The sequence below is a fragment of the Cryobacterium sp. Y50 genome, from assembly GCF_002929805.1.
In the GTDB taxonomy this organism is placed as follows: domain Bacteria; phylum Actinomycetota; class Actinomycetes; order Actinomycetales; family Microbacteriaceae; genus Cryobacterium.
Map to the genome: position 1 here is coordinate 36586 of NZ_PJJM01000093.1, position 55228 is coordinate 91813.

Annotated in this window: 60 protein-coding genes (1 of these 60 cut by a window edge); 22 read left to right on the forward strand and 38 right to left on the reverse strand. The window is 63.1% G+C overall.

Annotation, left to right across the window (positions count from 1 at the left end):
• Nucleotides 1-65: 65 nt before the first annotated feature.
• Together CXY73_RS11650 and guaB are read right to left on the reverse strand one after the other, a co-directional pair.
• On the reverse strand, nt 66-1184 hold the full coding sequence (locus CXY73_RS11650) for a GuaB3 family IMP dehydrogenase-related protein (RefSeq protein ID WP_104136452.1): 1119 nt from the start codon (nt 1182-1184) through the stop codon (nt 66-68).
• 92 nt (nt 1185-1276) lie between these two features.
• Nucleotides 1277-2779, reverse strand: a complete 1503-nt coding sequence (gene guaB, locus CXY73_RS11655) for an IMP dehydrogenase (protein WP_104136450.1) — start codon at nt 2777-2779, stop codon at nt 1277-1279.
• A gap of 276 nt (nt 2780-3055) precedes the next feature.
• Between guaB and CXY73_RS11660 the strand changes: the two genes are divergently transcribed.
• From CXY73_RS11660 to CXY73_RS11675, 4 genes are read left to right on the forward strand one after another with little or no spacing between them, the layout of a single operon-like run.
• Nucleotides 3056-4321: a branched-chain amino acid ABC transporter permease gene (locus CXY73_RS11660; protein WP_104177804.1), complete on the forward strand. Its 1266-nt coding sequence runs from the start codon at nt 3056-3058 to the stop codon at nt 4319-4321.
• An 8-nt stretch (nt 4322-4329) separates the two neighbouring features.
• On the forward strand, nt 4330-5310 hold the full coding sequence (locus CXY73_RS11665; protein WP_104136444.1) for a branched-chain amino acid ABC transporter permease: 981 nt from the start codon (nt 4330-4332) through the stop codon (nt 5308-5310).
• A gap of 49 nt (nt 5311-5359) precedes the next feature.
• The gene (locus tag CXY73_RS11670) at nt 5360-6250 is read left to right on the forward strand and encodes an ABC transporter ATP-binding protein (protein WP_233198296.1); all 891 of its coding nucleotides are present in this window, start codon (nt 5360-5362) and stop codon (nt 6248-6250) included.
• Nucleotides 6237-7004, forward strand: coding sequence for an ABC transporter ATP-binding protein (locus tag CXY73_RS11675; protein ID WP_104136439.1), 768 nt, complete (start codon nt 6237-6239; stop codon nt 7002-7004). Before CXY73_RS11670 ends, CXY73_RS11675 begins: the two co-directional genes overlap by 14 nt.
• A gap of 285 nt (nt 7005-7289) precedes the next feature.
• Here the strand turns inward: CXY73_RS11675 and CXY73_RS11680 are convergent, their stop codons facing one another.
• The 4 genes from CXY73_RS11680 to groES form a co-directional block, all read right to left on the reverse strand.
• The gene (locus tag CXY73_RS11680; protein WP_104136437.1) at nt 7290-8591 is read right to left on the reverse strand and encodes an ABC transporter substrate-binding protein; all 1302 of its coding nucleotides are present in this window, start codon (nt 8589-8591) and stop codon (nt 7290-7292) included.
• 128 nt (nt 8592-8719) lie between these two features.
• Nucleotides 8720-9427 carry a hypothetical protein gene (locus tag CXY73_RS11685; protein ID WP_104136435.1) on the reverse strand — a complete coding sequence of 236 codons (708 nt, stop codon included), beginning with the start codon at nt 9425-9427 and terminating at the stop codon, nt 8720-8722.
• A gap of 72 nt (nt 9428-9499) precedes the next feature.
• On the reverse strand, nt 9500-10444 hold the full coding sequence (gene rarD / locus CXY73_RS11690; protein WP_104177805.1) for an EamA family transporter RarD: 945 nt from the start codon (nt 10442-10444) through the stop codon (nt 9500-9502).
• A gap of 88 nt (nt 10445-10532) precedes the next feature.
• The gene (gene groES / locus CXY73_RS11695) at nt 10533-10829 is read right to left on the reverse strand and encodes a co-chaperone GroES (RefSeq protein ID WP_092107311.1); all 297 of its coding nucleotides are present in this window, start codon (nt 10827-10829) and stop codon (nt 10533-10535) included.
• Nucleotides 10830-10953: 124 nt separating this feature from the next.
• Here groES and CXY73_RS11700 point away from each other — a divergent pair, with 124 nt between their 5' ends.
• A complete protein-coding gene (locus tag CXY73_RS11700) occupies nt 10954-12159 on the forward strand; it encodes a class I SAM-dependent methyltransferase (protein ID WP_104177806.1) in 1206 nt (401 codons plus the stop codon).
• A gap of 8 nt (nt 12160-12167) precedes the next feature.
• Here the strand turns inward: CXY73_RS11700 and CXY73_RS11705 are convergent, their stop codons facing one another.
• From CXY73_RS11705 to glmS, 9 genes are all read right to left on the reverse strand, one after another.
• The gene (locus CXY73_RS11705) at nt 12168-12563 is read right to left on the reverse strand and encodes a hypothetical protein (RefSeq protein ID WP_104177807.1); all 396 of its coding nucleotides are present in this window, start codon (nt 12561-12563) and stop codon (nt 12168-12170) included.
• 52 nt (nt 12564-12615) lie between these two features.
• Nucleotides 12616-13065, reverse strand: a complete 450-nt coding sequence (locus CXY73_RS11710; RefSeq protein ID WP_104136425.1) for a DUF4190 domain-containing protein — start codon at nt 13063-13065, stop codon at nt 12616-12618.
• Nucleotides 13066-13147: 82 nt separating this feature from the next.
• A complete protein-coding gene (tsaD, locus tag CXY73_RS11715) occupies nt 13148-14218 on the reverse strand; it encodes a tRNA (adenosine(37)-N6)-threonylcarbamoyltransferase complex transferase subunit TsaD (protein WP_104136556.1) in 1071 nt (356 codons plus the stop codon).
• Nucleotides 14219-14223: 5 nt separating this feature from the next.
• A complete protein-coding gene (gene rimI / locus CXY73_RS11720; protein WP_104136423.1) occupies nt 14224-14760 on the reverse strand; it encodes a ribosomal protein S18-alanine N-acetyltransferase in 537 nt (178 codons plus the stop codon).
• On the reverse strand, nt 14757-15392 hold the full coding sequence (gene tsaB / locus CXY73_RS11725; protein ID WP_104177808.1) for a tRNA (adenosine(37)-N6)-threonylcarbamoyltransferase complex dimerization subunit type 1 TsaB: 636 nt from the start codon (nt 15390-15392) through the stop codon (nt 14757-14759). The genes rimI and tsaB overlap by 4 nt, the downstream gene beginning before the upstream one ends.
• Before the next feature lie 96 nt (nt 15393-15488).
• Nucleotides 15489-16013: a tRNA (adenosine(37)-N6)-threonylcarbamoyltransferase complex ATPase subunit type 1 TsaE gene (gene tsaE / locus CXY73_RS11730; RefSeq protein WP_104136411.1), complete on the reverse strand. Its 525-nt coding sequence runs from the start codon at nt 16011-16013 to the stop codon at nt 15489-15491.
• Entirely contained in the window at nt 16006-17127 is a 1122-nt protein-coding gene (alr, locus tag CXY73_RS11735; RefSeq protein ID WP_104136408.1) for an alanine racemase, read from the reverse strand. The genes tsaE and alr overlap by 8 nt, the downstream gene beginning before the upstream one ends.
• A complete protein-coding gene (locus CXY73_RS11740; protein ID WP_104136406.1) occupies nt 17127-17480 on the reverse strand; it encodes a holo-ACP synthase in 354 nt (117 codons plus the stop codon). The genes alr and CXY73_RS11740 overlap by 1 nt, the downstream gene beginning before the upstream one ends.
• A 6-nt stretch (nt 17481-17486) precedes the next feature.
• The gene (gene glmS / locus CXY73_RS11745; RefSeq protein WP_104177809.1) at nt 17487-19337 is read right to left on the reverse strand and encodes a glutamine--fructose-6-phosphate transaminase (isomerizing); all 1851 of its coding nucleotides are present in this window, start codon (nt 19335-19337) and stop codon (nt 17487-17489) included.
• A 34-nt stretch (nt 19338-19371) separates the two neighbouring features.
• On the opposite strand from glmS, the gene coaA reads away from it, so the two are divergent.
• A complete protein-coding gene (coaA, locus tag CXY73_RS11750) occupies nt 19372-20328 on the forward strand; it encodes a type I pantothenate kinase (protein WP_199184311.1) in 957 nt (318 codons plus the stop codon).
• Nucleotides 20329-20431: 103 nt separating this feature from the next.
• Here coaA and glmM read toward each other — a convergent pair whose 3' ends face one another.
• The 4 genes from glmM to truA form a co-directional block, all read right to left on the reverse strand.
• A complete protein-coding gene (gene glmM / locus CXY73_RS11755) occupies nt 20432-21793 on the reverse strand; it encodes a phosphoglucosamine mutase (RefSeq protein ID WP_104136400.1) in 1362 nt (453 codons plus the stop codon).
• Nucleotides 21794-21812: 19 nt separating this feature from the next.
• Complete coding sequence (rpsI, locus tag CXY73_RS11760; RefSeq protein ID WP_092107287.1) at nt 21813-22298, reverse strand: 30S ribosomal protein S9; 486 nt, start codon at nt 22296-22298, stop codon at nt 21813-21815.
• A gap of 50 nt (nt 22299-22348) precedes the next feature.
• Complete coding sequence (gene rplM, locus CXY73_RS11765; protein ID WP_092449498.1) at nt 22349-22795, reverse strand: 50S ribosomal protein L13; 447 nt, start codon at nt 22793-22795, stop codon at nt 22349-22351.
• A 144-nt stretch (nt 22796-22939) separates the two neighbouring features.
• A complete protein-coding gene (truA, locus tag CXY73_RS11770) occupies nt 22940-23878 on the reverse strand; it encodes a tRNA pseudouridine(38-40) synthase TruA (protein ID WP_104177810.1) in 939 nt (312 codons plus the stop codon).
• A 92-nt stretch (nt 23879-23970) separates the two neighbouring features.
• On the opposite strand from truA, the gene CXY73_RS11775 reads away from it, so the two are divergent.
• Complete coding sequence (locus CXY73_RS11775; protein ID WP_104177811.1) at nt 23971-25938, forward strand: acyltransferase family protein; 1968 nt, start codon at nt 23971-23973, stop codon at nt 25936-25938.
• A gap of 76 nt (nt 25939-26014) precedes the next feature.
• On the opposite strand, the gene CXY73_RS11780 is transcribed toward CXY73_RS11775, so the two are convergent.
• The 7 genes from CXY73_RS11780 to infA form a co-directional block, all read right to left on the reverse strand.
• The gene (locus tag CXY73_RS11780; protein ID WP_104177812.1) at nt 26015-27058 is read right to left on the reverse strand and encodes a GNAT family N-acetyltransferase; all 1044 of its coding nucleotides are present in this window, start codon (nt 27056-27058) and stop codon (nt 26015-26017) included.
• 137 nt (nt 27059-27195) lie between these two features.
• Nucleotides 27196-27720: a 50S ribosomal protein L17 gene (rplQ, locus tag CXY73_RS11785; RefSeq protein WP_104177813.1), complete on the reverse strand. Its 525-nt coding sequence runs from the start codon at nt 27718-27720 to the stop codon at nt 27196-27198.
• Between the two features lie 49 nt (nt 27721-27769).
• Nucleotides 27770-28759 (reverse strand): DNA-directed RNA polymerase subunit alpha, encoded by a 990-nt coding sequence (locus CXY73_RS11790; RefSeq protein ID WP_092339419.1) that lies wholly within the window; start codon nt 28757-28759, stop codon nt 27770-27772.
• Between the two features lie 134 nt (nt 28760-28893).
• Nucleotides 28894-29292, reverse strand: a complete 399-nt coding sequence (gene rpsK, locus CXY73_RS11795; RefSeq protein ID WP_035834641.1) for a 30S ribosomal protein S11 — start codon at nt 29290-29292, stop codon at nt 28894-28896.
• Between the two features lie 45 nt (nt 29293-29337).
• Nucleotides 29338-29712, reverse strand: a complete 375-nt coding sequence (rpsM, locus tag CXY73_RS11800; RefSeq protein ID WP_092449488.1) for a 30S ribosomal protein S13 — start codon at nt 29710-29712, stop codon at nt 29338-29340.
• A gap of 143 nt (nt 29713-29855) precedes the next feature.
• Complete coding sequence (rpmJ, locus tag CXY73_RS11805; protein WP_035834639.1) at nt 29856-29969, reverse strand: 50S ribosomal protein L36; 114 nt, start codon at nt 29967-29969, stop codon at nt 29856-29858.
• A gap of 67 nt (nt 29970-30036) precedes the next feature.
• A complete protein-coding gene (gene infA / locus CXY73_RS11810) occupies nt 30037-30258 on the reverse strand; it encodes a translation initiation factor IF-1 (protein WP_035834638.1) in 222 nt (73 codons plus the stop codon).
• Nucleotides 30259-30588: 330 nt separating this feature from the next.
• Here infA and pstS point away from each other — a divergent pair, with 330 nt between their 5' ends.
• The 4 genes from pstS (at nt 30589) to pstB (ending at nt 34672) form a co-directional block, all read left to right on the forward strand.
• Nucleotides 30589-31683, forward strand: coding sequence for a phosphate ABC transporter substrate-binding protein PstS (pstS, locus tag CXY73_RS11815; RefSeq protein WP_233198288.1), 1095 nt, complete (start codon nt 30589-30591; stop codon nt 31681-31683).
• Nucleotides 31684-31839: 156 nt separating this feature from the next.
• The gene (gene pstC / locus CXY73_RS11820) at nt 31840-32781 is read left to right on the forward strand and encodes a phosphate ABC transporter permease subunit PstC (RefSeq protein ID WP_104177814.1); all 942 of its coding nucleotides are present in this window, start codon (nt 31840-31842) and stop codon (nt 32779-32781) included.
• Nucleotides 32781-33869: a phosphate ABC transporter permease PstA gene (gene pstA, locus CXY73_RS11825; protein WP_104136383.1), complete on the forward strand. Its 1089-nt coding sequence runs from the start codon at nt 32781-32783 to the stop codon at nt 33867-33869. The genes pstC and pstA overlap by 1 nt, the downstream gene beginning before the upstream one ends.
• A 23-nt stretch (nt 33870-33892) precedes the next feature.
• Nucleotides 33893-34672 carry a phosphate ABC transporter ATP-binding protein PstB gene (gene pstB, locus CXY73_RS11830; RefSeq protein WP_104136381.1) on the forward strand — a complete coding sequence of 260 codons (780 nt, stop codon included), beginning with the start codon at nt 33893-33895 and terminating at the stop codon, nt 34670-34672.
• 115 nt (nt 34673-34787) lie between these two features.
• Here the strand turns inward: pstB and CXY73_RS11835 are convergent, their stop codons facing one another.
• Nucleotides 34788-36476 (reverse strand): amidohydrolase, encoded by a 1689-nt coding sequence (locus CXY73_RS11835; RefSeq protein WP_233198289.1) that lies wholly within the window; start codon nt 36474-36476, stop codon nt 34788-34790.
• Nucleotides 36477-36685: 209 nt separating this feature from the next.
• Nucleotides 36686-37141, reverse strand: coding sequence for a type II 3-dehydroquinate dehydratase (gene aroQ, locus CXY73_RS11840; protein WP_104177815.1), 456 nt, complete (start codon nt 37139-37141; stop codon nt 36686-36688).
• 186 nt (nt 37142-37327) lie between these two features.
• Between aroQ and CXY73_RS11845 the strand changes: the two genes are divergently transcribed.
• From CXY73_RS11845 to CXY73_RS11855, 3 genes are all read left to right on the forward strand, one after another.
• Nucleotides 37328-37603, forward strand: a complete 276-nt coding sequence (locus CXY73_RS11845) for an LPXTG cell wall anchor domain-containing protein (RefSeq protein WP_104136376.1) — start codon at nt 37328-37330, stop codon at nt 37601-37603.
• 218 nt (nt 37604-37821) lie between these two features.
• The gene (locus CXY73_RS11850; protein WP_104177816.1) at nt 37822-39201 is read left to right on the forward strand and encodes a cell wall metabolism sensor histidine kinase WalK; all 1380 of its coding nucleotides are present in this window, start codon (nt 37822-37824) and stop codon (nt 39199-39201) included.
• A gap of 53 nt (nt 39202-39254) precedes the next feature.
• Nucleotides 39255-39989, forward strand: a complete 735-nt coding sequence (locus CXY73_RS11855) for a response regulator transcription factor (RefSeq protein WP_104177817.1) — start codon at nt 39255-39257, stop codon at nt 39987-39989.
• Between the two features lie 70 nt (nt 39990-40059).
• Here CXY73_RS11855 and CXY73_RS11860 read toward each other — a convergent pair whose 3' ends face one another.
• A complete protein-coding gene (locus tag CXY73_RS11860; RefSeq protein ID WP_104177818.1) occupies nt 40060-40515 on the reverse strand; it encodes a hypothetical protein in 456 nt (151 codons plus the stop codon).
• 68 nt (nt 40516-40583) lie between these two features.
• Here CXY73_RS11860 and CXY73_RS23580 point away from each other — a divergent pair, with 68 nt between their 5' ends.
• Nucleotides 40584-40790 (forward strand): sugar transferase, encoded by a 207-nt coding sequence (locus CXY73_RS23580; protein WP_104177819.1) that lies wholly within the window; start codon nt 40584-40586, stop codon nt 40788-40790.
• A 289-nt stretch (nt 40791-41079) separates the two neighbouring features.
• Here the strand turns inward: CXY73_RS23580 and CXY73_RS11870 are convergent, their stop codons facing one another.
• Complete coding sequence (locus CXY73_RS11870) at nt 41080-41967, reverse strand: NAD(P)-dependent oxidoreductase (protein WP_104177820.1); 888 nt, start codon at nt 41965-41967, stop codon at nt 41080-41082.
• A gap of 12 nt (nt 41968-41979) precedes the next feature.
• Nucleotides 41980-42750, reverse strand: coding sequence for a DeoR/GlpR family DNA-binding transcription regulator (locus CXY73_RS11875; RefSeq protein ID WP_233198290.1), 771 nt, complete (start codon nt 42748-42750; stop codon nt 41980-41982).
• Between the two features lie 211 nt (nt 42751-42961).
• Between CXY73_RS11875 and CXY73_RS11880 the strand changes: the two genes are divergently transcribed.
• The 6 genes from CXY73_RS11880 to CXY73_RS11905 all read left to right on the forward strand — a co-directional run bounded on the left by CXY73_RS11880 (nt 42962) and on the right by CXY73_RS11905 (nt 49363).
• A complete protein-coding gene (locus CXY73_RS11880) occupies nt 42962-43999 on the forward strand; it encodes an autoinducer 2 ABC transporter substrate-binding protein (protein ID WP_104136360.1) in 1038 nt (345 codons plus the stop codon).
• An 81-nt stretch (nt 44000-44080) separates the two neighbouring features.
• On the forward strand, nt 44081-45601 hold the full coding sequence (locus tag CXY73_RS11885; protein ID WP_104177821.1) for a sugar ABC transporter ATP-binding protein: 1521 nt from the start codon (nt 44081-44083) through the stop codon (nt 45599-45601).
• Nucleotides 45598-46635 (forward strand): ABC transporter permease, encoded by a 1038-nt coding sequence (locus tag CXY73_RS11890; RefSeq protein WP_104136357.1) that lies wholly within the window; start codon nt 45598-45600, stop codon nt 46633-46635. Before CXY73_RS11885 ends, CXY73_RS11890 begins: the two co-directional genes overlap by 4 nt.
• Nucleotides 46636-46760: 125 nt before the next feature.
• The gene (locus CXY73_RS11895) at nt 46761-47753 is read left to right on the forward strand and encodes an ABC transporter permease (protein WP_104136356.1); all 993 of its coding nucleotides are present in this window, start codon (nt 46761-46763) and stop codon (nt 47751-47753) included.
• Nucleotides 47750-48751 carry a dihydroxyacetone kinase subunit DhaK gene (locus CXY73_RS11900; protein ID WP_104177822.1) on the forward strand — a complete coding sequence of 334 codons (1002 nt, stop codon included), beginning with the start codon at nt 47750-47752 and terminating at the stop codon, nt 48749-48751. The genes CXY73_RS11895 and CXY73_RS11900 overlap by 4 nt, the downstream gene beginning before the upstream one ends.
• 3 nt (nt 48752-48754) lie before the next feature.
• Nucleotides 48755-49363, forward strand: a complete 609-nt coding sequence (locus CXY73_RS11905; protein WP_104136354.1) for a DAK2 domain-containing protein — start codon at nt 48755-48757, stop codon at nt 49361-49363.
• Here CXY73_RS11905 and CXY73_RS11910 read toward each other — a convergent pair.
• The 3 genes from CXY73_RS11910 to CXY73_RS11920 are packed head-to-tail and all read right to left on the reverse strand — an operon-like array spanning nt 49360 to nt 52784.
• A complete protein-coding gene (locus CXY73_RS11910) occupies nt 49360-50433 on the reverse strand; it encodes an aminopeptidase (protein WP_104177823.1) in 1074 nt (357 codons plus the stop codon). The genes CXY73_RS11905 and CXY73_RS11910 overlap by 4 nt on opposite strands.
• Entirely contained in the window at nt 50430-51971 is a 1542-nt protein-coding gene (locus tag CXY73_RS11915; RefSeq protein ID WP_104136352.1) for an FGGY-family carbohydrate kinase, read from the reverse strand. The genes CXY73_RS11910 and CXY73_RS11915 overlap by 4 nt, the downstream gene beginning before the upstream one ends.
• Nucleotides 51972-52784 carry a BtpA/SgcQ family protein gene (locus CXY73_RS11920; protein WP_146071739.1) on the reverse strand — a complete coding sequence of 271 codons (813 nt, stop codon included), beginning with the start codon at nt 52782-52784 and terminating at the stop codon, nt 51972-51974.
• A 113-nt stretch (nt 52785-52897) separates the two neighbouring features.
• Here CXY73_RS11920 and CXY73_RS11925 point away from each other — a divergent pair, with 113 nt between their 5' ends.
• Complete coding sequence (locus CXY73_RS11925) at nt 52898-53680, forward strand: DeoR/GlpR family DNA-binding transcription regulator (protein WP_104136351.1); 783 nt, start codon at nt 52898-52900, stop codon at nt 53678-53680.
• A gap of 116 nt (nt 53681-53796) precedes the next feature.
• Here the strand turns inward: CXY73_RS11925 and CXY73_RS21990 are convergent, their stop codons facing one another.
• The 4 genes from CXY73_RS21990 to CXY73_RS11945 form a co-directional block, all read right to left on the reverse strand.
• A complete protein-coding gene (locus CXY73_RS21990) occupies nt 53797-53964 on the reverse strand; it encodes a hypothetical protein (RefSeq protein WP_158254111.1) in 168 nt (55 codons plus the stop codon).
• A 73-nt stretch (nt 53965-54037) separates the two neighbouring features.
• The gene (locus CXY73_RS11935; protein ID WP_233198291.1) at nt 54038-54277 is read right to left on the reverse strand and encodes a hypothetical protein; all 240 of its coding nucleotides are present in this window, start codon (nt 54275-54277) and stop codon (nt 54038-54040) included.
• A 149-nt stretch (nt 54278-54426) separates the two neighbouring features.
• On the reverse strand, nt 54427-55212 hold the full coding sequence (locus CXY73_RS11940; RefSeq protein ID WP_233198292.1) for an SDR family NAD(P)-dependent oxidoreductase: 786 nt from the start codon (nt 55210-55212) through the stop codon (nt 54427-54429).
• Nucleotides 55209-55228, reverse strand: partial view of a fumarylacetoacetate hydrolase family protein gene (locus tag CXY73_RS11945; protein ID WP_104177826.1) — the 3' end only. It continues 841 nt past the right edge of the window; only the last 20 of its 861 coding nucleotides appear in the window; its start codon lies beyond the right edge, outside the window; the stop codon is at nt 55209-55211. The genes CXY73_RS11940 and CXY73_RS11945 overlap by 4 nt, the downstream gene beginning before the upstream one ends.

The window sequence follows — 55228 nt, forward strand, 5'->3', positions numbered from 1 at the left end:
GCTAGTTCACACCGACGCTAGTTCACACCGACGCTAGTTCACACCGACGCTAGTTCACACCGACGCTAGTTCACCCGGTACGGCGCGACAACCACTTCAACCCGCTGAAATTCTTTGAGATCGGAGTAACCGGTGGTCGCCATCGACCGACGCAGCGCGCCGATCAGGTTGGCGGTGCCGTCGGCGACTGGAGCCGGACCGTACAGGATCTCTTCGAGCGGGGCCACGGTGCCGACCTCGACGCGCTTGCCGCGCGGCAGCTGCGGGTGGTGCGCCTCGGCGCCCCAGTGGAATCCGCCGCCGGGGGCATCCGTTGCCCGAGCGAGCGCAGTGCCGAGCATGACGGCGTCGGCGCCGCAGGCGATCGCCTTGACAATGTCGCCCGACGTGCCGAGGCCACCGTCGGCGATGACGTGCACATAGCGCCCGCCGGACTCGTCCATGTAGTCGCGGCGCGCTCCGGCGACATCCGCTACGGCGGTGGCCATTGGGGCGTGGATGCCCAGGGTCGCGCGGGTGGTCGACGCGGCTCCCCCGCCGAAACCGACCAGAACGCCCGCGGCGCCGGTGCGCATGAGGTGCAGGGCCGCCGTGTAGGTGGCTGCGCCGCCGACAATGACGGGAACGTCGAGCTCGTAGATGAACTTCTTGAGGTTGAGCGGTTCCTGGTTCTGCGAGACGTGCTCGGCTGAAACCGTCGTACCGCGAATGACGAACAGGTCGACGCCGGCGGCGACGACGGTTTCGTATAGTTCCTGGGTGCGCTGGGGCGAAAGGGCTCCGGCCACGGTGACTCCGCCGGCGCGAACTTCGGCCAGGCGGGCGGTGACGAGCTCGGGCTGAATCGGGGCGGAGTACATCTCCTGCATGCGCGCGGTCGCCTTATCGGCGGGCAGGCTGCGAATTTCGGCGAGCAGCGGCTCGGGGTTCTCGTGCCGGGTCCACAAGCCCTCAAGGTCGAGCACGCCGACGCCGCCGAGCTGGCCCATCATGATGGCCGTGGTCGGCGAGACGACGGAGTCCATCGGGGCGGCCAACACCGGAATGGCGAACTGGTAGGCGTCGATGGTCCAGCCGACCGACACGTCTTCCGGGTCGCGGGTGCGCCGACTGGGCACCACCGCGATGTCGTCGAAGGCGTACACGCGGCGGGCGCGCTTGGAGCGGCCGATCTCGATTTCCATGGTTCCAGTTTAGAGGGAGCCACCGACATCCCCTTTTCAAGCGGATGCTCGGCCCCGGCGCAGGCAGACCGCGCTGGGGCCTTGAGGCAGGCTTACCGACGGTAGTTCGGGGCCTCGACCACGATCTGCACGTCGTGCGGGTGCGATTCCTTGAGCCCGGCGGGCGTGATGCGCACGAACTTGCCCTTTTGCTTGAGCTCGGCGATAGTGCGGGCGCCCACATAGAACATGGACTGGCGCAGGCCGCCGACCAGCTGGTAAGCCACAGCGGCGAGCGGGCCGCGGAACGGCACCTGACCCTCGATGCCCTCGGGAATGAGTTTTTCGTCGCTGGGAACGTCGTTCTGAAAGTAACGGTCTTTGGAATAGGACGTCTTTGTGCCGCGGGTCTGCAGCGCGCCGAGCGAACCCATACCGCGGTAGGTCTTGAACTGCTTGCCGTTGACGAACACGAGTTCGCCGGGGCTTTCGGTGCAGCCCGCCAGGAGCGAACCGAGCATGACGGTGTCCGCGCCGGCCACGAGGGCCTTGGCGATGTCACCAGAATACTGCAGCCCACCGTCCGCGATAACCGGAACACCGGTCTCCCGTGCAGCCAACGAGGCCTGATACACGGCGGTGATCTGGGGAACGCCGACACCGGCCACGATGCGGGTAGTGCAAATCGAGCCGGGGCCCACGCCGACCTTGATTGCGTCGGCACCCGCGTCGATGAGCGCCTGGGCGCCCGAGCGGGTGGCGACGTTTCCACCGATCACGTCGACCTCGGCGAAGGCTTTGTCCGATTTCAGACGACGAATGATGTCGAGCACGCCGGCACTGTCGCCGTTGGCGGTGTCGACCACAAGCACGTCCACCCCGGATTCGAGCAGGGCGGTCGCGCGCTGCCAGGCATCACCGAAGAACCCGATGGCCGCGCCGACGCGCAGGCGCCCGCCGTCGTCCTTGGTGGCGAGGGGGTATTCCTCGCTCTTGTCGAAGTCTTTCACGGTAATCAGGCCGGTGAGCTTGCCGTTGGCGTCGATCAGGGGCAGCTTTTCGATCTTGTGCTTGGCGAAGATCGCGAGGGCGTCTTCGGGAGCCATCCCGACCTTGCCGGTGATCAGCGGGGAGGTTGTCATGACCTCGCGCACCCGGGTGAGCGCCTTCTTGGCGTGCGGAACGAAGCGCATGTCGCGGTTGGTGATGATTCCTACCAGGATGCCGTCACTGTCAACGACCGGCAGCCCGCTCACGCGGAACTGGCCGCACAGGGCGTCAACCTCGGCCACTGTGGCGTTGGGCGAAGTGGTGACCGGGTTGGTGATCATGCCGGATTCGCTGCGCTTGACCAGATCCACCTGTTCGGCCTGATCATTGATCGACAGGTTGCGGTGCAGAATTCCGAGCCCCCCCTCACGGGCCATGGCGATCGCCATGCGGGTCTCGGTCACGGTGTCCATAGCGCTGGAGAGCAGCGGCAGCGACACATCAATGCGCCGGGTCAACCGGGATTTGGTGACCGCCTCGCTCGGAATGACGTCGGTGTGCCCCGGCAGGAGCAGCACGTCGTCGTAGGTGAGCCCGGTGAATCCGAACGGATCTGGCTGATCCATGAAACCCCTTTACCTGTAGCTGAAAAACTCAAAATTGTCCGGAAAATCGCGTAATTTAACCGGTTCTTCAATGTTAAGCGTGTTTGGGCTCATCACATTCCGCACACCAATGTCGGCTCGGTGCGGAAATTCGAAACATATAGGACATAATCGGCAAATACTCTCAACAGAGAAGTTGGCAGTAGTCACCCGGCGCCCGCCCGGTTACCCATCGGTCGGCACCAACATGGAGGTCCCGTGCAGCCCACACCTACGGCTCAGAGATACGTTCCCAGGATGCTCGTGATCCTGTTTGTGACCCTTCTCGCAGCTCTCACCATGGCCACCTTCTCGGGGGGCAGCGCGCACGCCGACGAGGTCGGCACCGAGTTCGATTTCACGATCTCCGGCAACGTGCAGTTCAACGGGGAAGCCCAGGACGGCGTCGCGATCTCCGTGTCCGGCAATGGTTACGAGGCCGACACAGTGACGGATGCCGATGGCCGGTGGGCCATCGGAGTTCCCGAAAAAAGTACCTACGAGGTAACCCTCGACGAAGACACCCTTCCGAAGGGTGTCGTCGTCACTAAGGGCGGCAATGTGCTCGAAGCTGACTTCGGGTTGACCGACCGTCGCTCGGTCAACTTCTTCCTGGGTGAAGGCGTCCGCAACACGGTAAGTTTCTTCGACCAGTTCGTCAACCGGTTCGTCAACGGCCTGAACTTTGGCCTGTTACTCGCCCTCGCGGCAATTGGCGTGTCGCTGATTTTCGGCACCACGGGTTTGAGCAACTTCGCCCACGCCGAGATGATCACGTTCGGCGCACTGATGACCCTGGTGTTCTCGGTCTCCTTCGGCCTGCCGATCTGGCTCGCCATTCTGATCGCCATCGTGTTGAGCGGATGCCTCGGCTACGGCCTCGATGCGGTCATCTGGAAACCACTGCGCCGCAAGGGCGTCGCAGTGATCCCCCTCATGATCGTGAGCATCGGCCTGTCGCTCGCGCTGCGCTACCTCTACCAGTACTTCTTCGGCGGCAGCACGAGCCAGCTTCCCGGAGCGGGAATGACCGACCTCAAGTTCGGTCCGATCTCGTTGTCACCGATCGACATGGCCAGCATGGGCATCAGCATCGTGGTTCTGCTCGGCGTGGCCTATTTCCTGCTGCGCACTCGTATTGGCAAGGCCACCCGCGCCGTTTCGGACAATCCCAGCCTCGCCTCGGCGAGCGGGATTGACGTCGATGGAGTGATCCGCATCGTCTGGGTGGTCGGAGCGGCCCTCGCCGGACTCAGCGGGGTGCTCTGGGCGTACTTCCGCCCGGGGGTCAGCTGGGATATGGGATTCCAGATGCTGCTGCTGGTTTTTGCCGCCGTCACACTGGGTGGCCTCGGAACCGCCTTCGGAGCCCTCATCGGATCAATTGTTGTCGGCCTCTTCGTCGAGCTGTCGACGTTGTGGATTCCGTCCGACATGAAGTATGTCGGCGCACTTGTCGTTCTGATCCTGGTCTTGCTGTTTCGCCCGCAAGGCATTCTGGGTCGTAAAGAGAGAATTGGTTAGGGGTTCACATGGACTGGGGAGCAATCTTTGGCAACGCAGCCGTCGAGCTGATTAGCCCGACCACTGCCGCTTACGCACTCGCCGCCCTCGGGCTCGCTGTGCACTTCGGCTACACCGGCCTGCTGAACTTCGGCCAAGCCGGCTTCATGGCCCTCGGCGCCTATGGCTACGCCATTTCCATCCTGACCTTCGGTTTTCCAGTCTGGGGTGCCTTTTTGGTGGGGGTGGGAGCATCCGTTATTTTCGCCTTGATTTTGGGTATTCCCACGCTGCGATTACGCGCTGACTACCTCGCGATTGTCACGATTGCCGCTGCCGAGATTGTGCGGCTGCTGTTCACGACGAACACCTTCGCCTCTGTGACCGGTTCGGCCAACGGCCTGAGCGGTTACAAGAACGAGTTCGCGGCGCTGAACCCGCTCGCCGAGGGAAGCTACGGGTTCGGTCCGTTTGAGAACAACGCCTACGACACGTGGCTGCGCATCGTCGCCTGGTCGATCGTGATTCTCGCGGCGCTGTTCGTCTGGCAGATCATGCGCAGCCCGTGGGGCCGAGTGATCAAGGGCATCCGCGAAGACGAAGACGCCGTGCGTGCGCTCGGCAAGAATGTCTACGCCTACAAAATGCAGTCGCTCATTTTCGGTGGCGTGCTCGGCACCATCGCCGGCATGATCTTCGCCCTGCCGCGAGCGGTCGTGCCGTCGAACTATCAGACAACGCTGACCTTTTTCATCTACGCCATTCTGCTGCTCGGCGGTGCTGCAACGGTGCTCGGCCCGATCATCGGTTCAATGATCTTCTGGGTGCTGCTATCGTTCTTCTCCGGCTTCATCGCCCGGGCCGTTGAGGCTGGCTGGCTGCCGTTCATGACATCGATTCAGGGCGGGCAGCTGCGCTTCATCCTGGTGGGAGTGGCGATTATGTTGATCGTGATCTTTAGACCGCAAGGCATCTTCGGCAATAAGAAGGAGTTGGCTTTTGTCCGATAACGCTGTGTCGGCTGCTCCGCTCGAGCCGCCCGTTCCGACCCAGAAGCCGATCAAGACGACCGGCCTGCACATCGGCGAGGCCGAACCGGGTTGCCGCAAGGTCGACCCGATTCTCATCGCCGACGGCGTGCGTCGCACCTTCGGCGGCTTGACCGCGGTCGATGTCGACCACGTCGAAGTTCCGCGCGGCGCCATTACCGCTCTGATCGGCCCCAACGGTGCCGGCAAGACCACCCTGTTCAACCTGCTGACCGGTTTCGACAAGCCCGACGCCGGCAAGTGGACCTTTGACGGCCGTTCCCTCGCCGGAGTTCCCGCCTACCGGGTCGCCCGCATGGGCCAGATTCGCACATTCCAGCTCACCAAGGCCCTAGGGCTGCTGACCGTCATGGACAACATGCTGCTCGGTGCCAAGGGCCAGACCGGCGAGAACATGTTCCGCGCCCTGATGCCGTTTCTCTGGCGAAACCAGGAAGAAGAGAACCGGGCCAAAGCACTCGACCTGCTCACCCGGTTCAAGCTCGATACCAAGAAGGACGACTACGCGGCGAGTCTCTCCGGCGGGCAGCGCAAGCTGCTCGAAATGGCGCGGGCACTGATGAGCGACCCGACCCTGGTGATGCTCGATGAGCCGATGGCCGGGGTCAACCCGGCGCTGACGCAATCGCTGCTAGACCATATTTTGAACCTCAAGTCCGAGGGCATGACCGTTCTGTTCGTGGAACACGATATGCACATGGTGCGGCACATAGCCGACTGGGTCATCGTGATGGCCGAGGGCCACGTGGTCGCCGAGGGCGACCCGCACGAGGTCATGAGAAACCCAGCCGTGATTGACGCCTATCTCGGACAGCACCACGACGAGGACCTCGGCGAAGACCAGAGCGCCGAAGCCGAGAACGTGTCAGCCATAAAGGAGTTGCTCGATGACGAACGCTAATCCGCTGGCCCCGCCGGCACTGGCCGAGACCCGGGAAGCGGTCGTCGAAGTCAAGAATGTCACGGCCGGGTATGTGACCGGAGTGAACATTCTCAACTCCTGCTCGCTCACCGCCTACGACGGCGAACTGATCGGCATCATCGGCCCGAACGGTGCCGGCAAGTCCACGCTACTCAAGTCGATCTTTGGCCTGGTCAAGGTGCGCGAGGGCGAAATTATGCTCCGCGGCAACAACATCACCAACCTCAAGGCCAACAAGCTGGTCGCGCAAGGTGTCGGTTTTGTACCGCAAAACAACAATGTTTTTCCTACGCTGACCATTCGTGAAAACCTCGAGATGGGTATTTTTCTGAAGCCCAAGGGACTGGTCGAGCGGCTCGAATTCGTCACCGAGATCTTTCCCGAGCTCGGTAAGCGGATGTCTCAACGCGCTGGGTCGCTCTCGGGCGGCGAACGGCAAATGGTCGCTATGAGCCGCGCTCTTATGATGGGACCGCACGTGCTGCTCCTGGACGAGCCGAGCGCCGGGCTTTCCCCTGTACGCCAGGACGAAGCCTTTCTGCGAGTGAAGGAGATCAATAAGGCCGGAGTGACCACGATCATGGTCGAGCAGAACGCCCGCCGCTGCCTACAGATCTGCGACCGCGGCTATGTGCTCGACCAGGGCCGCGATGCCTACACCGGCACCGGACGTGAGCTTTTGAACGACCCCAAGGTGATCGGTTTGTACCTCGGCACCCTCGGGCAGGATTAGCAGCGAAACTCCCCACACCAGCCAGCAGCGGCGTTCGAGACAGTCTCGGGCGCCGCTTCGGTGTGCGGGCTACGGATGTTCGTAGCCCGCACACTGAGAACCCCCGCCGGTCGAGGAGTGGGCACGCTTTTTGCCCGCGGCTCGAGACCCGCGCGCCAGGGCTCGAGCCGCTCACCCAGCTCGCTCCCGCCGAATTGAGCCTGTCGAAATTTCGACCAGCGCACTAAACGGACACGCAAAAGGGCTCCGGCCGTAGCCGGAACCCTTTTGAAAGAACTGGTGTGACTAGTTGATACGGGAGTAGGTGTTGTCGGAGTTGTATTCGTACAGTCCGATGGTTGCCTCGGTCGGATCGCCATTCTCGTCGAACGTGATGGGACCGGAGAAACCGTCGAAGTCGATCTGCTCCCCCGCGGCCAACGCCTCGGCCGCCGCGGCGAAGTCGGTGACGGTGGTGCCGTCGCCGGTTCCGCCTGAGATCTGTCGCAGGTAGCTGGCAATCGACTCGCCCGCGACGTCGTTACCCGCGTACGCGGCGAGCGCGATGAGCATGACGGCGTCGTAGGACTCGGCCGCATAGCTGTAGTCGGTCAGCGACGAGTCGACCTCGAGCAGGCGCTCAGTGAAATCACCAAGGGTAGCTGTGTCCAGGCCAGGCAGGGTGCCCTTGGAACCGGTGATGAGATCGGCTGGGAAGTCGGCGCTATAGTCCTTCAGATTGCCGTCAACGAAGTAGAGCTTGTCACCAGCGAAACCACCGGCGACGAGGTCGGGCACGATGACCTTGGACTGGTCGAAGGTGATCAGAGCGATGGCGTCGGGCGCCTCAGCGGTGACCTCGGCAATCTGCGAGGCGAAGTTGGACTCGCCCTCGTTGAAGAGCGACTCGGCAACGATTTCTCCCCCGGCGGCTTCAAACGACTCACGAACGGCCTTCGCCAGGCCGGTACCGTAGGCATCGTTGAGCACGATGAGTCCGAGGGTGGCGTTGCCGTCATCGGCGATCTGGGTACCGAGCACGTCACCCTGCAGCAGGTCAGAAGGCGCGGTGCGCCAGTACAAACCGTTGTCGGCGTAGGTCGAGAAGTCCGGCGAGGTGTTGGCCGGTGAGAACTGTACGACGCCGGCGCCGGTGATCTGGTCGATCACGGTTTTGGAGACGCCAGAGGAAGCCGCACCGACGATGGCCGTGACGTCCTGCGAGAGGAGGTCGGTCACCGATACGGTAGCGGTGTCGGTCGTAGTGTCGCCCGAGTCGCGGAAGATTGCTTCAACGTTGATGCCAAGGTCGGCTTCGTTGATGTCGTTCACGGCGAGCTGAACTCCGGCTTCTTCAGGCGGGCCGAGGAACGCCAGTCCACCACTCTGCGGAAGGACCGTACCGATCTTCAAGGTCAGGTCGCGGTCACCAGCCTCAACAGTATTGAAGTCTGCGGCATCCGCCGACGGCGCCGCAGAATTATTGGACTCAGTGGCAGCGCCATTGCTGCAGCCGGTGAGCAGAAGTGCGCTCACGCCAACGAGCGCGACACCGGTAACGAGGGTACGAACGGAGCGGGAGGCTGAGGCCTTCGCGAATACGCTCATGTTGCTCCTTGATAGGTATAAAAGAGGTGAATCTGGTCAGCCGATTGACTGCCGTGGTGACAGATTAGGCAATCAAGCGCACGGAAACCTACCCGTGCGTGTCACAACCGGGTAAAGCGACCAAATCGTTACGAACGGCGACCGGTCACACCCTGATAATCAATGATTTGCTCCTGACCCAGCGCGTACACGCATTCGCCCCAGGAGAGGCAGACGGCCGTTCCCGAAATCACCTGCGGCCAGCCGGCATCGAGTGATGCGCCGCCGTCGTCCCCGGTGATCACAGCGGCCAGGGCAGCCGTGATCAGGCCGTCGTAGGCCTCCGCAGCGCCAGCGGTAGAGTTCAGTCCAGGGTCGGCGGTCTTCAGCCGCGCGGTGAACGCCTCATCAGCAGCGAGCGGGGTTCCCCCGTTGGCGAAGTCGCTCAGGGCGACGAGAATGGCGCTGCCAACGGATGCTGCGGCATCCGCTGGCAGCGCCGTCGTCGCGTCCCACAAGACCAGGTCAACGCCGCGGGCGGCGAGGTCGGCGTAGGCGGCGGCGAGGTCACCGGCCGAGTTGCGATGCACGAGTTGGATCGGCTGCGTCGGCGTCGCCTGCTCGGCCAGGATGTCACGCAGGGCAAGCTCGGTGCCGGCCACCTGAGCTGCACCGCTCGCGGCACTGTCGCCGGTGGTGGGGAAAAGGGTGCCGATGCTCAGCGTTCCGTCACCGCTCGGAGCAGCCGTGACGACCGGGGTCGGGGTGGTGCTCGGCGTGGCTGGCGGTGTGCTGGTGCAGCCGGTGAGGGCCAGAGCGCCGAGCAGAACGACGACGGTGAGCGTGCGACGGGGCATCTACAATCCTTTGGTACGAGCTGGGTGACGTATCGGTTCAGCGTATCGGCTGGCCGAACGGGTGTGCGGGCGCTAGGCCGGCTCAAGCGAGCTGCGGCGCGGCGCGAGGCCGGAGGTGACCATATCGATCATCAGGATGATCAAGGCGACCCAGACCAGGGCAAATCCGGCCCAGCGTTCGAGCGGCATCGCCTCGTTCAGAATGACCACACCGACGAGAAATTGAATGACCGGCGCGACGAATTGAATGAGCCCGAGCACCGTCAGCGGCAAGCGCCGGGCGGCTGCGGCGAAGAGCAGCAGGGGAACAGCGGTGATGACCCCGGCCGCGAGCAGTCCCACCGTGTGCCAAGGTGACACGGTTCCAAAGGTGAGGCCGGACATGCTGGAGACGACCAGAAGCTGGATGATGGCGACCGGGGCCAGCCAGGCCGTTTCGAGGGTGAGGCCGGTGACGGCATCGACGTTGGGGCCGACCCGCTTCTTGATCAGCCCGTAGAACCCGAAGGAGAACGCGAGAATGAGCGAGATCCAAGGCAGTGAGCCGTAGCCGACCGCGAGCACGATCACGGCGAGAAAACTGATGCCGATGGCCACCCATTGCAAGCGGCGCAACCGTTCGCGCAGCACGAAGACGCCCAGCAGCACGGTGACGATCGGGTTGATGAAGTAACCAAGGGCCGCTTCAACGACGTGCCCAGTGGTCGCGGCGATCACGTAGGTCTGCCAGTTGACGAAGATGAACGCACCGGCCAGGCCCATGGTCCAGACCAGGCGCGGCTGCCGCAGGGCATGCCCGAGTACGGTCCAGGTTCGGGTGACGGTAATGATCAGGGCGCAGAAAACGAGAGAAAACAGAACTCGCCAGGCTACGATTTCGAAGGCGCCGGAGGGGATAAGCAGCAGAAAATAGAGGGGCAGCAGGCCCCAGAGGCCGTATGCGAGGCCGCCGAAGATGAGACCGGTGCGGTGGGTCGCGCGAGCCGTCGAGTCGGCCCGTGCAGCGGCATCCTTCATAAATATTCTCCCTGGAGGCACAAAAACTCCCGAATGGCGAAGCCATCCGGGAGTTTCAGTCTAAAACCTAGGTAGTGAAGAAACCTACTTAGCGAACGACTACAGCGAGCACGTCGCGAGCGGAGAGAACCAGAAGGTCATCGCCACCGAACTTGACCTCGGTTCCGCCGTACTTGGAGTAGATGACCTTGTCGCCGACGGCGATGTCGAGGGGAACGCGGTTGCCGTTGTCGTCAATGCGGCCGGGGCCGACTGCAACAACTTCGCCCTCCTGGGGCTTTTCCTTTGCGGTGTCAGGAATGACCAGACCTGATGCGGTGGTCTGCTCTGCGTCGACCTGCTTGATGACGATGCGATCCTCGAGCGGCTTGATGGAGACCGACACGGTTGACCTCTTTCTAAGACTTGGGTTAGCAGACTCACAGCGAGAGTGCCAAGTGAAGTTTAGAGGGGATGCTGGCACTCGCGCAACGTGAGTGCCAGATCAGGCCGTTTGATACCGTTGCAGAATGGATCGAACCGAGCTCGTTGAGCTGCTTTCCCCCGCGAGTTTACGGCTGCTGGATTCCCTGTCGCCCTACGATGCAAACGGTGATGTGTTGAAGCTCGTGAGCGAGCTGCGCAAGGCCGGGCATGCCCCCGGGCTCGTGTCGGCCGTGTTGAGCCAGTCGCGACTGCGGGCGAAGGCCGTAACCAAGTTCGGAGAATTTGCCGAGCGGATGCTGTTCACCGAGGCCGGTCTTGAGCAGGCGACCCGGTTACGGGTCGCAGCACTGCACGCCGGGCGATTCGCCGGACTGTCGGCAGCGCTCGGCCGCGCACCGAGGGTCGCGGACCTCGGCTGTGGCATCGGCGGCGACGCGATGGCCCTCGCCGCGATGGACCTGCCGATCGTGGCCGTCGACGCCGACGAGGTCACGGCGACGGTCGCGAGCTTCAACCTGGCACCGTTCCCCAATGCTTCCGCGTTACAGGCCGATGCGGAGAACGTTGACCTGGCCGATTTCGACGCGGTCTGGCTCGACCCGGCCCGGCGCACGAGCGGGCACAGCAACACCAAGCGGCTGACCCGTTCCGAGGACTACTCCCCCTCGCTCGACTTCGCCTACCTGCTGGCGACGACGAAACCGCTCGGTATGAAGCTCGGTCCCGGCCATGATCGCGACCAGATTCCGGTCGATGCGGAGGCCCAGTGGGTGTCGGTGGACGGCCAGCTGGTGGAGATGGGACTGTGGTTCGGCGCTCTCGCGCGCCCGGGCATCCGTCGTTCGGCGCTGCTTTTGACCCGGGATGGCGTACAGGAACTGACCGCTGGCGCCGACAGTGAAGACGTACCGGTGGGCGAGCTCGGCCACTACGTCTACGAACCCGACGGCGCGGTCATTCGGGCGCGACTGATCGGCGACCTGGCCCGCTCGATGGAGGCCAGCATGCTGAGCGAGGGAATCGCCTACCTGACCAGCGACCTTTTGGTGCCGACGCCGTTCGCGAGCGCCTTTCGGGTGCTCGAGACGCTGTCGTTCGACGAGAAGAAGCTGCGACTGGCACTGCTTGAGCGGCGCATCGGAACGCTCGAGATCAAGAAGCGCGGTGTCGACGTTGATCCCGCGACGCTGCGCACTCGGTTGAAGCTCAAGGGGCCGGAAGTCGCGACGCTGATCTTGACCCGGGTGGCCGGGCATCGCGTCGCGCTGCTCGTGGAGCGTGTGCGCTAGCGATTGGGCTATAGCAGGGGCAGTACCGTGTGGCTAATGTAGACGAGCCAGCCGACCGCGAGCAGAACCCCGACAATGCCGCTCGCGAGGCCGCTGCCCCAGAGGGCTCGCGCCCGATGCTCGGTAGTGCGCGCGATCAGGGCGAGAACAAGCGCGATGAGCGCGATCGGCAGGCCGAGCACGCCGAGCACGCCGAGCGCGAGCCCGACGAGACCGCAGACGACGGAGGCGACGGAGAGGCGGCGACGGCCAGTGATGCGCGCCACCTCGGCTTCGGTGTAGGTGTACGGCACGAACTCGGTGGGGGCAGTGACGGTCGATTCCCAGCTGAGCTGGCTACCCGGGGGCACGGGGGCACGGGTGTAGTCCCGATGCGTGTCGGAATCCTGGTGCGGTGTACTCATTGCTGTCCTCGTGCTGCGAACCGGCCAGCGACCGTTTCGCGGGGTGAGTCTGTTAGGGCTGGCTCACACCGACGTTGGCGGCAGCGATGAGCAGTGCGATCGAGCCGATGAGGATGAAGATCCCCACGACGAAGCCGAGGTAGCCGACAATCAGACCACCGAGGGCGAGGCCGTGGCCCTTTTCGCCGGTCTTCTTAATCTGGCTCAGGGCGATGTGGCCAGTGATGATGCCCACGATCGAGATCGCGAGGATCGACGTAACGAGGGAGATAATCGACAGAACGTTGTACTTGTCCTGCGGGTTCTGCTGACCGTAGGGATTCTGGCCGTAAGCGGGAGCCTGGCCGTAGGCGGGAGCTTGGCCGTAGGCGGGAGGCTGTATGCCCGGCGCCGGATAACTCGAATCGGCGGGCGCGGTTGGGGGCGCACTCGCATCGGCCGGGTTTGAGTTCGTCGGGCCATTGTTCGTCGGTTCGACGGGAGGCTGGGTGGGATCAGACATCTGCGGTCTCCTTCATAATTTCGTTCGGTGGTCGCCCTGCCAGATTATCCCGTTAGCGGGTGCCCGGCGACTGTGGCGCTACTCAAACCTGAATCTGACCGACCGGCAGGGTGGAATCGGCGCCGAATTCAAGGGTCGAGGGCTCATGCCCGGCCATGATGAGTTGCGCGCCGAGGGCGGCGATCATGGCGCCATTGTCGGTGCAGAGCGAGAGCGGCGGGATGCGCAGGACGACGCCGGCAGCATCCGTTCTCTCGGTGGCAACCTGGCGCAGTCGAGCGTTGGCGATGACGCCGCCGCCGAGCAGCAGCCGCGGCACGTCGTGGTCGGCGCACGCGGCGAGAGCCTTGGTGAGCAAAATGTCGACCACCGCCTCCCGAAAACTCGCCGCGACATCGGCCGTCGGCACGGGCTCGCCGGCGTCCTGACGCTGTTCGACGAAGCGGGCGACCGAAGTCTTGAGGCCGGAAAAGGAGAAGTCGTAGCGGTGCGCGGCCATGTCCTTGGGCTGACTGAGTCCGCGCGGAAAGCGGATGGCCTTCGGGTTGCCGTCGAAAGCGACCCGGTCGATCTGCGGCCCGCCGGGGTAGGGCAGGCCGAGCAACCGGGCGACCTTGTCGAAAGCTTCCCCGGCGGCGTCGTCGATGGTCTCACCGAGGAGCTCGACGTCGCTGACCAGGTCGCGCACGAGCAGCAACGAGGTGTGCCCGCCCGAGACGAGCAGCGCGATCGTCGGGTACTCGAGCGGCTCGGTGTCGTTGGTGCTGGTAGGGCCGCGCAGTAGGTCGGCACCGACGTGGCCGACGAGGTGGTTGACCGCATAAATCGGTTTGTCGAGGGCGACGGCGAGCGCCTTGGCGGCGCCGACCCCGACCATGAGGGCTCCGGAGAGCCCTGGGCCGCAGGTGACGGCGATGGCATCGAGATCGCTCAAGCGGATGCCAGCCTCGGCGACAGCCGCGTCGATGGCCGGTACGAGCTCATCGAGGTGGGCTCGAGCGGCAATTTCGGGCACGACACCGCCGTAGCGGGCGTGTTCGTCCATCGAGCTCGCGATGGTGTTGGAAAGCAGGCTGGTTCCGCGCACGATGCCGATGCCGGTCTCGTCACAGGAGGTCTCGATGCCGAGCACGAGCGGTTCGGTGCGGTTCATGGTCGTCACGGATTCTTCGCGGATGCGGGTACGGTACTGGCAGGCACGGCTGGTTCTGGGGCGGTGAGCATAGATTCCAATTCTGGAATATTCAGGCGCATGACGATGGCGTCGACGTTGTCGGGCTGGTAGTAGCCGCGGCGCACGCCGACCTCCACGAACCCGAGCCGATCGTAGAGGCGCTGGGCGCCGGGGTTGTCGGCGCGCACTTCGAGAAACACCAGACGTGCACCGCGTTTGCGGGCCTCGGAGATGAGGGCCTGCATCAGGGTGCGTCCGAGGCCGTGACCGCGGGCCGAGTCGGTGACGGCCATGGTCTGGATGTCGCCCTCGGTAGCTCCCGGTGGGGCGAGCAGCCCGGCGTAGGCCTCAATGCTGCTCGGGTCGTCCGGCGAAAAGGCGACCAGGTAGTAGCAGGCCGGGTCGCCGAGATCTTGGGCCATCATCGGTGGCGACCAGGCATCGTTCTCGAAAATGCTGGTCTCGAGGTGCATGATCGCCGCAAGGTCGGCCTTGTGCGCACGGCGCAGCTGCCAGGTCATCGGCTGACCCGCTTGGGTCCGGCGGAGAGCGTGACGTCGGGTGAGCGCAGGTAGAGCGGTTCATTGGCGGCAAGCGGGCGCCGATGGGCGTAGCTGAGTTCGGCGACCAGGCCGAGTTCCCCGGCCGACACCGTGGCGGCGTCGAGGCGCGGCCAACCCGCGTGCTGCCAGTTCGGCGCGTCGAGCTCGGCCGGTTTGGCGAGTCCTGGTGGGCCGACGCGCACAGGTAGGCCGACGGCATCCGCTTCGCTGTAGGCACTCCAGTAGATTTCGCGGCGGCGAGCGTCGGTGACGACGACGAGCGGGCCCGTGTGGCCGCGGCGGTAATGGCCGTAGGCGATGGCGTCGTGGCTGATCACGGGCACGAGCGGCTTGCCGGCGCCGAGGGCGAACACGCTCGCCGAGGCGATGCCGACGCGCAGGCCGGTGAACGGGCCCGGGCCCATGCCGCCGACCACACCGGAGAGATCAGCCGAGGTGACCTTCGCCTCGCGGAGGCAGTCGAGAATGAACGGGCCGACGATTTCAGCGTGGCGCATGGTGTCTGGCTCGCCGCGCTCGGCGATGATCCCGCGCTCGAGGTCGACCACGGCGACGCTCGTGCCGGCAGAGGTATCGATGGCGAGTAGCACCCGTTCAGCCTAGCTTTGATGCGGCAAGCACTTCGCGCGCGAGTCGCTGCGCGGGCGCAACCCGGTCATAAAGCGCACGACGGCTGAACGAAACTTTCACGCCGCAAAGTCGGTCGCATCTGCCCAGCGTGGCCCGTGACCGATCAACCGGACCGTGCGTGGTTCGTCAAGATCGTGATCCAGATCGAGAACGGATGCCACGGCATCCGCTTCGCTGATGGCCTCGGATCGGCCCTGCGGTCGCTCGATTTCAATGTCAAGCCAGGACTCGGTGATGCCGTCGAGCAGGCCGCGACCCCATTCGACGACCACGATGGAGTGGGCGAAGTCGATGTCGAGGTCGTCGAGCTCCATGGCGCTGTTCAGACGGTAGGCGTCGACGTGCACGAACGGTGGCCCGCCGACGAGGCTCGGATGCGTGCGCGCGAGCACAAAGGTCGGGCTGGTGACGGCGCCGCGCACCTGCAATCCCTCGCCGAGGCCGCGAGTGAGGGTGGTCTTGCCCGCGCCTAGTGGCCCGGTGAGCACGATCAGGTCGCCGGCCCGCAGCGTATCCGCAAGGCCGATGCCGAAGCGGTGCATGGCGGCGGCATCGGGGATGGTGCGCGTGCGCTCAGCCATGGATGTGCCGCCGGGGTACCCGGTGTCCGATGCGGGTGACGATCTCGTAGTTGATCGTGCCGGCGGCGTCGGCCCAGTCGGTCGCGCTCGGCGCTCCGGTGCTCGGGTCGCCGAACAGCACGACCGTGTCGCCGACGGCCACGCCCGGGTTGCCAGCTCCGAGATTGACCACGAACTGGTCCATCGCCACCCGCCCGACCAGCGGGTAGGTCGTGCCCTGAATCTGCACGAGCGCATTGCCGGAGGCCTGCCGCGGAATTCCGTCGGCGTAACCGAGCGGCACGAGCACGAGCGTGGAGTCCTCCGGCGCCCGCCAGAGATAGTCGTAAGAGACACCGGCACCCGCGCTCACCCGGCGCACCAGGGCCACCCGGCCGCGCAGGGTCATGGCCGGCACGAGCCCGAGGTCGGCCGAGGTCGCATCCTCAAACGGCGACAACCCGTACAGGGTGATACCCAGGCGAACCATCGAGAAACGCGCGGCTGGCAGCCGCAGCGCGGCCTCGGAGGAGGCGAGGTGCACGAGCGTCGGGGTCAACCCGGCGGCGCGAGCGGCGGCGACACCACGCTCGAAACACTCCAGCGCCTGCTGGTCATCGATAGCTGAGGCGTTGGCGAGGTGGCTCATCACGCCGTCGACGCGCAGCAGCCCGACCTGCTCAAGGGCCACGGCCAGCGCGAACACCTCGGCCCAGTCGCTTTCGTGCACACCGTTGCGGCTGAGCCCGGTCTCGAGTTTGAGATGAACGGATGCGCTCTGGCCGAGTTCCTTGGCTGCATCCGCTGCCCGTTGCAGTTGGAGCGCTGATGAGAGGCCGAGGGTGACGTCATCGTCGATGGCGGCGCTGAAATCGGCGTCTGGATCGTGCAGCCAGGCCAGGATCGGCGCGTCGATTCCGGCGTCACGCAGTTGCAGGGCTTCGTCGATGTCGGCCACGCCGAGCCAGTCGGCACCACCGGCGAGGGCGGCACGGGCAACCGGGACGGCGCCGTGGCCGTAGGCGTTGGCCTTCACCACGGCCATGGCGTGCGGGGTGCCGACCAGCTCGCGTAGGTGCGTCATATTGCTGCGGATCGCGGCGAGATCGATCACGGCCTCGCGAAACCCGCTCATCACTCCCCCTCGGCGACGACGAAAGCGCAAGCCACGCCGGCGTCGTGCGTCATGGTGACGTGCACCCGGCTGATTCCGCGATCTGTCAGGGCTTGGCGGGCGGCCCCGCTGAGCTTGAATTCGGGGTTGCCGTGCGGGTCGTTCACGATTTCCATCTCTTGCCAGGTGGCCCCAGCGCTGTCGCCGAGGGCCTTGATCAGGGCTTCCTTGGCGGCGAAACGCGCGGCGAGCGAATGCGCCGGCAGTCTGCGTTCGCTCTCAGCGAACAAGCGCGGTACCAGGCCCGGCGTGCGCTCGACCTGGCGGGTGAACCGCGCCAGATCGACCACGTCGACCCCGATGCCCTTGATCACTGCGGGCTATTCGACCGTGACAGATTTCGCGAGGTTTCGCGGCTGGTCGACGTCGAGGCCCTTGGCAGTGGCGAGTTCCATGGCGAACATTTGCAGCGGCACCACGGCCAGCAGCGGCTCGAACAGCGGCGCCGCGAGTGGAATGCGAATGACGGTGTCGGCGAACGGCAGAACGGCGGCGTCGCCGACCTCGGCGATGGCGATGATGCGGGCACCGCGGGCGCGGATCTCCTGAATGTTGGAGACGACCTTGGGGTGCAGGTGCGCGGAGCCGCGCGGGCTCGGTACCACGACGAACACCGGCTGGCCGGGCTCGATCAACGCGATCGGACCATGCTTGAGCTCACCGGCGGCGAAGCCTTCGGCGTGAATGTAGGCGAGCTCCTTGAGCTTGAGCGCACCCTCGAGCGCGATCGGAAAACCGACGTGGCGCCCGAGGAACAGCACAGCACGAGTGTCGCTCATCCAACGAGCCAACTGGCGTACCTCGTCTTCAACCTTCAGAACGGTCTCGATTTTCGCCGGAATCGCCTGCAGCTCGGCAACCTGCACGGCCTGCTCGGCCTCGGTGAGACTGCCGCGCACTCGGGCCAGGTGGAGCGCGAACAGGTAGAGCGCGGTGATCTGCGCGACGAAGGCCTTGGTCGAGGCCACGGCAACCTCAGGGCCGGCGTGGGTGTAAATAACGGCGTCGCTCTCGCGCGGGATGGTCGCGCCCTGGGTGTTGCAGATCGAGATCGCCTTGGCACCGAGCGACATGGCGTACTTGACGGCCATGAGCGTGTCCATGGTCTCACCGGACTGGCTGATCGAAACCACCAGGGTGTCGTCGCTGAGCACCGGGTCGCGATAGCGGAACTCGTGGCTGAGCTCGACGTCAACGGGAACCTGCGCCCACTTTTCGATGGCGTACTTTGCGACCTGGCCGGCGTAGGCGGCGGTTCCGCAGGCGATGATGACGATCCGACGAATGCCGGCGAGCACGTCATCGCCGAATGCCGTCAGTTCGGGAACGGCAACGTGCCCGTCGATGATGCGACCGCGCAGGGTGTTGGCGACGGCATCCGGCTGCTCAGAAACTTCCTTGGCCATGAAACTCGACCAGCCGCCCTTCTCCGACGCCGAGGCGTCCCAGGCCACGTCGAACTCCTCGGTTTCGACCGGGTGACCGTCGAAATCGGTGACGGTGACGGCATCCGCTGTGATGGTGACGATCTGGTCCTGGCCAATTGCGACGGCGCGGCGGGTGTATTCGACGAACGCGGCCACATCGGAGCCGAGAAAGTTTTCACCGTCGCCGAGGCCGATGACGAGCGGGGAGTTGCGACGGGCGCCGACTACAACGCCGGGCTGGTCCTGGTGCACGGCCAGCAGCGTGAACGCGCCGTCGAGGCGGGCGACGACGGTGCGAAAAGCCTCGGCCAGGTCGCCGACGCGCCGGTATTCGCGGCCGAGCAGCACAGCGGCCACCTCGGTGTCAGTTTCACTCAAAAAGGTGAAGCCCTCAGCGAGCAGTTCGCCCCGCAGCTCGGCAAAGTTCTCGATGATGCCGTTGTGGATGAGGGCGAGCTTGTTGTTGTCGCCGAGGTGCGGGTGCGCGTTTTCGTCGTTGGGGCCACCGTGGGTAGCCCAGCGGGTGTGACCGATGCCGGTCCTGCCGTCGTTGATTGGGTGGGCTTTGAGCTCGTTGGTGAGGGCTACGAGCTTGCCGGCTTTCTTGGCCGTGTTGAGTACCCCGAACTCGTCAATCACTGCGATACCCGCGGAGTCATAGCCGCGATACTCGAGTCGTCCAAGCCCTCCCACGAGTACGTCTACGGTCTTGTTGCTTCCGACATAACCTACGATTCCGCACATGGAAGTCGATTTTAGCCGGACTAAGCTTGGTGGAATGTCCGATCCGGTGCTGGCCCCTGTAATGAACGGCCACGGTACCCCCTTCGTGGAGCTTGACCGAGCCGACTGGGCGGCTCTCGCGCCGACCACGCTGCTGCCGCTCAAGGAGACCGAGATTGTGCAGTTGCGAGGCCTCGGCGAGCCGCTCGATATCAACGAGGTGTCGGATGTCTACCTTCCGCTAAGTAGGCTGCTCAATCTCTACGCGGCGAACGCGCGCAAACTGCATCGGGCAACGAGCGGGTTCCTCAGTCAGCACGCCCGCCCTACTCCGTTTGTGATCGGAGTAGCCGGTTCGGTCGCGGTCGGCAAGTCGACCACCGCGCGTTTGCTGCGGGAGATGCTGGCCCGCTGGGACGACACCCCCCGGGTCGAGCTCGTCACGACCGACGGTTTTCTGTTTCCTAACGCCGAGCTTTCTCGCCGTGGGCTGATGGAACGCAAGGGATTTCCCGAGTCTTACGATCGACGGGCCCTGCTGCGCTTCGTGAGCGCGGTCAAGAGCGGTGCCCCCGAGGTGCGGTCGCCGTTTTATTCGCACCTGAGCTACGACATCGTGCCCGACGCGCAGATCGTTGTGCGCCAGCCGGACATTCTCATTGTGGAGGGCCTCAACGTGTTGCAGCCGCCCGGGCCGGGCCACGGCCTCGCAGTGAGCGACCTGTTCGACTTCACGGTCTATGTGGATGCCCGCACCCAGGACATCGCCCGCTGGTATGAGGAACGCTTTCTCAAGCTGCAACGCGGCGCGTTCGCGAACCCGAACTCGTTCTTTCACCGTTACGCCGCTCTAACGGAGGACGAGGCCCGCGCCAAGGCGCGCAGCATCTGGACCAGCATCAACGAGCCCAACCTGCTGCAGAACATTCGCCCAACCCGGTCGCGGGCGACACTCGTGCTGCGAAAGGACCCCACGCACGCCGTCTCGAAGGTGCTCCTGCGCAAGGTCTGACCCGACAAATCTCCGGTCCGCTGCGACCGGGGAGCGGGCCTGGAAACGGTGCCCCCGATAGAGCATGGGCTTGGTTTCGGGGTCCGGACCCGGTGCACCGAAACTACAGGGCCAGACGGTCGCGCACTACGTCGGCGAGGGAGTGCGCCAGACGGTCGGCGGTCGGCTGATCAGCAGCCTCCACCATGACGCGCACCATGGGCTCGGTGCCAGAAGGGCGCAGCAGCACCCGACCGGTGTCGCCGAGTTCGGTCTCCGCGGCCACGACAGCGTCAGCAATAATCTGATCATCAGCGAGACCCCTGAGGTTCACTCCACGCACGTTCACCAGAATCTGCGGATAGACCGTCATAACGGATGCGAGTTCGGCGAGCGTTTTACCGGTGCGCGCCATTTCGGCCACGAGGTGCAGCCCGGTGAGAATGCCGTCGCCGGTCGTCGCGAACTTGGTCATGATGACATGGCCGCTCTGCTCACCGCCGAGCGAATACCCGTGGGCGTTAAGCTCCTCGAGCACGTACCGGTCGCCGACCTTGGTCTGCACCATGGCGATGTCGTTGGCTGCCATCGCTTTGCGCAAGCCGAGGTTGCTCATGACTGTGGCCACGAGCGTACGGTCTTTGAGCACACCGCGCTCGGCCATCGACACGGCGAGGATGGCCATGATCTGGTCGCCGTCGACGATATTGCCCTCGCGGTCCACCGCGAGGCAGCGGTCGGCATCGCCGTCGTGAGCGATTCCGATGTCGGCACCGTGCTCGAGCACGGCACGCGCCAGGTTGTCGAGGTGGGTCGACCCCACGCCATCGTTGATGTTGAGTCCGTCAGGGTTGGCGCCGATCACGGTGAGGCGAGCGCCGGCATCCGTGAAGACCTGCGGCGAAACTCCGGCAGCGGCACCGTGGGCACAGTCGAGCACGACGTGAATGCCGTCAAGGCGGTGCGGCAGTGTGCCGAGCAGATGCACGACGTAGCGGTCTTCGGCGTCGGCGAAACGACGAATGCGTCCAACGTCGCCGGCGATCGGCATCAGGGTGTCGCGTCCAATGTAGGACTCGATGCGGTCCTCGACGTCGTCGGGAAGTTTGGTTCCGCCAAAGGCAAAGATCTTGATGCCGTTGTCGGGCGCCGCGTTGTGTGAGGCAGAAATCATCACACCGAAGTCGGCACCGATGTCGTTGATCAAGAAGGCAGCAGCGGGCGTCGGGATGACTCCGGCATCGAGCACGTCGACACCGCTGGAGGCCAGGCCGGCCGAGACGGCAGCCGTCAAGAATTCACCGGAAATTCGCGGGTCGCGGGCGACCACAGCAACGGGCCTTCGACCCTGTTCGAGGCGTGCTTGAGCACGACGACCCTTGGTCAGCACTGCGGCGCTGGCCTGGGCAAGGCTCAGGGCCAGGCCAGCCGTGAGATCACGGTTGGCCAAGCCCCGAACGCCGTCCGTGCCGAACAGACGAGTCATATCGTCGTCGGCAATCGGGTTAGCGCTTGCTGAACTGAGGTGCCTTACGGGCCTTCTTGAGTCCGGCCTTCTTACGCTCCTTGACTCGAGCGTCACGGCTGAGGAAGCCGTTCTTCTTGAGGATGGCGCGGTTATTCTCTTCGTCGATCAGGTTGAGGCAGCGCGCGATGCCGAGGCGAAGCGCGCCGGCCTGGCCGGACGGGCCACCACCGGTGATGCGGGCGATGACGTCGTACGAGCCGAGAAGGTCAAGAACCTTGAACGGGTCGTTGATCAGCTGCTGGTGCAGCTTGTTCGGAAAATAGTCGGCGAACTCGCGGCCGTTGACAACGATCGTGCCGGAGCCGGGGACGATGCGCACGCGGGCGATGGCCTGCTTGCGACGGCCAACGGCTGCGCCGGGAACGTTGAGGACGGCGCGGGGCGCCTTGGTTACGGTTTCGGCCGGAGTCTCGGTGGAGTAGCTCTCGGGAGCCTGGTCAATCTGGTCTGCGATCTTCGCCACGATGATGGGAATCCTTTTTATCTAAGAGTCGAGAAGTCTGGTTGCCGGCGCTACTGCGCGACCTGGCTGAGGGTGTACGGCGTGGGCTGCTGAGCGGAGTGCGGGTGCTCGGAACCGGCGTAAACCTTCAGGTGGGTGAGCTGGGTGCGACCGAGCGAGTTCTTCGGCAGCATGCCGCGAATCGCTTTCTCAACCGCACGGGTCGGGTGCTTCTCGAGCATCTCGGAGTAGTTCGTCGCCGTAAGTCCGCCCGGGTAACCGGAGTGGCGGTAAGCGATCTTCAAGTCGAGCTTCTTGCCGGTAAGGGCAACCTTCTCGGCGTTGATGATGATGACGAAGTCGCCACCGTCCATGTGCGGTGAGAAGGTGGCCTTGTGCTTGCCGCGCAGCAGGATTGCCGCGTGGCTGGCCAGACGTCCGAGGACGATATCGGTGGCATCGATGACTACCCAGTCGTGCTGGAGTTCGCTTGCCTTGGGGCTGTAAGTGCGCGTCACTAGTGTGCTGCTTTCTGCTTTTTCGAACGGAGGTGTTCGTGAATCCCGCTCCGGGCGTGTTCTCGTGAGGAGAACGCTGTCGATGGAGGGCTCACGTTCGGGTGCCGTGCTGCAACGCACAGGCACCAAGGATAAACACTAGTCTCAGAGTGTTGCGGGCGCAACTTTGGCAGCGACCGGCAGCGACCGCCGGTTGCGGGTGGCGACGGCGCGCAGCGCGAGTTCGGCGTCTTCCGGGTAGCCGACGTCGATCAGCGTCAGGCCGTGCGCTTGCATCACCTTGAACTCGCTGATGCGGTGTTTGTCGAAGTGCAGGTGCGCGAGGGTGCTGCCGTCGAGTCGCCCCTCTCCCACGGCAACGCAGGCGCCGACCATGGCGCGCACCATGCTGTGGCAGAAGGCCTCCGCTTTGATGGTCGCGATAAGGAGCCCGTCGTCATCGCGCCGCCAGCGAAAGTCCTGCACGGTGCGGATGGTCGTGGCACCGGGTCGGGGCTTGCAGTACGCGGCGAAGTCGTGCAGGCCGACCAGGGTCGCCGCCGCTGCGTCCATCGCAGCCAAATCGAGTTTAAACGGATGCCACGTGGTGCGCAGTCGCTGCTGCGGGTCGTGCAGCGCGAGGGGGTCGGCGAGGCGGTACTCGTAGCGGCGCCACATAGCCGAGAATCGGGCGTCGAAACCGCCGGGCACGACCGTGGCGCGGCGCAGCACGATGTCGGGCTTGGTCACCAGGATGCCGCCGAGGCGGCGCAGCACTGCGGTGCCAAGGTCGACCGGCGGGCGATTTCCGGTACCGCGCTGGATGCGCACGAGGGAGAGTGCCTGCTCGGCGGTGAGGTCGAAATGGGCGACCTGCCCGCGGGCGTGCACCCCGGTATCCGTTCTACCGGCGACGATCAGGGTGGGGTGCGGGGGAAAGCTTTGCAGAATTCCGGCGAGCCCGTTTTCGATGTCGGCCTGCACGGTGCGAAAGCCTGGCTGGCGGGCCCAGCCGGTGAAATCCGTGCCGTCGTAGGCGAGGTCAAGTCTGATGCGCGTGGACCCTGGCGCGGCATGACCGGCGCGGGGTACAAAATGATTCACAAGGGTAAGCCTAGGCGGCGCGTGCGGGTTATCGTTGAATCCGCCCCCGCCATGACCCCCGTGCGCGTGGCACCTGAATGTTCACCTTGCCCATGACCCGCCCTGTCGCACCGTCTCCCATTACCGGGAGGACTCCGTCGTCGACCGGCGCCGCCGTGCTCGAAGAACCCGTGATCGGGCCGGACAACAATCCGACCCTGGCTGCCACAACACCGGCCGCGCGCAGCGGCCGTCTAGCCGGTCTCGATGGGTTGCGTGCCCTCGCTGTGATCGCCGTCGTGCTCTACCATTTCTTTCCGGTACTGCTACCCGGAGGCTTCATCGGCGTCGACGTCTTCTTTGTGATCAGCGGTTTTCTCATCACGGGCCTGCTCGTCTCCGAGCACACCCGCACCGGGCGCATCTCGCTGCGACGGTTTTGGCAGCGGCGCGCCCGGCGTCTGGTGCCGCCGCTCGTACCGGTCATTCTGATCAGCTGCACCGTGGCATTTTTGATCGGCGGTGATGTTCTCGTCGGCCTCGGCGCCCAGCTGCTCGGCGCCACGACGTTCGGTTATAACTGGGTGTCGATCGCGACGGACAACAGCTATTTCAGCGTGAACGAGCCCGAGCTGCTGCGCAATCTCTGGTCGCTCGCCGTCGAGGAGCAGTTCTACCTGGTCTGGCCGTTGATGCTGCTAGCCGTACTGCTCCTTCGCCGCCCGCGCCTGCGGCTCGCCATCGTCACCGCACTATTCGTCGCCTCCGCAATCTGGATGAGCGTGCTGTATCAGCCGGGGACCGACCCGACCCGGGTTTACTACGGCTCGGACACGCACAGTTTCGGACTGTTCGCCGGCGCCGCCCTCGCCCTGCTGCTGCGCCGTCCCAGTGGGCAACGCAACGAGCTGCCCCGACTGCGGCCCTGGCTCGGCGCCGCTGCGATCGGGGCGATCATCGCGTTCGCCATCTGGCTGCCCGAAGACGGCGGCATCACCTACCGCGGCGGGCTCGTCGCTGTGAGCCTGGCCACAGCACTAGCCATCTGGGCCGGAGTGCGTGGCGGCCGATTCGGCCAGCTGCTCGACGCGACGCCGCTGCGCTACCTCGGCGAACGTTCCTACGGAATCTACCTGTGGCACTGGCCGCTGCTCGTTTTGGTGCAGCTGCTGTGGCCGACCGGCGGCCTGCTGCCGATCGGGCTGCTCGCCACAGCGATCACCCTGGTCTGCGCGGGCTTGTCTTACCGCTGGCTGGAGCAGCCGATCCGGCGAATCGGCCTGCGCGGCAGCATCCGTTGGATCGGTGCGCTCGTGACCGGCCCCGCGCATCGACGCCGGTTGGTCGCGGCCGCCGCGACTTTCTCGTTGCTGCTGGTCGGCGGCACCACGGCCGCTGTCGTGGCCGCCCCCGCCCAGACCACGGTGCAACTGCGCATCGAACGCGGCCAACGGGCAGTGGATGCTGCGGCGCGCGCCGCCGCGCAGGCTGCGGCCGCCGAGGCGGCCCGCCAGGCCACGGCAACTCCGGCCCCGGCCGAGAGGCTGATCACCGCTGTCGGCGACTCGGTCATGCTCGCCTCGGCTCCCGAATTGCAGTCCACCCTCACGGGCATCACGATCGATGCTTCGGTGTCGCGCGGAATGTATTCCGCTGACGACATATTGCTGGCGCTCAAGGCCGCTGGCCAGTTGCATTCGGTGGTCGTGATCGGGCTCGGCACCAACGGCCCGATCACGGCGAGTGAGCTGGTCGACATTCTGCGCATTCTCGGCCCGGACCGGCAGCTCGTGCTCGTGAACGCTTACGCCGAACGCGATTGGACCGACGGGGTCAACGCGACCCTGGCCGAATTCGCTTCGGGCAACAGGCGGGTCGAGCTCGCCAACTGGCACGACACGATCGCCGGGCACCTCGATCTGCTCGCCGGCGATCACGTTCATCCGGGCCCGCGCGGCGGTCAGCTCTACGCCGACGAGGTGCGTGCGGCGCTGGAGCGTCTGGCCGCACGACCGCCGCTGCCCGACATGAGCTGGCTGCTGCGCGACGCCGACGCGCCCACGGTCCCGCCGTCCCGCTGAGAGCCAAGACCAAGCGACGACGTACCGCCCAGCAGCCGTACACGCGTGAATGTGGGCGGCTCCGCCCGGCTGAGAATCAGAACTCTTGCGTGTAAGCCATCTTGCGATGCGTGGGCACGAAACCCATGCCGGTGTAGAGGCCGAGGGCTCCGGTGGGGCTCGCGGAGTCGACCGCCAGAGTCACCCGCTCGTGGCCTAAAACACGGCCTGCCCCAAGCTGGGCAGCCAGGAGAGATTGCGCGATATGGCGACCGCGCCATGCGCTTAAAACGCCGACCAAGTCAATATAGCTGCCGGTGAAACCCTGACTGGCCCAGACGTTCTCGTTCGCGGTCGACAGTACGAAGCCGACGACTTTCTCCACACCCTCGGCATCTGTCGCGTGCGCGACGAACGACAGGTCGGGGCGAAACCATTTTCCGCCGACGAAGGCGTTCCAGTTTTCGTCGCTCATCGGCTGGCTGGCCCAGTGGTCCATGAAGGCATCGTCGCGGCAGCGATGCACCGCCGCCGACAGATCGGAGGTATATGCCGAAATTTGAATACCTTCGGCGGGCTCGGTGACGCGCACCGGGGTATTTAAAGCACGTTCGAGGGTGAGAAAGTAGCGAGCCAGAGTCAGGCCCGCGTGCTCGAACAGGTGTGAATTCTGCGGCGAGCGTTCGTCGGCGTAGGTCAGGATCCAGCCAGGGAGGGTCTTCGGCGACGAGGCGAGCTGCTGCTTCGCCCGCGCCAGTTGCCAGGCCAACAGCTGGCGACCGATTCCCCGACCGCGAAGTGACGGGTGCACCCCGCCGATCGGCATCGAGCGCACCAGGCTCACCTGGCGCGGCGGAAACATGACCATGGCGACAGCAACGATACGGCCGGCCGCGTCGACGCCGACGAGCGAGTCGAGCTCAGCGTGAAAGTGAGAGTAACCGAAGTCGGCGGCGATCGCACCGCGGGCAGTGAGGTAGTTGGGGTGGTCAACCTCGCCCATGGCCTGGCGCAGCTGCCAGATACCGTCGATGTCATCACCGGTGGCGGCACGCCACGAGGAGACATCGGGATGCACAGGAAGAACGGGAGCCCCAACAATCCCCACGCGTTCGGCCAGTGAAGTCGTGTAGTCGCCCATATCTAAACCCTATCTTCACGCGAGAGCGGGTGAAAGGATGCCTCACGCTAGCTGAAGCAACCGCTTACCCACTTTCGCGAAAAAGGGGTGCAAAAAAGGGGGGCCAACTTTCGTCGGGCCCCCCTTCGATGGTGGTGCTACTTCTTGTCGGCCTCGACGGCAGCGTCTTCAACGGCTACGTCTTCAACAGCTGCGTCTTCAGCCACGACGTCTTCAGCAACGACGTCTTCGACAACGACGTTCTCGGACCCGATGGGGGTCGCGGCAACGGTCGCGGTCTTGGAGGGCTTGACCTTGGGGGTCAGAGGCTCGAGAACGAGCTCCATCTGCACCATGGAGGCGTTGTCACCCTTGCGAAAACCGAGCTTCGTGATGCGGGTGTAGCCGCCCTGACGCTCGTTGACCTGCGGGGCGATAACCGTGAACAGCTCGTGCACGACGGTCTTGTCGGTGATCGTCGCGAGAACGCGACGACGGGCGTGCAGGTCGCCGCGCTTGGCGAACTGCACCATGCGCTCGGCGAGCGGACGCAGGCGCTTGGCACGGGTCTCGGTCGTCTTGATCGACTTGTGGGTGAACAGGGCCGCGGCCAGGTTCGCAAGCATGAGGCGCTCGTGCGCCGGGCCGCCACCGAGACGGGGGCCCTTTGTGGGCTTAGGCATTGGTAATCTCCAGTATCAAAAAATCGAAAGGCAGCGGGAAGCGCGAGCCTTAGTTGGTCTCTTCTTCGTAGCCGCTGTAGAAGTGCGCACCGTCGAATCCGGGAACCGAATCCTTCAGTGACAGGCCGAGCTCAACGAGCTTGTCCTTCACTTCGTCAACCGACTTCTGCCCGAAGTTGCGGATGTTCATCAGCTGCGTCTCCGACAGGGCGACCAGTTCGCTGACGTTGTTGATGCCTTCGCGCTTGAGGCAGTTGTACGAGCGCACCGACAGGTCGAGGTCTTCGATCGGAATCGAAAGCTCGGTCGAGAGCACAGCGTCAACCGGCGCTGGGCCAATCTCGATGCCCTCGGCGGCGGTGTTGAGCTCGCGGGCCAGACCGAACAGCTCGGTCAGGGTGCGACCAGAAGATGCGATAGCGTCGCGCGGCGAAATGGCCGACTTGGTCTCCACGTCAACGACGAGGCGATCGAAGTCAGTGCGTTCACCGGCACGAGTTGCCTCGACACGATAGGTCACCTTGAGTACGGGCGAGTAGATCGAGTCGACCGGAATCTGGCCGGCTTCGGAGAACTCGTTGCGGTTCTGGGTGCTGGAGACGTAACCACGGCCACGCTCAATGGTCAGTTCGAGTTCGAACTTCGCCTTGTCATTGAGGGTTGCGATGACCAGTTCCGGGTTGTGCACCTCGACGCCGGCCGGAGCCGAAATGTCAGCGGCGGTAACCTGGCCGGCACCCTGCTTGCGCAGGTACGCGGTGATGGGCTCGTCGTGCTCGCTTGAGACGACGAGGCCCTTGATGTTCAGGATGATCTCGGTGACATCTTCCTTCACACCGGGAACGGTGCTGAACTCGTGCAGCACGCCATCGATACGGATGCTGGTTACAGCAGCGCCCGGAATCGAGGAGAGCAGAGTACGGCGAAGCGAGTTGCCGAGGGTGTAGCCGAAGCCAGGTTCGAGCGGCTCGATGATGAACCGTGAACGGAACTCCGAGATGTTCTCTTCGGTGAGCGTTGGACGCTGTGCAATAAGCACTGTTGATTCCTTTCGGCTAAGTGTCCGCTATATGACACTTGCAATGACGAGGGTGTGAAAAGTTGAAAGAAAAGAGTCCCGACGGGGCTCGGCAACAATCAAGTGCCGGGCCCGTCGAGATGACAGCGAGTACTTTAGACGCGGCGGCGCTTGGGCGGACGGCATCCGTTGTGAGCCTGGGGCGTCACGTCGTTGATCGATCCGACCTCGAGGCCAGCGGCCTGCAGCGAACGGATCGCGGTCTCACGGCCTGAGCCGGGTCCCTTGACGAAGACGTCTACCTTCTTCATGCCGTGTTCCTGCGCCTGACGGGCGGCCGATTCGGCGGCCAGCTGTGCGGCGAAGGGGGTCGACTTGCGCGAACCCTTGAAACCAACCTGGCCCGACGAGGCCCAGCTGATGACGGCACCGGTCGTGTCGGTAATCGACACGATCGTGTTGTTGAAGGTGCTCTTGATGTGGGCCTGGCCCACAGCAATGTTCTTCTTTTCTTTCTTACGCGGCTTCCGTACGGCCGACTTGGGTTGTGCCATGAATTTCTCCTGAATCCTAAAGGCGTTAGCGGGCTAGGCCGAGGCCTAGCGCGCCTTCTTCTTGCCGGCTACGGTGCGCTTCGGGCCCTTGCGGGTGCGAGCGTTGGTCTTGGTGCGCTGACCGCGAACGGGCAGGCCCTTGCGGTGGCGGATGCCCTCGTAGCTGCCAATTTCAACCTTGCGGCGGATGTCGGCGGCAACCTCACGGCGGAGGTCACCCTCAACCTTGAAGGTGCCCTCGACGTAGTCGCGAAGAAGGACGAGCTGGTCGTCACTCAAATCCTTGACGCGGATGTTTCCGTCGATTCCAGTGTCGGCGAGGGTCTTGAGGGCCCTCGTACGGCCAACACCGTAAATGTATGTCAATGCAACTTCCACGCGCTTATCGCGCGGGATGTCGACGCCGGCTAGACGTGCCATTGTGTCTCCTGTTTAGTGATGGAGGTCTGTAACAGTTCCTGTACACCGGCCTCCAACCGATGGTGTCACCCCGAAGAGCTCCCGGAACTGCTATCTAGCTGTGCTTATTTACTGCGGATACTCAGGTAAATCTCGAAGGGAGATTAACCCTGGCGCTGCTTGTGACGCGGGTTCTCGCAGATGACCATCACGTTGCCGTTACGGCGGATGACCTTGCACTTGTCACAGATCTTTTTAACGCTGGGCTTGACCTTCATGGTGATTCCTTGTTTTTCGCTGTCTTCGTACCAACGGGATGCCGTCGGCCGTTACTTACAGCAGTCGTTACTTGTAGCGGTAGACGATCCGGCCGCGGGTCAGGTCGTACGGGCTCAGCTCAACGATCACGCGGTCCTCTGGAAGGATACGGATGTAGTGCTGACGCATCTTGCCCGAGATGTGGGCAAGAACTCGGTGGCCGTTTGACAGCTCAACGCGAAACATCGCGTTGGGCAGAGCTTCGACTACCGCGCCCTCGATTTCGATGACACCGTCTTTTTTGGCCATACCCTCACTGTCGCTCTGTATTGAATGCTGGTCACGCGGGATTGGTGCCAGACACGCCACGAAAGACGGCACCAGACACCAAGGATCAATCTTATGGTACGAAATTGCCTTTTGGCAATTCAGTCCTATAATCGACCGGCGCCGGCGCGCCAGGACCGCCATCGAACGACGTTGGCTGCCTGCGAAATGCGCGAAGCGTTATCTCGCGTTTACCTCCTGTTTACCTTGCGGTCGGTCGGCGGTTACCTGCCTTGTTTAACCTCGTTCTGGGTCAGCACCGGCCCACGCACCAGCAATCATGTCTTGTTCTCCATCTTGAAAGGGATTCACGTGAACTTCAAGCGTTTCGGCCGCCCCGCGGTCATCGCCATTGCCGCAGGCCTCGCACTCTCCTCCTGTGCAGCAAACGAAGGCGATGTTGCCACCACCGGCGACGGTGCATCTGCTAGCACGCTCACCGGCACCCTGAACGGCGCCGGCGCCTCCTCCATGGACGCCGCCCAGCAGGCCTGGATCGCCGCGTTCCAGACCGCCAACAACGGCGTGACCATCAACTACGAGCCCTCCGGCTCCGGCGGTGGCCGCGAAGCCTTCATCGCCGGCGGCACCGACTTCGCCGGCAGCGACTCCTACATGAGCACCGAAGAGCTCGCGGGCACCTTCGCCTCTTGCGCTCCCGACTCCAAGGCTGTCGACCTTCCGGTTTATATCTCCCCCATCGCCGTGATCTTCAACGTCGACGGTGTTGACGAACTCAACATTGACGCCGACACGCTCGCCAAGATCTTCTCGGGCGCCATCACCAGCTGGGACGACGCGGCCATCGTTGCGCTGAACCCCGACGCGACCCTCCCCTCCGAGGTCATTCACGCCGTACACCGCTCAGACGACTCGGGTACCACCAAGAACTTCACCGATTACCTCGGCCAGACCGCACCCACCGTCTGGACCGAAAAGGCGTCTGACACCTTTCCGTTCGGCGGAGAAGGCGCTAAGGGCACCTCGGGCGTCGTTGACGCTGTCACCAACGGCACGAACATGATCGGCTACGCCGATGCATCGCAGGCCGGAACGCTCAGCACCGCCAAGCTCATGGTCGGCACCGACTTCGTCGCTTACACCCCCGAGGCCGCGGCCGAAGTTGTCGCCGGATCGCCCCTCGTGGCCGACCGCGCAGCCGATGACCTCGCGCTTGACCTGAACCGCAAGACCACCAACCCGGCGGAATACCCGCTGGTTCTGGTGAGCTACGCGATCGTCTGCAACGAGTACGCCGATGCTGCGCAGGGCGAGCTCGTCAAGGCCTACATCGAGTTCATCTCCAGCGCTGCCGGCCAGGCCGTTGCTGAAGAGCACGCCGGTGTCGCGCCGCTGTCTTCCGAGCTCGAAGCCAACGTCGCCGCGGTTCTCGCGACCGTCAAGTAGCACCTGAACACACCTGCCCGGTCCGCTCTCGCACAACTGCGTGGGCTGATCGGGCAGACTGGGGTGTGCACGTCTTCTTGAATGACGCTCGCAGCCCAATACCGATACCCCGCATCAGGATTTCACCATTTTTTTGTTTTCTAGGGAGACCCCGGCATGACCACAAATGCCGCCACGAACGTCAAGGCCAGGCAACGACCGGGTGACCGCATCTTCTCCTCGGCTACCGTCATTGCCGGCAGCCTGATTCTTGCCATGCTCGCCGCCGTGGCACTCTTCCTCCTCGTGGAGAGCCTGCCGGCGTTCGTCGCCGCACCCGATGATTTCAGCGGCGACGTGACCAACTTCTGGTCCTACGTGGGCCCGCTGGTTTTCGGCACCATCTACTCGGCCATCCTGGCCCTGCTCATGGCCGTGCCCGTCGCCATCGGCATTGCGTTGTTCATCTCGCACTTCGCCCCGCGCAAGCTCGCTCAGGGGCTCGGCTATCTGGTCGACCTGCTCGCCGCCGTTCCCTCGGTGGTCTTCGGGCTCTGGGGCATCGGCGTACTCGCCCCGATGGTGCAGCCGTTCTACACCACCCTGGTGGAATGGTTCGGGTGGTTCACCCCGTTCCAGGGCCCCGCCTCGGGCACCGGACGCACCATCTTCACGGTCGCCATTGTGCTCGCCGTCATGATTCTGCCGATCATTACCGCCATCTGCCGCGAAATCTTTCTGCAGACGCCGCTACTGCACGAAGAAGCCGCCCTGGCCCTCGGTGCAACGCGCTGGGAAATGATCCGCATGGCGGTACTGCCGTTCGGACTGCCCGGCATCATCTCCGCCTCGATGCTCGGCCTCGGTCGGGCTCTCGGTGAGACCATGGCAGTTGCCATGGTGCTTTCCCCCAGCTCGGAGGTTATCTTTCAGCTGTTCACCGCTCAGAATTCGAACACCATTGCCTCGAACATCGCGTTGAACTTTCCGGAGGCCCACGGCGTCGGCGTGAATATTCTGCTGGCCACCGGCCTCGTGCTGTTCGTGGTCACCCTGCTCGTGAACATGCTGGCCCGAGTCATTATCAACAGCCGTAAGGCATTTTCGGGAGCCAACTGATGACATCCGTTTTAGAAGCTTCCCCGCTGACCAACTCGCTCACCGCCGGCAAGCTACCCCGGCGCTCCTCGCTCTGGATTCTGCTGGCCAGCTGGGCCGTGTCGGCCGCGTTCTTCGCCATGCTCTTTCTGTCGGGGACCGTTGATGGTTTCAACATCGTGGGCACGATCGTGTTCGGCACGGTGCTGTACTGCGTGGCGATCTACGTGCTGTCCCGCCTGGTCGAGGGCTCGCGCAAGGCCAAAGACCGCTTGATGACGGCGCTTGTGACCGCGGCCTTCATCATCGCGCTGCTGCCGCTCGTGTCGATCATCTACACGACCGTGGTCAACGGGCTACCCGCGTTTCTGACGCCGACGTTCTTCACCTCCTCGCAGCGCAACGTGGTCGGTGCCGGCGGCGGCGTGCTGCACGCCGTCATCGGCACGCTTCTGGTGACCGGCATGGCCACGCTCATTTCAGTGCCGATCGGGCTGCTGGCCTCGATCTACCTGGTTGAGTACGGCCGTGGCAAGCTCGCCAAAGCCATCACCTTCTTCGTCGACGTGATGACCGGCATCCCCTCGATCGTCGCCGGACTGTTCGCGTTCGCACTGTTCGCGCTGCTGTTCAACGACCCGGGTATTCGCTTTGGATTCGGAGGCGCAATTGCCCTGTCGGTCCTGATGATTCCCGTGGTGGTGCGCTCGAGCGAGGAGATGCTCAAGCTCGTGCCGAACGAACTTCGCGAGGCTGCTTTTGCACTCGGGGTGCCGAAATGGCTGACCATTCTCAAGGTCGTGCTGCCGACATCCATTGCCGGAATCGTCACCGGCGTCATGCTGGCGATCGCCCGCGTGATCGGTGAGACCGCGCCGCTGCTGATCATCGCCGGATTCACCTCGAGCATGAATTACGACCTGTTCGGTGAGCGCATGATGACGTTGCCGGTGTTCGTCTATACGCAATACGCCAACCAGGGAGCGGATTCGCAGGCGTACGTCGACCGGGCCTGGGCCGCGGCGCTCACCCTGATTGTGATCGTCATGGCGCTCAACGGACTAGCCCGCCTGATCGCCTACTGGTTCTCGCCCAAGCTGGGCCGCTAACACTTCTTCTTAGAAAGGGACTCATGTCTAAGCGCATCGAAGTCAACGACCTCAACGTCTATTACACCAACTTTCTCGCCGTCGAAGGCGTGTCCATCGTGATCGAGCCCCGCACTGTGACCGCGCTCATCGGGCCGAGTGGCTGCGGAAAATCCACGTTTATACGCACACTCAACCGCATGCACGAGGTCATCCCCGGTGCCCGCGTCGAGGGTGAAGTGCTCATCGACGGCAACAACCTCTACGGTCCCGGCGTTGACCCGGTGCTCGTGCGCCGTCAGGTCGGCATGGTCTTTCAACGACCGAACCCGTTTCCGACCATGTCGATTCAGGACAACGTGCTGGCCGGCGTCAAGCTCAACAACCGACGCATGTCGAAAACGGATGCCGACGACCTCACCGAAAAAGCCCTCCGCGGCGCAAACCTGTGGAACGAGGTCAAGGACCGCCTCGCGCGTCCCGGATCGGGCCTCTCCGGCGGGCAGCAGCAGCGACTCTGCATCGCCCGCGCCATTGCGGTCGAGCCCGACGTGATCTTGATGGACGAGCCGTGCTCGGCGCTCGACCCCATCTCGACGCTCGCCATTGAAGACCTCATCGAGGAGATGAAGAGCGAGTACACGATCGTGATCGTGACGCACAACATGCAGCAGGCCTCGCGAGTGTCTGACCGCACCGCGTTCTTCAACATTGCAGGCACCGGCAAGCCGGGCAAGCTCATCGAGTACGACGACACGACGACGATGTTCTCAAACCCCAGCGTGCAGGCGACCGAGGACTACGTTTCTGGTCGGTTCGGGTAGGTCGTTCGCTGGTCGGAGTCGTGAGTTTCAGGGCATCGACTCAGTAGACAACTTTGGTGGGTGACGCCCGACCTTCACCCACCGAAGTTGTCCACTGAGACCCGTCCGTGGTCAGCTAGCCCGCGAAGAAGTCGGCGCCGTGGGTGACGCGACCGGCCAGGAGCGTCGCGGCGACGGGCATCCGTTCGAAGACTGCGTCGGAGACGGTCAGCGGGTCACCGTCGAGGATGGCAATGTCGGCGACGTCGCCGACGCGCAGGCGGGTGCGTCCGCGGGCTGAGGCGGCGAGTGCCTGGGCGCGGGTCACGACCTGGTCGGGGCGCCAGGGTTCGCGGCCGTCGGTGCGGGCCCGCGACGACGCGGCGCTCATGGCGGTGAACGGGTCGAGGGGTGCGACGGGGGCGTCGGATCCGAATGCGAGTGTCGCCCCGGCGTCGAGCAGTGAGCGCAGGGCGAAAACACGGTCGGCGCCCGCGGCCCAGTTCAGTTCTACGGTGTCGCGGTCGTCGAGCGCGTGCTCCGGTTGCACGCTTGCGATGACTCCGAGGCGGGCGAAGCGCGCAAAGTCGTCGGCCTGCAGAAACTGGGCGTGCTCGATGCGGCCGGCGGGCGCGCGACCGGTCATCCCGATGCGAGCAGCCAGGCTTGCTGGGTCGATGGCCTCGGCGAGGGCGGCGCGGCTGGCGCTGTCGAGGCGGCCGGCGGCGGCCCGTTCGAAGGCGTTGAGCGCGATCGTGTTCGCGGCATCGCCGATCGCGTGTACCGCGGGCAGCAGCCCGGCCGCGTTGGCGTTGAGGAGAATTTCAACCAGCTCGTCTTCACTCACGGTGAGCACGCCATGCCCGCCGACCGGATACTCGTTGACGCAGAACGCCGTGCGCGTTCCCAGCGACCCGTCGATGAGCAGCTTGAGCGGTCCCACGGTGAGCAGGCCGCGGGTGTCTGCGATGCGGTCGCCGGTGTGCATCCGCTCGGCAATGGCGCGGTCGAGGTCGGCCAGGTAGACGCCGGCGTCGATTCGCAGGGAGTCGAATCCGCTGGCGATGCGGCGCTGCCAAACGTCGCGGTTCCAGGTCATTTCGAAGTCGACGACGCCGACGACGCCGCGGGCTGCGGCGCGGGTTCCGGCCTGGGCGGCCAGGGCGTCGACCTCGGCATCGGGCAGCTGGCCGAGCGCAATCGTGAGGGCGAACGCGGCCTGTTCGCGCAGCAGTCCGGATTCGTCGACCCGCACACCGAAACGCTCGGCGGCCGCACTATTGAGCCAGACACAGTGCAGATCGTGGCTGATCAAAGCGGTCGGATGCCCCCGCGTCACCTCATCGAGATCGCGCAGCGTTGGTATGTCGGCCCAGATCGCATCGCGAAATCTGACGCCGATCAACGGGGTCGAGCGCGCCGCGGCCGTGGCCTGCGCGCGCACGAGTTCGAGGGCGTCGCGAGCGCACGAGGCGGCGGAAAGGTCGAACCGGGCGCCGGTGAGCGCCCACTGGGTGAAGTGCACGTGTTCGTCCCAGAGGCCGGGGATGACGGTACGGCCGTCGAGATCCACGGCGACGGGCGTGCCCGTCGAGCCTGCAGCGGGGGCCGGGGCCGGTCGGGTTGCGTGAGTGCCGGTTGAGTGTGCAGCGACCGGGCGCGTGCTGGCTGAGTCTGCACCGACGACCGCTGTGCTGCTTGGCGTCGTGCTGCTCGGCATGGTGCCGGCAGGCACAATCTGCGTGATGACGCCGCCGGTTATGTGCACATCCGAGAATGAAGTGTCGCCAGGCTGCCTGACGGAGCGCAAAATAAGATCGGGCATGGTTCGTCCGTTCGGTCGAGGGCTGGCGCCGCAACAGTCACCCTACAGCCGAGTGCGCGGCTAGCATCGCCCCGCCATGACGGCCGACGAACTTCTTGAACTGCGCAGCACTGCGGGCGTGCCAAAGTTCGCAACCGCCACATCAGCAAGAATCTAGCACCGAAGGCCAATGCGCCCGCCAGGTCTGACGCAGCGGGGCAACGCCCGTATCAGGCGTACTTGGCGACCAGAAGCTCGAGGGCGAAGACGTAGCCGAGCAAGCCGGCGCCGGCGATGACGGCATCCGCTTTCTCGGCGATATAAGAGGTGTGACGAAACTCCTCGCGCGCATGCACGTTGGTGACATGCACTTCGACGGTAGGGATGGCGACGCCGACAATCGCATCGCGAATGGCTATCGAGGTGTGGGTGTAGGCCCCCGCGTTGAGGATGAGTCCGGTGGCCACACCGCGGGCGCCGTGGATGGCATCGATGAGCGCGCCCTCGTGGTTGCTCTGAAAAAACTCGACCCGCACGTTCAGCCGGGCGGCCGCGGCGGTGACGCGCGTCTCGAGGTCGAGCAGGGTTTCGAACCCGTACCGCTCGGGCTCGCGCGTGCCAAGGAGGTTGAGATTCGGGCCGTTCAGCACCAGAAAGAGCGGCAGGGGCGAAGTCTCGTTGATCATACGTAATTGTTCCACGGTAAATTTCGCCGCGCAGCGCGGCCAGAGAGCATAACAGTCAGCCGAAATAGGTGACAAATCGTCAATTCCCCGTAGATATCTACGGTAAAGCTCGGTACGGTGAGGCGTTCGAGGCAGACCCGTCGCCTCGATTCGTGCCAAAACAACCGTTCTGACAGGAATTTACTCATGCTCAAGAAGCTCCTCGCCATCACCACACTGGCCGCGCTGACCCTCCTTACCGTGCCGGCCGCAGCATCCGCTGTCACCTACGTTCCCGACGAAAAGTCGTCCCTGGCCGTGACGGGTGCCGCGGTGCCGCCAGATGAAAAATATGTCGGCTACATCGGGCTCGCCTCCACGGGCTACGACACCCCCATGCTCCTACTCGCAGGTGGTGGCGCCGCGCTCCTCCTCGGCCTCGCATTGGTGACCACGAGCAGGCGACAGCGCGCCACCGCCTGATCCGGTTGAACGACGCTGCACGGACCGCTCGTACTGGTCGGTGACAGCCCTGGCGAGCGGATGCGGGCGGCTCACACGCCGGCTGCGGCATCCGCTCGCCGAACTATGAGTTTCACTCACCGAGTCATGAGTTGCGGGCCGATTTGAGCGGCACACTCATGGGAACAGCACCCCGTTCACGGACTCCCACTTGCGCCCCCAGTGGTTAGGATACCGCCATGGGGAAAATGGGCATGGCGAGACACCACGCGGACTATGCCCGATCCCTGTGGGAATTTCAGATCGTAGTGCTCGGGGCGCTGCTGGTCGTGGGCACGGCCGTGGTGGTGGGCCGCTCGAACACCCTCGACCCGGTGCTGTACGCCTGCGGGGCAGCCATGATCGTGCTCGTGACACTCGCGACCGTTCTGTGGAGCCGCACCGCACTATTTCAGCGGTTGTCACTACTGGTACCCCTGGTGGATATTCTGGGGATCCGTTTAACGGCGCTGGCCGACGATCCCATGCTTTCCGGCGGGGCGCTGCTGCTCATGCTGCCGATCATCTGGATCGCCTATTCCTTCGGCCCGTGGGGTTTCGTGATCTGCCTCACCGTCGTGATCGCGACAAGCCCGAACAACTTTTTCGCGGGCTACGCCGAATTCGACTCCAGGGAGTTCACCCGCCTCGTCGCTTTTCCGCTGACCATGATCATTATGTCGGCGGCAGCGGGGGTGTCGGGCACACGAATCCGTCGTAAACGCCGCGAACTGGCAGCACAGACGGCGCTCACCGAACAGGCAGTGCGGGCCCGAGACGACCTGATCGAGTCGGTCGTCCACGAACTGCGCACTCCGCTCACTTCTATTTTGGGCAACGCCGAGCTGGTGCAGCGCTCGAGCGAGCAGGCACAGACGGTGAAGCGGCGAGCCGGGGTAATTGTGCGGGGCGTCGAGCAGATGGAGACGATCCTCGCCGATCTGCTGCTGGCGCGCAGCACCGGCACCCCTCAGCTAGAGCTGCACCGCGCGGCGACCGACGTTCGGGTGCTGATCGATCATTCCCTGGCTGAGAGCCGTGCTGCCGCCGATGCGCGGCAGGTCACCATCGATGTCATCGCCGCCGACTTGGCCTGGGCCGAGGTCGACCCGAATCGCATTCGGCAGGTCTTCGACAATCTGCTCACCAACGCCCTCAAGTACAACCGCGTCGGCGGCACGGTGACCGTGAGCGAGACACGCGATGGCGACACGGTGACGTTTGCGATTACCGACAGCGGATGCGGAATCGCTGCGGCCGATCGCGCGCGGGTTTTCGAGCCGTACTTTCGCACCGAGTCGGCACGGCTGTCAACCCAGACCGGTACCGGGCTGGGCCTCGGAATCAGTCGCGACATCGCGCGGCGGCACGGCGGCGATCTGCGCCTGGCACACTCGTCGACTGCGGGCAGCCGGTTCGAGCTCACGCTGCCGCTCACTGCGCTGCCGGTACCCACACCGCTGCGCGCGACCGCGACCGCAGCGGTGTTGACTGGAATCAGCGGTGTAGACGCCGACACCCGCAAAGGCGCCCGCACCTGGGAACCACCGGTCGAACCCAGACCGGTAGCACGCAGCTAATACGCCGATCAGACGGGTAAAGTTCGAGTGGCACGCAAAACAGGGGGGGCGCCATGACCGAGATCGTTGAACGCGTGGCCGTGGTGATCGAAGATGACGCCGATATTGGCGAGGTGCTCGAGGCCATTCTCATCGAGGCCGGATTTGTCGTGAAGATCGCCTGCACCGGCGCCGCGGGCGTGCAGCTCGTGCAAGACCTGAACCCAACCCTGACGACCCTCGACGTCAACATGCCCGGCATGGACGGTTTCGAAACCCTCAAACGCATTCGCCTACTCACCGACCGGAGCATCATCATGATCTCCGCCCGCTTCGAAGAGATCGACGTCGTGCGCGGCCTGAGCGCCGGAGCCGACGATTTCGTGGCCAAGCCGTTTAGAACCGGGGAGCTGCGCGCCCGCATCGACGCCGTGCTACGACGAGCGACGGCTGCAGCTGATCCCGATCTATTGGCAAGCGGCTGGCTGCAGCATGACGGCCTGCGTCTCAACCCCGAACGGCGCCTCGTAGAGGTAGGTGGGGGATCTGTTTTGCTGACGCGCAGCGAATTCGACCTGCTCGCGAGCCTGATCCAGCCCGGCAACAGGGTGCACAGCAAGGCCGAACTCATTCTGAAGTTGCACGGAGAGAGCTACGCCACGAGCGGTCTCGTGGCAGATTCCGACCGGCGCTCGCTCGAGGTGCACGTGGCCAATGTGCGCAAGAAAATCGGGCGTACGAGCTCGGGGGCCGAGCGAATCGAAACCGTGCGCGGCATCGGCTACCGCCTGGCGGCCGCGGGCTCGTAGCCCGGCGCAGCGCAACCCAACCCGCGTCGGTCGACCTGAGTCGAAGGGTCTGTGACCGAGTTTGCGCTCACTAGTCGGCCATCAACTGTTCGCGAATATAAATGTTCGCCGAAGTACTTGCACCGTCGTCCCGTGCCATTGCCTGGAGGTATCGACGATCGGTGGAAGAGAGTGCCTGCACGGCGGGCGCATGAACGAGATCCCCGAGCCGGGTACTGGCTTCGGGGATGGCCCGGTTAGCGTGCGTGGCCGTGATGGTGGCGCTATCGCCCGCGTATCGCCACAGACGATGACCGACGCAGGCAAGCCCGGGCGTGCGTCTTCCGTGATAGTGAGCCTGATCCTCGATTGCATTGAGCGTCGCCGTCTTGCTCGTACCACCGGCGCCTCTGATGAGCATCGCTCGATCTGGAGCGCCAGGGCCATCGGTAATCGCTTCATCGGCTTCACGAATGATCGACCGCCGGCCGACCAGCACAGGTGGCGTGACACCAAAAGTCGGCGTAAACGGAATCGGCCCGCTCATACCGCTCCTCTAAATTTCTATTAATCCGTATTAATTTTATATACCGAGCGTACGCGCGCTCCTTTTTCATGTCGACGCTGCTCACCGTTATGCTCTTCCACGTGTTCGCGGTCATCGCGCTCGCGGTGTGGTTGAGCGGTTCGAAAAACGTATTATTCTTTCAGGGATGCGTCGGAATCAACGGTCAACGCTTTCACACGATCAAATTTCAATCGATGACAGCAGATGCCGAATGGCCAGCCACCCCAGATACCCTTAGTTTTCAAGACTATTAGCGTCTTTTCATTTTTCAATAGGGCGTCAATATTCTTGTCATGGATTCGCTGGAGAGCCCCCTATGCGCCGAACGCGGACGTGCATATGGCGCTTTCGCGAGTCGCGCAGGGTGCACGCTGCAGTCTCTCCCAGCAGAGTTTTCCATAGGCGCATTCAAGCCGAGGCGAGATGGCTGAGTTCTGCACGCGGCTCGCCTTACCCCGCCCGGTCGAGGTGCGAGGCCCGACGCACGAGGCGCGTGATACGAGCGATCGAGACCAGGCGTGCGAGCAACCCGGCGGCGGCCCGCTACTTGGCCAGGTTCACTCCGGCGTCGGAGGCGAGAACCTTGATGAGAGCGGATGCATTCTCTTCGCCGTATCCGGCGTCAAAGGCTCGCTCGATGGTTGAAACGGTGGCCATCGTGCCCGGTACCGCCACATCGAGACTTTCGGCGAAGTCCTTCACGAGGTTGCCGTCCTTGAGCATGAGCTTGAGCGCAAAGCTTGGGGAATAGTCATCCGCGATAACCGCAGAACCGACACCATCAAAGATTGGAGAGCGAAAGTCGGTGACCGAAAATACGCCGAGAACGTCGTGAAGATTAAGACCGGCTTTTTTCGCGAGGGACAGTGACTCCCCCAGCGCTTCCAGCTGGGCAGCAACCACGAGGTTTCCCACGAGCTTCATCTTCGCGCCATTCCCCGACGGCCCCATGTAGTGCATGGTGGCACTGATCGGCTCCAGCACGACTTTGGAACTTTCGAAGGTCGCTTCATCCCCGCCAACGACGATCCACAGACCTCCGTTGGCCGCCTCTCCCTTGGATCCAAAAACAGGCGCGTCGAGAAAGCGCACGCCGCGCGCAGAAAAGGCCGCGGCTTCAGCTGCGCTGGCGGCCGGGGAGATGGTCGACAGGTCGATGACAATCGACGTGACATCGACGCTCGCCGCAATTCCCCGGGCTCCGAGAACGACATCGGTGACTGCCACGTCGTCGGCCAGGGCATACATCACGAACTCGGCACCGGCGACGGCTTTTGCAATGCTGTCGGAAACAACAATACGCTCCGACGGCAACGCATCGGTCGCGACGGTGCTGCGGTTCCAGACCGTAACGTCGTGCCCGCCAGCAACGAGGTTGGCGACCATGCCTTGTCCCATGGTGCCTAAACCGATAAATGCGACTGCGCTCATGTTATTCCTGACTTATAGAAGGGTTCGCGTCACCGGTACGCGAATGATGGGGACTGGGTAGTTTGCGGCGACGATCGGATCGAACAGATCGTCGGTGATTCCCGCCGTCATCTGAGCGAGTGAAAAGACGCGAAAGAGCGCCTGACGCTCAAATTTGGAACTGTCCGCAACGAGAAAGGCAGACGTTGCAATGGAGAGCATCGTTTGTTTCAGCTCTAGCTCGTACCCATTGGTATTGGTGATGCCGTTCGCATTGACGGCATCCGCACCAAACACGGCGACGTCAACCTTGAGTTTCTTCAGTTGAGTGACTGCGTTGTCACCCCAGAGGGTATAGACATTCGGCAGCAACTCGCCGCCCAGAACGACGACGTGCGCATGCTTATGCGTTGCAATTTCGAGGCCAATGCGCAGATCGTTGGTGATCAACGTGAGACCACTGCGGTTGCTCAGGTGACGGGCGACTTCGAGGGTGGTTGACCCGCTATCGAGGAGCACGGTTTGCCCGTCACCGATTCGTTCGGCCATGGCCGCGCCAATAGCTGACTTTTCGGTGCCATGCTGTCGCTCCTTCACGCTGAAAGGAACGTCCTGCCGCGAAGCCGGCTCCGGTAGCGAGGCCCCACCATGACTGCGTTCAATCGTGCCGAGCTTCTCAAGCTTCTCGAGATCACGTCGAATGGTGGAGGCGTCAACGCCGAGGGCAGATGCGAGGGCGCCAACCTGCTGATATCCGGCTTCTTCAACCATTTTCAGAATGATCGACTGTCGAAGTTTGCTCACGTGCCCCCCGTGCTGAGTCTTTTATAACATTTGCGCGACATATACGGAATTCTTGCACGTTTCTGCGCGAAATTACATATTTCTGCCTAAATCTGTTTGACAAGTGCGCAAACGCACCGCATTCTAGAAACACAAAATGCGCTGGCCCTTCTGAGGCCAACGCCGGGGGCGTCTAAAGACATCACCTGATCCGCACACAAAGGAGTGAAAGATGAAGCGCAGAGGCTATAAGTCTTTGGCGGTTGCCGGTCTGGCAGCACTGGCCTTGACGGCCTGTGGAACGACCGGCAGCACGGGCGGCGGCGACAACGCCTCGGGGTCCATCGCCCCAGAGGACATGACGATGGTGACGGTCGTCAAGATCGCCGGTGTTGGTTGGTTTGACCGCATGGAGGTCGGCGTCGACAGCTACGCCGCCCGCACCGGAGTTGACGCCCGCCAGCAGGGCGCCGACGATGCCAGCCCGGAAAAGCAGATCCAGATCATTCAGGACCTTCTGCCGCAGTCCCCGACCGCCATCACGGTGGTCCCAAACTCCCCCGAAGCCTTGGAAAACATCCTTACTCAGGCCCGCGAGCAGGGGATCATTGTCGTCGCTCACGAAGCTGCCGGTATGAAAAACGTCGACGTTGATATTGAAGCGTTCGACAACAATTCCTACGGCCGGTTGATCATGGAAAACCTCGGCGACTGCATGGGCGGCACGGGCGAGTACGCAGCCTTCGTTGGAGGGCTCACTGCCAAGACGCACATGGACTGGGTCGGCGGCGCACAGGAATACGCCGATGAGAACTTCCCAGAAATCACTCGGGTCTCCGACCCGATCGAGTCCAAGGAAGATGAGAACACGGCCTACCAGCGGGCCAAGGAAGTTCTCGCCAAATACCCGAACATCAAGGGATTCCAAGGCTCAGCAGGAACTGACGTCGCAGGCATCGCCCGCGCCGTGCAGGAAGCGGGGCTGCAGGATGACGTCTGCGTAATGGGCACATCGATTCCCTCGGTCGCCAAGAAATACCTTGAAGACGGCTCCATCGACAAGGCCTTCTTCTGGGACCCGGCACTCGCCGGAGAAGCGATGCTCGCCGCCGCCCAGATTTTGGCCAATGGCGACACCATCAAAGAAGGTACCGACCTCGGCGTTGAAGGTTACAACTCGCTGATCCCGGTTGAAGGCATCGCCAATGCGTTCAACGGCAATGCATCGATCATCGTGGATAAGGACAACGTCGGCGACTTCGACTTCTAAGAACAGCAGCCACAGGGGATCCATCGCACCTGCAGCGATGGATCCCCTTCAGCGAAGGATCCCCTTCAGCGAAGGATCAGCATGAGCAACACAGACTCCACCGCACCCGATCGCTCAGTTCCCGTGCTCGAGGCACGCAACATCGTCAAGACCTATGGGGGCGTGACTGCCCTCAAAGGGGTATCACTCACGCTAACCTCAGGCCACGTTCATTGTTTGGCTGGCGAAAACGGATGCGGTAAGTCAACTCTGATCAAGATCATCAGCGGCGCTGAACGCCCGGATTCCGGTGAAATCCTGATCGACGGAGTTTCGCATCCATTCATGACTCCCAAGAAGGCCATCCAGCTGGGCATCCAGGTCATTTACCAGGACTTCTCGCTGTTTCCAAACCTCACAGTGGCAGAGAACATCGTGCTGACCTCCGCCGTCGCCCAAAAGCGTAAGACGTTTTCTCTCGCCCAGAGCCGCCCGCGCGCTCACGCTATCGTGCAGGAGCTGGGTCTCACTCTCAACCTCGATGCCTACGTGGAAACGCTCTCGGTGGCAGACCGCCAGCTCACAGCAATCTGTCGGGCGCTGATCAACGACGCCCGGGTCATCATCATGGACGAGCCAACGACGGCGTTGACTCACACCGAGGTCGACCGGTTGTTCGCACTGGTACGAAAACTTCAGGCCCGCGGAGTGGCCCTGATGTTTGTCAGTCACAAACTAGAAGAAGCCCTGTCGATCTCGCAGGACATCACAATCTTGCGCAGCGGCGATCGCGTCTCATCAGGCTCAGCGACAGACTTCGACCGCAGATCGATCTCTCGCCATATGACCGGTCGCGACATCGACGAGTCTCGGGTCATCAACCCACCCCAGTATGACGAACGGCCCGTGCTGGAAGTGCACGCTCTCACCCGCATGGGCGAATTCGAGAACATCACATTCGACCTGCACCGCGGTGAAATCCTGGGAATTACCGGGCTGCTCGGCTCGGGCCGTTCCGAGATCGCCGAATCGCTGTTCGGAGTGTTGCCGGCCGAGTCCGGGGACACTACCGTCAACGGCAGCAAAGTGCACATCCGTAGCATCCGCGATGCCATCGACGCCGGAATCGGCTACGTGCCCGAGGACCGGCTCACACAGGGGCTTTTCCTGGACAAATCCATCGCCGACAACATGATCGCCAGCTCACTCGACAAATATCGTATGAAAAATCACCTGCTCGATAACAAACGAATCGCCCGGACCATCTCGGTTTTTTTCGACAAACTACACATCAAGGCTCCCAATGTGAGCGCCCCAGTGCGGAGTCTCTCTGGCGGAAACGCGCAGCGTGTCGTCCTGGCCAAATGGCTCGCCAATCAACCCCAAATTCTCATTCTCAACGGTCCGACAGTAGGCGTTGACGTTGGGTCAAAGGAAGAGATCCTCACCCTCCTGCGCGCCGAGGCCGCGCACGGAATGGGGCTCATCGTTATTTCCGACGACGTTCCCGAGCTCGTCTCTGTGTGTAATCGCATCATTGTCATTCAGCAAGGCCGGTTGACGTCGTCGTTCACCGGCGACGAAATTCAGGTCGATGCGATCCAAGAACGGATGTCCGCATGAAGACGACGACGAGATGGTCACCGGCCGCTCTCCGTGGGGCCAACAACGAAGGCATCCTTGGGCTCATCGTGTTGTTCCTGATCATCGGAATGACCGCCGTCAATCCCGATTTCTTCAGTTTTGGCACATTCTTCTCCATCATCCGTGCTTCTGTCGTTCCGATGATCTTCGCCCTCGGCGTTCTCATCGTGATCGTCTCGGGTGGAATCGACGTATCTTTCCCGGCCATCGCGATTTTCTCCGCGTACACCACGGTCGTGCTGATGCAGACCAGCGGGATGGATTTCGGTGTACTCGGCGTTCTCGGGGTCGCGCTCGTGCTGGGGGCCCTGCTTGGGCTCATCAACGGCGGACTCATCGCGCGTTTCAAGCTTCCGACCCTCATCGTGACGCTGGGAACGCAGGGAATCTTCAAGGGAGTACTGCTCGCCTACGTCGGCTCCCGCTATATCGCCGAACTGCCCGCCAGCATGGCCAACTTCTCAACCATGGATCTTGTCTCGATCGGTGACGGAAGCACGGTCGCCTCGCTGCACGTTCTCATCGTGCCCGTAGTGATTCTCTGCCTGCTGGTTCACATCATGCTTCGCCGCACGATGTTTGGTCGAGGCATTTACGCAATCGGCGGTGATACCGAAGCCGCGCGGCGGGCCGGTTTCTCCGTCGTGAGAATCCAGCTGGCCCTATACGCCCTGGTCGGTGCTCTGGCCGCCTTCGGCGGTGTGCTGCACGTTACGCTCACTCGCAGCGCCAACCCGCAAGATCTGCTCGGAACGGAACTCGACATCATCGCGGCCGTTGTGCTGGGCGGGGCATCCATTTTCGGCGGTCGCGGGTCGGTACTCGGCACCGTCCTGGGCGTGCTGCTGATTCAACTCATCAACAACAGCCTCATCCTGATGGGAATCCCCTCGGCTTGGCAACGCACCGCAGTGGGTCTTCTGCTCGTCATCGGTGTCGGTATTCAAGCGCTGGGCGCACGTCGAGCGTCCAAGAAAGTCATCGTGCCCCGGGAAACGGTCGTGCCGTCATGAGTGAGCAGAAATCAAACGAGACGCGTCAAATTGCGTTGCAGACGGCCCGGAGCACCAATCAACGAATAGACAACGTCGTCTCGTCTTCTCTGGCACGTTTTCATGTCTCTCACGGTGTTGGACGCATGATCTTGCTCACGCTACTCGCGTTCGTCATCTTCACCATCGCCGCGCCGCAGGTGTTTCTGAACCCGCTGAACCTGCAAAACATTGCAATCACGTCGCCCGAGATCGGTTTATTGGCGTTGGCGGTCATGGTAGCGCTGCTCACGGGCGGCATCGACCTGTCGGTCGTGGCCATCGCCAACCTCACGACGATCACCATCTCCACGCTCTATTCCACCATCGCCGCCACCGACGAGGGCCTCGCGGACTCCCTCGGCCCGGTCATCGTTTTGGTCGGGTTTGTGGTGGGGCTGTTCGGCGGATTCATCAACGGACTTCTGGTGAGCAAGGTCGGAATCACCCCGATCTTGGCGACCCTGGGAACAATGCAAATATTCAACGGCATTGCAATCGTCTGGACCGGCGGCGAAACGCTGTACGGCGCGCCGGCCATGCTCAACACTGTGGGAACGGGCGCCATCGCCGGCATTCCCCTGCTCTTCGTGGTCTTCATCGCCGTCGCCGTGATCATCGCCGTGATCATCAACAAGACCGCATTGGGATCGACGATTCTGTTGCAGGGCGCTAACCCGGTAGCCGCAAAATTTTCGGGAATTCGCACGACGCGCACCCTCATGAGCACCTACCTCATCAGCGGGGCGCTGGCCGCGCTGGCGGGCATACTCATCATCAGCCGTAACCCCACGGCGAGCGCCGACTACGGGTCGTCCTACGTATTGCTCGTCATTGTCATCGCAATTCTCGGCGGTACCAACCCCACCGGCGGCTTCGGAACGGTGCTCGGCGTTGTTCTGGCGACACTGACCCTGCAGATCGTATCGAGCGGATTCAACATTGTGCGCCTCAGCTCTTACGAATACGCGATCGCGCAGGGCGTCATTCTGATCGGAGTTATGGTCATCGATCAGGTCACCCGCAACCGCCAGCGATCCGCGGTCCTCAAGCAGAGAAAATTAAAAGTGCAGCTACAGGCAAAGGACTCAAACCAATGAGAAAAATCATCAACAATCCCGACGACTTCGTCGATGAGTTCGTCGAGGGGATCTTGCTGGCGCACCCTACCCTGCTCAAAACGCCGGGTGACGATCGTCGTGTCCTGGTGCGTGCTGACGCCCCCGTTGCGGGCAAGGTCGGAATCGTCACCGGTGGCGGTTCCGGCCACCTCCCGCTGTTCAAGGGATACGTCGGCATGGGACTGTGCGACGGCGTCGCCATCGGAAACGTCTTCTCCTCACCGTCGTCAGAGCAGGTCTTGAAGGCAACCCAGGCGGTCGATGGTGGTGCCGGGGTGCTGTATCTCTTCGGGAATTACGGCGGCGATGTGTTGAACTTCGAACTCGCAGCAGATCTGGCCGAGATGGAGGACATCGAGACACTCTCGGTGCTCGGCACCGACGACGTCGCCAGCCAGCCGCATGAACGCAAGGCTGACCGTCGAGGTGTGGCAGGCATCCTCTTTGCGTATAAGTGCGCCGGCGCTGCTGCTGAACGCGGCGACGACCTGGCCGCTGTCGCTGCTGCCGCCCAAGACGCCATTGACCACACCGGAACCATGGGTATCGGTCTATCGCCGACGATCCTGCCGAGTGCCGGAAAGCCGACCTTTGAACTGGCCGACGGTGAGATGGAAGTGGGCATTGGCATTCACGGCGAGCCTGGAATCCATCGCGGTGCGTTGGAGAGCGCTGATCTCATTGCGGCCCGGTTGCTCACCCCCATTCTCGATGACCTCGACATCGCGTCGGGCGACCGCATTGCGGTGCTGGTCAACGGCATGGGCGCCACGCCGCTGGAAGAACTTTACGTTCTGTACCGGCGCATTTTCCAGCTGACCAGCGAGCGTGGCCTGACCATCGCCAAGTCGTATATCGGCGAGTATGCCACCAGCCTGGAAATGGCTGGCGCGTCCATTTCCGTGCTGAAGCTGAATGACGATCGGCTGGAGTTGCTCAATGCTCCCGCCCACTCACCATTCTTTCGAGAGGCCTGATCCATGAACACCCCTGAACTCAAGACCGCCATCGCTGACGGGCTGGCCCGCCTCTCGACGCACGCGGATGAATTGCGAGATCTCGATGCTGCCCTGGGTGATGGCGATCTGGGAATTACGGTTTCATCCGGCTCTCAGGCTGTCATCGATGCCCTCGGCCAGCTAGACGACTCCGTGTCACCGTCTGAGGTGGCGAAAGCCTGCGCGAAGGCGTTCGCTAATGCCAACCCGTCTACCATGGCTGCCCTCGTGGCGGGCGGGCTGCTGGCTGGGTCCAAGGTGTGGTCCGGTAAGACCACGATCGACCTCACCGACTCGATTGACTTCGCCCAGGCGGCTGCAGACAGCATCAGCACCCGGGGCAAGTCCCAACGGGGTGACAAGACCATCCTGGATGCCCTCATGCCGGCGATCGACGCGCTCCGAACCGCACCGACGACCGACACCGCGCTCAGCGCGGCTATTGCGGCCGCTGAAAAGGGTGTCGAAGACACTAAGGGCGTGCAATCGAGGCGCGGCCGGGCTGCCTGGCTCCAGGAGCGCAGCATCGGCCTGGCAGACCCCGGCGCGACAGCCTTTCTCAGGTTCTTGCAGGAATGGAAAACGCGCTAAGCCAGAAGCGGATGCACGATGCCATCGTTGATCAGAGCCAGCTCGCCCACGTAGAGATAGCAGCCCGGAGCCCGCAGATCTTTGACGATGTCCCAGTGCAATGCTGATTCGTTCGTTCCACCGCATTGCGGGTAGGCGCGTCCGAGTGCGATGTGTACGGTACCGAGAATCTTTTCGTCGATGAACAGATCGCCGGTCAGAATCTGCAGTGCCGCGTTGGTACCGATCCCCAACTCGCCGACACGGTTGGCACCCGCGTCGGTTGCCAACAGTCGGCGCGCCAGGCCTTCACCCTGAGTGGCGACGATGTCGGTAACCCGGCCATCGGTAAAGGTCAGTCGCAGGTTGCAGATCTCTGCGCCGGCGAACCAGAATGTGCCCGCAAACGTGATGTGACCATTGACACCGTCATCGAGTGGGGCGGTGGCCACTTCGCCGTCGGGAAGGTTGGCCTCCCCCGCAAACACGATCCACTTTCGCCCGCCGACTCGAAGGCGCAGATCCGTATCCGGAGTCAAGATGCGCACTTCGTCGGTCTGGTCCAAAACGTCGACGACACCTTCCCACCGTTCCCGCTGGGCATGCCAGTCGTCAATGCACCCCGCAAAGAATTGTGTCATCAGCTCGTCATAGCTGCATCCGATGAGCGTGGCCCACTCGGGTGTCGGCACCCGAACGATGGCCCAGCGGGTGTTCTGCCAGCGCAGCTCCGAGACGTGTCCCTTGCTTTTACGCTGCAGGGCCAGGCGCTCCTCGTCGACCGGCACCGGGTCGGGAGCGGCCATGACTCGAAAGGACACGTGAACGTCGGCCCACTCCATCGACGCGACCTCGAGCGCAGCGGGTGCGGCGAGGGTTTCCATCGACGCGTGAGCAACCGCAGCGCGATCAAACCGCTCGTCGGTTAGGAGCACCTGGGGCAGGCCGCCGCGGCGATAGACCTCCCGCACGAAGGCGTCAACGGCCGGAGTGCCCTGCGGGTCGGTCAAAAAGATGCTAACTTTCGAGCCTTCACCGACCCCAGTGCCGGTCGCGATTTGCGCGGCCAATGCATCCCATTGCAGATTCATACCGTCTCCTTTGTGGCGCGGGCGTTGATGAGTTCTTTGGTTGTGGCGTACAGGCGGTGGAAGTCGTCGTGGTCGGCGCGCAACTGCGCCTGATTGGCAACATTCGCCACTACCGTGCGCCCGGTGTGACACCACGACGCGATCTCAGCCCGACTGGTGAGATGACCCGTGCCGAACGCTGCCAGAGCGGCATCGCCGAATGCAGCGCCTTCGGTGTCGACGACGATCTGCGAGCTGTCCGTCAGGTCGCTCACGGTCTGCAGGAACAAGGGATTCTTAGTTCCACCGCCGACCGCATAAATGCGTGTTGGTGGCTTGCCGGCCAGAACAAATGCATTCAGCGCGTCGGCAATCGAGTGACCGATCCCTTCCATCATGGCCCGAGCGATATCGGCTCGAGTGTGATTCAGGGTGAGACCCGCGATGATTCCGCGCGCGTTCGCATCATGGATGGGGGTTCGTTCGCCGCTGAAATACGGCAGAAACAGCAGCCCCCGGGCACCCGGTTCAGAATCGTTGGCCAGTTGGAGCAGCGCAGAGAACATGCGCTGCGGTGACTCCCCGCCCGGCTGCAGTTCGAGCACGTCGCCCAGCCAGTGGGTGAGCGTTCCGGCGGTTGCCGTGCCGGCAGCCAGCACATAACTGCCCGGAAAAACGAAGGGCGCCGACCAGAGCACGTCGCTCGTGATCGGCTCGTCGAGCACTTCGATCATGTAGGTCGACGAGCCGTACATGAGCATCAGGTCTCCGGCGTGCACGACGGAGGATCCCACCGCTTCAGCCGGGGCATCTGTTGTGCCGACGATCACGGGTGTACCGGCAGGAATACCCGTTTGAGCCGCGGCCGCATCGGTGACATGGCCCGCGATATCGGTTGCCCAGGCCAGACGCGGCAACTGCTCAACGCTGATGAAGTCTTCACAGCCGGTGACGTTCCACGCCTGCTTGGCCAAATCGTAGAGCGGATGGAAATAGGCGGCCGTTCCATGATCGATAACGATTTCTCCGGTCAGTCGAGCAACGAGAAATGTCTGACTGGTCACGAAGTATGCGGCGCTATCGTACACGGCCGGCTCGTTTTCTTTTATCCAGAGTATTTTGGGGCCGGCCGACTGACTGGTGAGGGAATTGCCCGCTCGGGCGAGAATGGCGGGCGAACCGAGTCGCTCGGTGAGCGTCTCAATCTGAGCGCTTGCCCGGGTGTCAACGCCGTAGAGAATCGCCGGTCGCAACGGGTTCAAGTTCGCATCAATCGGCAGGACACAGGGCCCAATGGCGCTGACGCCCACCGCTCGAATGGCGCAGTCGACGCGGCCGGCCACGGCGGGGTCGGTGATAAGCGCTTGAGCAATTTCAGTCAGCGCCTGCCACCACACCGTTTCAGCATCGTGCTCGGCATGGCCAGCAACCGGTGTAGCCAGGGTATGCGGGCGCCGCGCTTGCGCCACGACGACGCCGGCACAATCAACCAATACACCCTTAGTTTCAAAGGTGCCGATATCGATGCCCAGAAAGAGTCCGTTTGCGGCCGCCGACATTTACAATCCTTGGCGCAGTGCGTGTACTTCGGTCATGAGCTTGGTCACTCGCGCGGTATCGACGGCATTCTCAAAGACCCCGTCAACCTTGAAGTAGGTTCCCACGATGGCAGCGTCGGCGATGGACAGTTGCTCGGCCACGTTGTTGGCGTTGACGCCCGTGTTGACAACGACGGGCGTGGAGCCCGCGTTGTCCTTCACCGTGCGCAGCACACTCGTGTCGGTCGCCGCGCCGGCGATGAGCCCGGACACGCAAAGACCGTCGGGACGGCAGTTGAACACGGTGGACTTGGCAACCGAGGCAATCGACCGGTCGGCGAGGTATCGCGCCGCCTCCGGAACGATGTTGAACAGAAGGCGCACGTTCTCGCCGCCCACAGCCACGCGGTGACGAGCAGTAGCGCCTACGTCGGTGTTCCACAGGCCAAAGTCGGATGCATAGACTCCCGTGAAAATCTCGCGCACGAATGACGCGCCAGTGGCGACCGCCAGATCGATCGAGGCGTTGGCATCCCAGAGCACATTCACCCCGAACGGCACGGTGATGTGTTCGCGAAGTTGCCCGATAATGCGCGCCATGGTTGTGGTCGTGATGGGTTCCACCTTGGTGAGATACGGAAGGCTGAACTCGTTGGAGATGAGGATTCCGTCGACCCCACCGGCCTGCAGGGCCTCGATCTCTCGCAACGCCAGTTCCATGACGCGATCTACGCCGCCAACCTGGTCAAAACCAGGATCGCCGGGCAGCGCCTGCAGGTGGCACATGCCGATAACAGGCTTCTTTACAGGGAATAGCTCATCTAGCCAAGTCACAATGACAACAGACCTTTCAGTCAGGGATCGAGATAAATCGAACAAGTATTGGTTGAATGATACACTGAAAATGTTCGAATAACCATGATTCCGCGTGTTCAGGAAGGCCGATCGTGAAAAACAAGCGCCACCAACGCATTCTGCAAATTCTCGAAGCCTCGGAGCGGGTGGAAGTGTCGGAATTGGCGCGTTTGCTCGAAGTCTCTGAGATGACAACCCGTCGCGACCTCCTGGAGCTTGAATCCACCGGCTCGTTGCGACGGGTGCATGGTGGCGCCGTGCGCGCACTGGGGCGAGCGTTCGAACCGACCTACCGTTCTCGGTCACTACAGTCGACGGAAACGAAAACGGCTATCGCGGCGGCGGCCGCACTCTATGTGAACGATGGGGATGCAATTGCACTCGACGTTGGCTCTACGGTGTTGCCCATGGTGGATGAGCTCGTCGGCCGCAGCAATCTGACGATCGTGACCTCGAATCTGCGCGTCGCCTGGGCCGTGGCCACACATCACGCACTCGACCGCTCTATCCGTCTCATCATCTCTGGGGGCGTCGTTCGCGCAGACGAGCTCAACATGACGGGAAATTCTGCCGTGGCGAACTACCGCACCATGCGCGTTGACAAAGCTTTCATCGGTCTGGGCGGGCTGACCGCTGACGCCGGTGCAACGGATTACAACCTGGAAGATGCTGAACTCAAACGCGTTCTGATCGATTCGGCACGCATGGTGATCGCCCTGGCCGATTCGTCGAAGCTGGGAAACGAAACCTTTGCGCTGGTCGCTGATCTCAACCAAATTGATGTGCTCATTACAGATGACAACGCCGACCCAGACATTCTTTCCCAACTGCGCACAGCGGGGCTCGAAGTAGTCGTGGTCAAAGCCGCGCCGTAAGCTCGGCGACCACCAGCTCACTATGTTCCCGCGCCTCATCCACGTCGGCGGCACCTCACACGCCGAGCGCAATGCCGACAAGGTGCTGCGTTGCTATGGGCAGGCCCCGGTGCCCGTCACCCCTCCATCTCTTCGTACCGTACTTCCACACGCTTGGACTCAAGCAGGTTCAGCACGGGCGTGTGCATGACTTCAAGCGCTCCATACTTTGCATCCGCGCCAATGAAGTAGAACCGAGTCGTCGAGGTCTCTCCCGGAGCCAATTCCACCGCCAGCTGACTCACCGGATACCCTGCTTCACTCGCCGGATGATACGGCATGGTCTCGCTCCCGCGCGTCACTTCCAGATTCTGTGAGTCAGGCGGTCCATAGGCCAGAATGATCGTCTTGATGTTGACCTGCACCACTCCGAACGCGCCCGGCCCGGTAACCGCTCCGCCTCAGCGACACGTCCGCGTCGAGCAGAGCCGTGTTCATCAGCGCCAGGTCGACCGCGTAGTACGGTCGCCCGTCGTTGCGACAGGCCACCTCGCCCAGGTCGATGCGCGTATCGAGATGAGTGTTCATCTTCGCGCCGGTAGCATCATTGAAATACACCCCAATTCTTTCAGCGGATGCGTCACTCACCGGCAAATCGCCGGTCAGCGTCGTGCCCGCGAACAGCCTCTGATCCTTATCGTGGGCGTTCCACAACAGAATACGACGCTCAAAGTCACCGGCCCCAGAATCTCTCTTGAAGAATCGGCTTAGACCACCGGTCGTAACCGTAAACCCTGCATCCCCCCGTCCACGGCCAGCGCCGTCCCGGTCGTCGAACCGGCTGATGGGGATGCCAGAAACGCGATGGCTGCTGCCACTTCCTCGGGCTTCACCAGCCGACCATGGGGTTGACGTGCTTCCAGGGCAGCGCGTTCCGCGGCTGGGTCTGTTGCTGTCTGTAATAGGCGCTCAACCCAAGGCGTGTCCGCGGTACCGGGATTGACGCAGTTGACCCGAATGCCCTCGTGGAGATGGTCGGCTGCCATGCTCAGGGTCAACGCCACCACCGCACCCTTAGATGCTGAGTAAAGTGCGCGATTCTGCAGACCGGCTGTTGCTGCCACCGAAGCCGTATTGACGATGGCCGCTGATGGCGACTTGCGCAGGTAAGGCAAGGCAGCGCGAGTGACACGCACAATCCCGAGAACATTAATGTCCAGCACCCGGTGCCACTCTTCCTCAGAATTATCCGCGATGGTCCCCTGCGCGCCGATCCCAGCGTTGTTGACGACGATGTCCAGTCGACCGAAACGCGTGATGACGGCAGCGACAGCGCGCCGAACAGACTCGTCGTCAGACACATCCGCTTCTACCACCACGTGCGGCACGTCCGCCGTGACGGGCATCAGATCCAGCACCACGACCTGGGCGCCCATCGCTGCCATGCGATTTGCTGTGGCCGCGCCAATTCCCGAAGCACCGCCCGTAACGAGCACTACCAAACCATCCAATTCCGATTTCATCGATTTCTCCAGTCCAGTGCTTTTTGTCATGCGTGTACGAAGGTCT

Excerpts from the sequence above, each read along its gene's own strand:
- CXY73_RS11880 (WP_104136360.1), top strand. The coding sequence starts at position 42,962 with ATGAAGCGCAGAGGCTATAAGTCTTTGGCGGTTGCCGGTCTGGCAGCA.
- CXY73_RS11895 (WP_104136356.1), top strand. The coding sequence starts at position 46,761 with ATGATCTTGCTCACGCTACTCGCGTTCGTCATCTTCACCATCGCCGCG.
- CXY73_RS11860 (WP_104177818.1), bottom strand. The coding sequence starts at position 40,515 with ATGAGCGGGCCGATTCCGTTTACGCCGACTTTTGGTGTCACGCCACCT.
- aroQ (WP_104177815.1), bottom strand. The coding sequence starts at position 37,141 with ATGATCAACGAGACTTCGCCCCTGCCGCTCTTTCTGGTGCTGAACGGC.
- rpsK (WP_035834641.1), bottom strand. The coding sequence starts at position 29,292 with ATGGCACAACCCAAGTCGGCCGTACGGAAGCCGCGTAAGAAAGAAAAG.
- CXY73_RS11855 (WP_104177817.1), top strand. The coding sequence starts at position 39,255 with ATGACCGAGATCGTTGAACGCGTGGCCGTGGTGATCGAAGATGACGCC.
- glmM (WP_104136400.1), bottom strand. The coding sequence starts at position 21,793 with ATGACTCGTCTGTTCGGCACGGACGGCGTTCGGGGCTTGGCCAACCGT.
- CXY73_RS11835 (WP_233198289.1), bottom strand. The coding sequence starts at position 36,476 with ATGCCCGATCTTATTTTGCGCTCCGTCAGGCAGCCTGGCGACACTTCA.
- CXY73_RS11660 (WP_104177804.1), top strand. The coding sequence starts at position 3,056 with ATGCTCGTGATCCTGTTTGTGACCCTTCTCGCAGCTCTCACCATGGCC.
- rpsM (WP_092449488.1), bottom strand. The coding sequence starts at position 29,712 with ATGGCACGTCTAGCCGGCGTCGACATCCCGCGCGATAAGCGCGTGGAA.
- pstB (WP_104136381.1), top strand. The coding sequence starts at position 33,893 with ATGTCTAAGCGCATCGAAGTCAACGACCTCAACGTCTATTACACCAAC.
- CXY73_RS11710 (WP_104136425.1), bottom strand. The coding sequence starts at position 13,065 with ATGTCTGATCCCACCCAGCCTCCCGTCGAACCGACGAACAATGGCCCG.
- pstA (WP_104136383.1), top strand. The coding sequence starts at position 32,781 with ATGACATCCGTTTTAGAAGCTTCCCCGCTGACCAACTCGCTCACCGCC.
- alr (WP_104136408.1), bottom strand. The coding sequence starts at position 17,127 with ATGAGCGGGTTTCGCGAGGCCGTGATCGATCTCGCCGCGATCCGCAGC.
- rarD (WP_104177805.1), bottom strand. The coding sequence starts at position 10,444 with ATGAAGGATGCCGCTGCACGGGCCGACTCGACGGCTCGCGCGACCCAC.
- CXY73_RS11905 (WP_104136354.1), top strand. The coding sequence starts at position 48,755 with ATGAACACCCCTGAACTCAAGACCGCCATCGCTGACGGGCTGGCCCGC.
- CXY73_RS11940 (WP_233198292.1), bottom strand. The coding sequence starts at position 55,212 with ATGACAAAAAGCACTGGACTGGAGAAATCGATGAAATCGGAATTGGAT.
- CXY73_RS11680 (WP_104136437.1), bottom strand. The coding sequence starts at position 8,591 with ATGAGCGTATTCGCGAAGGCCTCAGCCTCCCGCTCCGTTCGTACCCTC.
- CXY73_RS11885 (WP_104177821.1), top strand. The coding sequence starts at position 44,081 with ATGAGCAACACAGACTCCACCGCACCCGATCGCTCAGTTCCCGTGCTC.
- CXY73_RS11775 (WP_104177811.1), top strand. The coding sequence starts at position 23,971 with ATGACCCGCCCTGTCGCACCGTCTCCCATTACCGGGAGGACTCCGTCG.
- CXY73_RS11850 (WP_104177816.1), top strand. The coding sequence starts at position 37,822 with ATGGGGAAAATGGGCATGGCGAGACACCACGCGGACTATGCCCGATCC.
- glmS (WP_104177809.1), bottom strand. The coding sequence starts at position 19,337 with ATGTGCGGAATCGTAGGTTATGTCGGAAGCAACAAGACCGTAGACGTA.
- tsaD (WP_104136556.1), bottom strand. The coding sequence starts at position 14,218 with ATGAACCGCACCGAACCGCTCGTGCTCGGCATCGAGACCTCCTGTGAC.
- CXY73_RS11780 (WP_104177812.1), bottom strand. The coding sequence starts at position 27,058 with ATGGGCGACTACACGACTTCACTGGCCGAACGCGTGGGGATTGTTGGG.
- CXY73_RS11870 (WP_104177820.1), bottom strand. The coding sequence starts at position 41,967 with ATGAGCGCAGTCGCATTTATCGGTTTAGGCACCATGGGACAAGGCATG.
- infA (WP_035834638.1), bottom strand. The coding sequence starts at position 30,258 with ATGGCCAAAAAAGACGGTGTCATCGAAATCGAGGGCGCGGTAGTCGAA.
- CXY73_RS11890 (WP_104136357.1), top strand. The coding sequence starts at position 45,598 with ATGAAGACGACGACGAGATGGTCACCGGCCGCTCTCCGTGGGGCCAAC.
- CXY73_RS11705 (WP_104177807.1), bottom strand. The coding sequence starts at position 12,563 with ATGAGTACACCGCACCAGGATTCCGACACGCATCGGGACTACACCCGT.
- rplQ (WP_104177813.1), bottom strand. The coding sequence starts at position 27,720 with ATGCCTAAGCCCACAAAGGGCCCCCGTCTCGGTGGCGGCCCGGCGCAC.
- tsaE (WP_104136411.1), bottom strand. The coding sequence starts at position 16,013 with ATGGCTGAGCGCACGCGCACCATCCCCGATGCCGCCGCCATGCACCGC.
- CXY73_RS11845 (WP_104136376.1), top strand. The coding sequence starts at position 37,328 with ATGCTCAAGAAGCTCCTCGCCATCACCACACTGGCCGCGCTGACCCTC.
- pstC (WP_104177814.1), top strand. The coding sequence starts at position 31,840 with ATGACCACAAATGCCGCCACGAACGTCAAGGCCAGGCAACGACCGGGT.
- CXY73_RS11685 (WP_104136435.1), bottom strand. The coding sequence starts at position 9,427 with ATGCCCCGTCGCACGCTCACCGTCGTCGTTCTGCTCGGCGCTCTGGCC.
- CXY73_RS23580 (WP_104177819.1), top strand. The coding sequence starts at position 40,584 with ATGTCGACGCTGCTCACCGTTATGCTCTTCCACGTGTTCGCGGTCATC.
- guaB (WP_104136450.1), bottom strand. The coding sequence starts at position 2,779 with ATGGATCAGCCAGATCCGTTCGGATTCACCGGGCTCACCTACGACGAC.
- CXY73_RS11700 (WP_104177806.1), top strand. The coding sequence starts at position 10,954 with ATGGATCGAACCGAGCTCGTTGAGCTGCTTTCCCCCGCGAGTTTACGG.
- rimI (WP_104136423.1), bottom strand. The coding sequence starts at position 14,760 with ATGACCTGGCAGCTGCGCCGTGCGCACAAGGCCGACCTTGCGGCGATC.
- CXY73_RS11900 (WP_104177822.1), top strand. The coding sequence starts at position 47,750 with ATGAGAAAAATCATCAACAATCCCGACGACTTCGTCGATGAGTTCGTC.
- CXY73_RS11675 (WP_104136439.1), top strand. The coding sequence starts at position 6,237 with ATGACGAACGCTAATCCGCTGGCCCCGCCGGCACTGGCCGAGACCCGG.
- CXY73_RS11915 (WP_104136352.1), bottom strand. The coding sequence starts at position 51,971 with ATGTCGGCGGCCGCAAACGGACTCTTTCTGGGCATCGATATCGGCACC.
- rpmJ (WP_035834639.1), bottom strand. The coding sequence starts at position 29,969 with ATGAAGGTCAAGCCCAGCGTTAAAAAGATCTGTGACAAGTGCAAGGTC.
- CXY73_RS11665 (WP_104136444.1), top strand. The coding sequence starts at position 4,330 with ATGGACTGGGGAGCAATCTTTGGCAACGCAGCCGTCGAGCTGATTAGC.
- coaA (WP_199184311.1), top strand. The coding sequence starts at position 19,372 with ATGTCCGATCCGGTGCTGGCCCCTGTAATGAACGGCCACGGTACCCCC.
- CXY73_RS11910 (WP_104177823.1), bottom strand. The coding sequence starts at position 50,433 with ATGAATCTGCAATGGGATGCATTGGCCGCGCAAATCGCGACCGGCACT.
- CXY73_RS11650 (WP_104136452.1), bottom strand. The coding sequence starts at position 1,184 with ATGGAAATCGAGATCGGCCGCTCCAAGCGCGCCCGCCGCGTGTACGCC.